The organism is Hyphomonas sp. (assembly GCF_013823385.1).
Classification (GTDB): Bacteria; Pseudomonadota; Alphaproteobacteria; order Caulobacterales; family Hyphomonadaceae; genus Hyphomonas.
Genome location: NZ_PNMA01000003.1, coordinates 111,831 through 168,297 on the forward strand (window position 1 = coordinate 111,831; position 56,467 = coordinate 168,297).

Here is a 56,467-nt window from a genome sequence, read left to right on the forward strand (position 1 = left end):
GGCGACCAACTCAGCCCGCGCCTCTATGGGGTCTATACGGTCTCTCCGAACCTGACGGTGAAGGGCGGTGTCAGCACCGGCTTCAAGACGCCGAAGACAACGCAGCTTTATGCCGGCGTAGTCGGCTTTGGCGCGCAGGGCACCTTGCCGATGTTCGGCAATCCGGACCTGAAGCCTGAAACCAGCACCAGCACCGAACTTGCCGTCTACTGGCAGCATTCGGCCGGGCACAATCTCAACGCGACCGTTTTCCGCAACGAGTTCGAGGACAAGATCGCCTCCCAGCCCTGCGGCGGCAGCCTGGCGCTCAGCTGTGCCAGCACGGGCGATTATGCCGACCTTGGCTATGCCAACAGCAGCAAGACGGTGAACATCGACAAGGTGGTGATCGAGGGCGCGGAGATCGCTGGCCGCTACATGATCCTCGACAGGCTGAGCCTTCGCGGCAACTACACCTATACCGACAGCGAGCAGAAGAGCGGCGCCAATGCCGGCCTGCCGCTGACCAATACGGCCAAGCATATGGCCAACGCCACGCTGGACTGGAGCGTCACCGACAAGTTCAGTACACAGCTTTCCTCGGAGCTGCGCTCCAAGCGGTATCGCGGTGTCAGCAGCGTCACCGGTGAGCAGCTCTATTACAAGGATTATGTCGTCTACAATCTGGGCGCGCAATATCGTCTGAACGATACCGTGACGGTGAGTGGCCGGGTCAACAATCTGCTGGACGAGGATTTCACCTCTTACCAGTACAGCTTTACCGACAATGGCGATGGCAGCTGGGCCCTGTCGACCGAGGACGATTACAACAACAAGGACAAGGGCCGCAGCTTCTGGGTCAGCGTCAACATGAGCTTCTGAGGGAAGCTGGAGCGCGCTTCTCCTTCGTCGAAAATACCCTTCCAGAATCCCCGGCAGGGGCCCGCATTGCGCGGGCGCCTGCTGTTTTTCTGGGGAATTCTGCCGATCAACTGCTATTGCAGGCGACGTTCTGCAGTCGTGTGGATGTCTGGAAAAATATTAATGATACCAAATCGCCATGATTTCAGACGCCGCCTTGATTCGAGAGCTGAAAGCGATTGCCGGCGCCGGGCATGTGCACACCGGCGCTCAGGGAATGCGGCGGTTCGTGAAGGGATACCGGCACGGAGAGGGACGGGCGGTTGCGGTGGTCCTGCCGGGATCGCTGGTCGAACTCTGGCGCACGGCGCGGGCCTGCGTGCGGGCGGGCCGGATCATCATCATGCAGGCTGCCAATACCGGGCTGACGGGCGGATCCACCCCTGACGGCACATATGATCGCGGCGTGGTGGTGATCAACACGATGCGCCTCAAGGGCATCCACATGCTGAATGCCGGGGCGCAGGTGGTGTGCCTTCCCGGTGCGACGCTGTTCGAGCTGGAGCGGGAATTGCGGCCGCTCAACCGGGAACCCCATTCGGAGATTGGATCCTCCTGTCTCGGTGCCTCGGTGCCCGGCGGGGTTTGCAACAGTTCGGGCGGCGCGCTGGTGCGGCGGGGGCCGGCCTATACCGAGGCAGCGATCTATGCGCGGGTCGACGAGACAGGTGACCTTCGGCTGGTGAACGAACTCGGCATCGAGCTGGGCCGGGAGCCTGAGAAGCAGCTGGAGAATCTGGAACGCGGCAACTTTGCACGTGTGCTGAATGACATGCATGAGCGCGCCTGTTCGGCGAAGGCGTATGTGGATCATGTGCGTGATGTGGATGCCGCCACGCCTGCGCGGTACAATGCCGATCCGCGTTTCCTCAAGGGCGTGAGCGGGAGTGCGGGCCGGGTGGTGGTGTTTGCCGTGCGGCTGGATACCTTCCCGAAGCCGGCGGGTTGCCAGGTGTTTCATGTGGCAACGGACGATGCGGCGGTGCTGAGCGACATTCGCCGGCGGATGCTGAAGGATGCGGCGCTTGTGCCGATTGCGGCCGAATACATGCATCGGGACATGTTCCGGTTGGCGGAGCGATATGGGAAGGATACCTTCCTGGCGGTGCGGATGCTGGGCGTTGACCGGCTGCCGGTTCTGGCCCGGTTGAAGGCCGCGGTTGACGGGCTGGCAGATAGGGTGGGGCTGGGCGGGCTGCATGTCAGCGACCGGACGCTGCAATGGCTGAGCCGCCTGGCGCCGCAGCACCTTCCGGAACGCTTCCGCCAGATGGGCGCGCGCTATGAGCACCATCTGCTGATCAAGGTGGATGGAGGGCAGGTGGAGGCCGTCCGTACGCTGCTCGCCGGGATGCTGCCGCCGGCGAAGGGCGAGGTGAATGCATGCTGCCCGCGCGAGGGGCGGAAGGTTTTCCTGCACCGGTTCGTGGCGGCGGGCGCGGCCATCCGCTACGCTCTGCTGCGCGGAAGCTCAGCAGGCGGACTTGTGGCGCTGGATGTGGCGCTGCGCCGGAACGACAAGGTGTGGTGGTATGTGGTGCCCGATCACCTTCGGCAGATGGTGGACCGCACCCTCGTTTACGGCCATTTTTTCTGTCATGTGTTCCATCAGGATTTCATCCTGAAGAAGGGCGTTGATCCGGAGGCCTTCAAGCGGGGGATGTTGCGTCACTATGATTCCCGGGGCGCTCAATGCCCGGCGGAGCATAATGTGGGGCATCTCTACGAGGCCAAGCCCGCCCTGGCCGAGTTTTACCGCGACCTTGATCCGACAAACTCGCTCAATCCCGGTATCGGCAAGACATCCCGGCTGAAGAACTGGCGCTGACTGCGTCAGCGATGCTCGTGCCAGAGGATGGGCCGGGCAATTTCGATGGGATATTCCGCACGCATCGTTGCCAGGTATGACCTTTCCAGCCGGCGCAGGGTTTTGGCGGCGAGCTCTTCGTCTCCGGCGGCGATGGCGTCCCGGATGCGGCAGAGGCCGCCCAGCGCAGCTTCCCGCTGGGCCGCGTTCGGGCGGATACCCGCAGTCCAGGTGATGCGGCGCAGGGCGGGCAACAGGAACAGGAAGAGCGGATTGCGGGCGGAAAGCGTCATCTGCTCCCAGAACTCCAGATAGAGTTCATAGTAGGCATCATAGTTGCCCAGATGGGCTCTGATCTCGTCCAGCAACGCGTTCATCTCTGCAATGTCCTGCGGGGTGGAGCGCTGGGCAGCGAGGGCGGCCATGCCGGGTTCGATGGCGATGCGGGCCTCGATCAGAGACTCGATGGTGGCATCGGAAAACTGCAGCAGCAGGGCGATCGTGGAGGCGAGGCTTTCCCAGTGGGGGAAGGCAACAAAGTGGCCGCCATTGGGGCCGGTGCGGATTTCCAGAACGCCCTGGATCTGAAGGTAGCGGAGGGCTTCGCGCAGCGTGCCGCGGGCGACGCGGTATTTATCCAGCGCCTCGGCCTCCGAGAGATATTTCTGGCCGGCGGCGATACGCTCTTCATGGATATGGCGGACGATTTCGCGGGCGACCTTCAGGGCGCCTTTTTCTCGCGGCTTGCGGATAACCTGTGGCTGAGTGGCCGGCGGCGTTTCCGCCAGGCCATTTGAGAGCTGTTTGCTTTTCATTCCCCATCCACACTTTCTAACCCGCGCTGCCCGGCTGCCGGGGTTCCGGCAGAGACAGCGCGCCCCTTGGTCATGAGGATGTCCTTTCGCTGTGATGGTTAATCCCGTCAACTATTCTGTAAGATTGCCGGAAGTTGGCGCAAGGGAAGGCGGGTCGGCGCAGCGGCCAGCAGCTTTGCCCGGAACACGCGGGGGGCGTGGCCGGTAAATGCGCCAGATTGCAGGCATGGCCGCAGGCGGCGGCCAGCGCGGGCCGCGTGTCAGGAGGTATCAGCGCGCAGGCCGGAAGAGGGCGCGGCAGGCGCCTGAGGGGCGGCGTGATTGAGGATCGCCCAGATCTCGCCATTCGGGACTACGGGTTTGAGGCGGCGCGCGCAGAAGCCGGCCGCCTTCAGAATGGCGGCCATGCGGGCGGCATGGGGATGAGGATCGGCCAGAACGGCCTTGAGCGCGGCAAGACGCGCTTCGAGCAGGCCGGCAGGATCGGCCGGGCATGAGAGGGGGACGGGGCGCGAAGCACTGGCGCGGGCTGCCGGCAGCGTGCGGGTCTGGCGGGCTTTCCAGGCCTCCAGCAGCGGATCGGTCTTGCCGGCCAGCTCAAAGCCTCTGGCGAGGCTCCAGAGGCTGAGGGAGAGCTGTCTGGACCTGCGGCGGGGCCGGGGCGCGCGATCGCCGGGGGCATGCGTGCGGGCCGGCACGAAGGGGGCGGGTTTGGGCGCCGCCGGGCGGGCGCGCAGAACGATCAGGAGGCAGCGGAAGATGTGTTCCAGCTCGCGGGTGCGCGCGGCGGCAAAGCGCAGCACGCCGGCGCGGGCTTTGCCCGGCGCCATCTGCCGCGCCCAGGCCGCCGTTGCCATCAGCATAAGGAGCAGCATCCGCGCAACCATCCACACGGCCGTGCCGGGTGGGCGCGGGCGCCGGGATGCAGAGGAAGGGCGGCGGGTGATCATGCCGCAAAGTTTGCCCGCTGCGGAATGCAGGCGGATAAGAGGGCCTGTTTTTCCGCCAGATCACCGATGGCAGCAGGAAAGAGACCCGTGGACAGGCAGGGCGCCTGTCCACGGAAATTTTCTGTCAGCGGTCGATTTCCAGATCGTTTTCGCCCGCTTCACTCATGGAGAATTCGTTCCAGAGCGCGTTGAGGATGCCGAAGGTCAGGGCAAAGCCGAGGCCGAGAATCCAGGTGAAGTACCACATTGTTCAATCTCCTCAGTATTTGCCTTCGCTTGTGGCTTCCTCGATGGAAAGCCGGCCCCAGAGCACCTTGAAAACCCAGGCCGTGTAAGCCAGCACGATGGGCAGGAAGATCGCAGTGGCGATCAGCATGATGAACAGCGTGATGTGGCTCGACGAGCTGTCCCAGACGGTGAGGCTGGCCGTGGGGTTGATGCTGCTGGGCAGGATGAAGGGGAACATCGACGCGCCAACCGACGAGATGATGCCGGTGGCGGCAAGGCCTGAGCCCACCATCGCCAGCGGCGATTTCCGCCCCAGTGCCCAGAAGGCAAGGAGGCTGCCGGCAAAACCTGCAAGCGGGGCGAGGATGAGCAGCGGGTATCTGCCGTAATTGCCCATCCAGGCACCTGCCTCGACGAGGACTTCCTTGCGCAGCGGGTTTGCCTGGCCCTGGGGATCGATGTCCGACACGATGCGGTAGCCCATGCCGCTCTGCCACAGCCAGATGCCGGCCAGGGCATAGAAGACGATGACGGCGAGCGCGGCGATGCGGCCATATTTCACGGCGCGGTCCATCACCGGGCCATGCTCCAGCTTCACCACCAGCCAGGACGCGCCGTGGACCACCAGCATGGCGACCGAGGCGAGACCTGCGAGCAGGGCGAAGGGGTTGAGGAGGCCGAAGAGGCCGCCATCATAGCTTGCCCGCATGGTGCGGTCGATGTCGAAGGGGACGCCCTGCAGGACGTTTCCGAGCGCCACACCGAAGATCAGTGCCGGGACGAAACCGCCCACAAAGAGGGCCCAGTCCCAGTTGCGCCGCCAGGCCTTGCCGACACGTTTGGAGCGGTATTTGAAGCCGACCGGACGCAGGATGAGCGCGGCGAGCACCACGAACATGGCGAGGTAAAAGCCCGAGAAGCTGACCGCATAGACATAGGGCCAGGCGGCAAAGAGGGCGCCGCCGCCGGTGATCAGCCAGACCTGGTGACCTTCCCACATCGGGCCGATGGAGTTGATCACGAGGCGGCGTTCCTCATCCGTCTTGCCGATGAAGGGCAGGAGCGTGGCGACGCCAAGGTCATACCCGTCGGTCAGGGCGTAGCCAATCAGGAGGATGCCGACGAGCGCCCACCAGATGACTTTCAGAGTGGCATAGTCGAGTGGGATATCCATTCTTGTTCTCCCTCAGACGTCGAACTGGACAGAGCGCCCGCCGGTCGGGCCTTCGCTGGTCACACCCTCGGGGAGGATGCGCCCGCCAGGCCCGGCCTTGATGGCGCGGAGCATGAGGCTGATCTCGATCACGGCGAGTGTGCCGTAGAGGAGGGTGAAGCCAACCATCGTCATGATGACCTGCGAGGCCGACAGGCTGGACACACCCAGGAAGGTGGGCAGCACGCCGTCAATCACCCAGGGCTGGCGGCCGACTTCGGCGAGGACCCAGCCGAGTTCTGCCGCGATCCAGGGCAGCGGGATCGCCAGGATCGCCACCCGCAGGAACCATTTGGGCACCTTGCGCTTCATGCTGATGAAGAAGAAGGCAAGGGCGAAAATGCCGATGAAGAGGAAGCCGAGGCCCGCCATGATGCGGAAGGAGAAGAAGGCCATCATCACATTCGGCACCGTGTCGAAGGAGGCCTTGGTGATGGTTTCCTTGTCGGCCATCAGCGGATCATCGACATAGCGCAGCAGGAGGAGGGCGTAGCCGAGATCCTGCTTGGTCTGCTCGAAGGTTTCGCGGGCGGCCACATCCTCCGGATTGTCGTTGAGACGCTGCACGGCTTCATAGGCGTGGAGACCGTTCTCGATGCGGCTTTCGGCGATGGCGACGAGCGGCAGGATGCCTTCGACCTCCCCGTCGAGCGAGCGGGTGGAGATCAGGCCGAGGATCCACGGGAACTTCACTTCGAAGTGGGTTTCGTGGGTTCTCTGGTCCGGAATGCCGATCAGCGTGAGGGGCGCGGGCGCTTCCTCCGTGTGCCACATGGCTTCCAGGGCGGCGAGCTTCATCTTCTGGTTATCGGTGAGGGCATAGCCGCTCTCGTCGCCCAGGACGACGACCGAGAAGGCAGAGAGAAGACCGAAGCTGGCGGCGACCGCCATGGAGCGCTTGGCGAGGCCAAGATGGCGGCCCTTCAGCACATACCAGGCCGAGATGCCGAGCACGAAGACCGAGGCGGTGACATAGCCGGCGCTGACGGTGTGGACGAACTTGGCCTGGGCGACGGGGTTGAAGATCACTTCCATGAAGTTGGTGATTTCCATCCGCATCGTCTCGGGATTGAACTCCGATCCGACGGGGTTCTGCATCCAGCCATTGGCGACGAGAATCCAGAGGGCCGAGAGGTTCGAGCCCAGCGCGACGAGGAAGGTGACGAGCCAGTGAACCGGGCGGGAGAGCTTGTCCCAGCCGAAGAACATCAGGCCGACCAGCGTGGCCTCCAGGAAGAAGGCCATCAGGCCTTCGATGGCGAGGGGGGCGCCGAAAATGTCGCCGACATAGTGGGAGTAGTAGGACCAGTTCATGCCGAACTGGAACTCCATCGTGATGCCGGTGGCGACGCCGAGCACGAAATTGATGCCGAACAGCGTTCCCCAGAATTTGGTGATGCGTTTCCAGACTTCCTTGCCGGTCATCACATACGCGCCTTCCATGATCACGAGGATCATCGAGAGGCCGAGCGTGAGCGGCACGAAGAGGAAGTGGTACATTGCGGTGAGGGCGAACTGCCAGCGAGACAGATCCGCTACGAGGAGATCGGGCATTCCCAGCTCCGTTATCAGGCAGCGTCATGCTGCGTATTTCACGAATCTCTAAAGTAATCCGTGGGTGAAGTCACGCCGCGATAAGTCGCATGCGTCACTTGGAGCGTCCACAGTAGAACTACGTACATGGCATCGTCAGAACTGCAGAAACGGGGGCGCCCCCAAAGCCCCCTGAAACGCTGGAGCGCGGCTGCGAAAGCCGCGTCAGCACAGGTGTTCCTGTTGCAGATGACCGGGCTTCTGGCCTGGGTGGGGATTGCGTTCGGCATCGGCTATGGGGTGGACAATTTGTCCGCCGGCGCGCCGGCCGGAGGACTGCTGGCCCTGGCAGCCGGCGCCGCGCTGGTGCGGGCGCTGGCGGGATGGTTGCATGACGGCGCGGCGGCACGCGCAGGGATTGCGATTGTGGCCGCAGCGCGCGGCGAGATCTTTCAGACGCTGAAGGCGCGCGGCGCCGGGATGCTGGAAGGCGCTGGCGCGGGCATGCGCACATCGCAGGTGATCGACCGCACCGCGAAGCTTTCGGGCTATGCCGCGCGCTGGGTGCCGGGGCAGCGGATGGCGCTGGCCGGGCCGGTGATCGTGCTGGCGGCGGTGGCGACGCAGAGCTGGCTGTCGGCGGCGCTGCTGCTGGTTTCGGTGCTGGTGTTGCCGGCGTTCATCTGGCTGACGCTGAGCGAAGTGACGGCGGTGGCGCGGGCGCAGCAGACATCGCTGGATCAGCTATCGGGCGCGTTCCAGACGCGGGCGGCGCAGGCGGGCATCATCCGGGCGTTCCGGGCGGTGACGCGGGAGACGGCAGCACTGGCGGAGGCGTCCTCAGACCTCCGTAGCCGGACGATGAAGGTGTTGCGGGTGGCGTTCCTTTCCACGGCGGTGCTGGAGTTCTTTGCCTCGGTCTCCGTGGCGATGGTGGCGGTGTATGTGGGGTTCAAGCTGCTGGGCGTGTTTCCGTTTGCGACCGGGGAGACGCTGACGCTGGCCGAAGGGATGACGATCCTGATCCTGGTGCCGGAATTCTTTGCGCCGATCCGCAAACTGTCGGCGCTGCACCACGACCGGGCCGACGGAACGGCGGCGGCGGGGTTTCTGGGCGACTGGCTGGACGAAGCGGAGGCGCGGCCCCTGCCTGCGCGGCTGCCGGGACGGGGGGCGGCGCCGGTGATCGTGTTTCAGGATGTGTCGGTGGCGTTCGGCAATGGCGCCGGGCTGGGCGGGGTGAGCTTTACGGCGCGGCCGGGAGAGATGGTGGCGCTGACCGGGCCATCGGGTGTGGGCAAGACGACGCTGCTGAAACTGCTGCTGGGGCAAGGCGTTACGGCGGGCGGCGAGGTGCGGGTAGATGGCGCGGCGCTGGCGCCGGGGGATAGCCTGGCGGAGCGCGCGACCTGGATCAGCCAGACGCCGTGGATGATCGAGGGGAGTGTCGCAGACAATCTGCGGCTGGCGGCGCCGGAGGCGGGGGAGGCGGAGCTGCGCGCGGCGCTGGTGGCGGTGGGGCTGGCGGAAGCCGGGGAGGCTGACGCGCTGCTGGGGCGGCAGCTGGGCCGGGGCGGCAGCGGGCTTTCGGGCGGGCAGCGGCAGCGGATCGGGCTGGCACGCGTGATCCTGCGGGGCTCGGGCCTCTTGCTTCTGGACGAGCCGACCGCGCACCTCGACGAGGGGGCAGAAGCGGACTTTATCCGGACACTTCGGGACATTTCCCGGACAAGGACGGTCATTCTGGGGACACATTCGGACAGTTTGCGCACAGCCTGTGACAGCGTGGTCGATCTGGCCGCCCATCGGCGGGAGGCGGCGCCATGCTGAAGCTCTGGTCAGCGCTTGGAGCGCCGGGGCGGCTTCAGTTCGGGCTGGCGATGGGGCTGGCCGCCATCGCCGCGATCGCGGGCGTGGTGCTGATGGGGCTGTCGGGCTGGTTCCTGGTGGCGGGCGCGCTGGCGGGGGCGGCGGGGGCCGGGCACAGCTTCAACCACCTGTTCCCGAGCGCGGGTGTGCGCGGGGCCGCGTTTACGCGCGTGCTGGGACGGTATGGCGAGCAGCTGGCCGGGCATGACGCGATCCTCAGCCTGTCGGCGCAGCTGCGCTCACGTATCTTCGAGGCCGGGGCGCGCAGCCGCAGGGGGCTCTCACCGATGGCGTCGGCAGACCTGACGGCACTGGTGGAGGACATGGACGCCGCCGAGGGCGCGTTCCTGAAAGTGGTGCTGCCGGGCATCGGGGTGATCTCCGGCTTTTTGATCGCGCTGGGCCTGGCGCTGGCGAGCGATGTGGTGCTGTTTGCCCTGGCGGTGCTGGCCGCCGCGCTGGCGGCCGGGGCGCTGCCTTTCCTGGCGGTACAGGCGGCGCAGCGGCGCGCCGCCGTGCTGAGCCTTCAGGCGGACGCCGCGCGCGCGGATGTTGCGCGCCTGATCGAGAACGCCACCGAGCTGGACGTGTATGGCGCGCTGAGCCGGTATGCGGGCGAGGCGGAAGCGACCCTGAGGCGCTGGCAGGTAGAGAGTGAAGCGCTGGAGCGGCCGTTCCGGGGGCTTTCGGCCCTTCTGAGCGCGGTGGGCGTGGGGATGGGCGTGCTGGCCTTGTGGCGGGCAGCGGTGACGCAGGGCGACCTGCCGCTGGCGGCAGGCGCGGCACTGGCGCTGATGGCGGCGTTCGAGGCAGCATCCGCCATGCTGAAGGTGATGGAGGCGGCGCCGAAGGCGAAGGCCGCGTCCGGCCGGCTGGCGGCGCGTCTCGACGGCGGGGCCGCCGCGTGGGACGCGGCGCCCGAGACGGCGCAGGCGATTGACAGCGTGTTCCCGCTGGAAGTGCGTGGACTGACGGTATCGGCGGCGCCCGGCGCGCCGCAGACGCCGGTGGTGAGCTTCCGGATCGAGGCAGGCAGCGTGACCCAGCTGACTGGAGCATCGGGCGTAGGCAAGTCCACGCTGGCCGAGGCGCTGATGCGCCTGCATCCGGTGGCGCCGGGCATGGTGCGCTATGGCGGGGCGGAGGCGAGCGGTACACGGATCGCATCGGTGCTGGAAAAGATTGCCATGAGCCCGCAGATGCCGGCCTTCCTGCCGGGCACGGTGGCTGACCAGTTGCGGCTGGCAAAACCGGAGGCGAGCGAAGAAGAGATGCGCGCGGCGCTCGCGGGGGCGCTGGCCGGCGAGTTTGTGTTTGCGCGGGCCGAGGGGCTCGAGAGCCTGATCGGCGAGGGCGGGGCAGGATTTTCGGGCGGCGAGTTGCGGCGGCTGGGGCTGGCGCGGGCGCTGCTGGCGGAGCCGGAACTTCTCATCCTGGACGAGCCCTTTGCGGGGCTGGACAAGGCGCTGGCAGACCGGCTGGCGGCGCGCCTGTCAGACTGGCTGGCAGGCGGGCAACGGGCGATCCTCATTCTGCAGCACAAGGCCGATGGCCGCAGCTGGCCTCAGAAGACGGCCTTTTCGGTGGTGCTGTAGATATTGACCATGGCTTCGGCGAGGGCTTCGGCTAGGCGGATATAGGCGGGGGGCACGTATCCGGGTTCCTTGCTCAGTGGCAGGACCGGCGAGCGGGCGATGCTGATGATGAAGGGCTTGCCGTCCATCTCGACGAAATCGATGCGGCCATAATCGAGGCCGAGACGGGCGCGCAGATCCAGGAATTCCTGAGGCGGGGTCCATTCTTCGAGGCTTTGCGGAACGGCGGTGCGGATGATGGCGGCGCCGGAAGTCTGCAGGCTGAGGAAATGCGTGTCGCCGAGGAAATGATACTGGCGCAGGACATAGCGGCCGGCATTTTCTTCCGGCAGGAATTTCTGGACGATATATCCGGGGGCGAACTTTTCGGCCGGGACATCATTGATGGACGGATAGATGCGGTAATTGTCGTTGGCGATGGCGGCCGCGCTGCGGCTCTCGGTGCGGGCAAGGCCGGTGAGGCGGCGCAGGAGGCTGGCGCGCGCGGGGGACGGCTGGCTGGCATAGCCATGGTCTGACTTGACGATGACGGCGCCCTTATAGGCGGCGCCTGCCTGCAACAGGCCGCTGGAATAACGATGCTTGCGCAGGTCGCCCGCGCCGGCATTGAAGGTAACCGGGTATTGGGCGGCAAAGCGATTGTATTCTTCCGGCACGACAGGCCGGCTGAGATTGAGGAAGAGGAGGTCTGCCTCCACGAAGCTGCGCGTGCCGGAAAGCTCGATCACTTCGATCCCGCTGGCGCGCCAGTGTTCGGCCAGGAGGTCCGTCAGGTGGGTGCAATTGCCGGGCACATGGCCGGAATTGTTGAGGATCGCGATCCGGTCGAGCGTATGGCGCAGCGGGCGGGGCGGGGCCGGGCGGAGGCGAGGGGCAGTCTGATGGCGCACGGCGTGTCCTTTCCAGCAGTCACAGATGCAGAGCCGGTGGGTTCACCGGCAGGGTTCAGGGCGGCGTGTTGCAAGTTCGGCGCCAGTGAGGGGAGCGCTAGCGAATATTTTCGTGCTGTTGGTGAATATTCCGGGGCCGGGGATTAACGCAAAGCGGGACGGTGGCGGGCGCCTCTGCGCGGCAATTGACACCGTTCGTGCCAATAGATACCGTTTCCCCGATAACAGCCGCCCTGGCCCTGTGCCGGTATGGGGCGGTGAACAGACGGGCACGTTGCCGGGGGAGGCTCAAATGTCATTGAAAACGCAGCTGGTCTCCCGTGTGGCGCAATATGTGACCGGGGAGGCGCGCGAGGCAAAGATGCGTGCGGCCGCCGAGCGCAAACGGCAAAGGGACGGGCGGATGCATCAGGCCGAGTATTTCCATGTGGCGGGCGACCCCTATTCGCATCTGATGCTCCAGGTGCTGCCGCTGCTGGCCGCGCGCTATGACATTGCCGTGAAGCCGAGGCTGGCGCCGCCGCCGCCCGATTGGGCCGCGCCGGAGCGGGCCAAACTGGAAGACTATTCGCGCCAGGATGCCGCGCGGCTGGCGGCGAAGGCGGGCCTGCGCTTTGCCGATCCGGGGGCGCAGCCTTCTGCTGAGAGATTGGCGCAGGCCGAAGCGGCTTTTGCGGGCATTCTGGACGCGCCGGAATTTGCCACGCGGGCGCTGGAGATCAGTGGGGCGCTCTGGTCTGGCGCGCCGCTGCCGGGCGGGGGCGCGGCGGCAGAGGCGGCGCTGGCCGAGGGCGGGGCACGGCGCGAGGCGCTGGGGCATTATCTGGGCGGGATGCTGCATTACGAAGGCGAATGGTATTGGGGCGTTGACCGGCTGCACTATCTGGAGCGGCGCCTGCGGGCGCTGGGCGCGCAGAAGGCCGGGGCGCCGGAGGCTTTCATCTTTGTGCAACCTGATTGTCCGCAGGCGGAGGCAAAGCCGGGCGGGGCGGCGAAGGAGGTTCACTTCTACCTCTCTTTCCGCAGTCCTTACACCTACATTGCGGCCGAGCGCATCCGGGCGCTGGCGGCGGCCCATGGGGCGGCGCTGAAGCTGCGCTTCGTGTTGCCGATGGTGATGCGGGGGCTGCCGGTGCCGCGGATGAAGGGGATGTATATCTCCCGCGACGTGGCCCGCGAGGCGCGCCGGATGGGCATTCCCTTCGGCAAGATTGCCGATCCGGTCGGCACGCCGGTTGAGCGCGGCTATGCCATCCTGCCGATGGCGATGGAACAGGGCGCGGGGTTTGAATACTGCCAGTCTTTCCTGAAGGGCGTGTGGGCCGAGGGCATTGATGCGGGCAGTGATGCCGGTCTGCGGCAGATCGTGGAGCGCGCGGGACTGGACTGGAGCAAGGCGCGGACGCTGATTGGCGGAGACCATTGGCGCGCGGAGGCAGAGGCCAACCGCGCGGAGATGATGGGGCTGGGCATCTGGGGCGTGCCGAGTTTCCGGGTGGGCGATGTGGCCACCTGGGGGCAGGACAGGATGTGGATCATCGAAGATGCGCTTTCGGAATAGGCGAATAAATCCGTACAGGGAGGAATGAATGCAGGTTGTCAATGAAGTGTTTCCCACAGATCCGGCGGTGGTGCAGGAGCTGATGAAGCCGGGGCCCGATGGGCCGATCTTCATGGTGAACCTCCTGAAGTTCAAGGAGAAGGCCGAGTATGAGGATGGCCGGGCCACCGATCTTTCCGGGCGCGACGCGTATATGATCTATGGCCGGGCGGTGACCGACATCCTGCCGAAGTTTGGCGGCAAGGCGATCTTTGCCGCAGACGTGACCTTCCTGTCGCTGGGCAAGGCCGAGGAGCTGTGGGATGAGGTGGCCATCGCGATGTATCCCAAACGTGCCGATATGGTACGCATGTCGATGTCGGCCGAATGGCAGGCGGCGGCGGTGCACCGCACGGCGGGCCTCAAAGGGCAATTGAACATTGAAACGGTGCTTCAGGAGAGCATGAAGGCGGCCCTGCTGTCACAAATGGGCATCAAGGCATAGGCAGGCACGGACTTAACCGCTATTAAAGCGCCAGAAAACTGGCCTAGCAAGGAAGCGGAATGGCAGACCTTCTCGAAAATGAGCCCGATCTCATCGACCCGGCAACCGAAAGCGAAGACGGCCGCAAACGCCGCTCCGAGCGCAGCCGGGAGCAGATCATCGAAGCGATGTTCGAGCTTGTGGCTCAGGGCGAGCTTGACCCCGGCGCCGCGCGGATCGCTGAGGTGGCAAATGTCAGCCTGCGCACGGTGTTCCGTCACTTCGAGGAGGTTGACGGGCTCTACCAGGAGATGAACCGCCGCGTGAAGGCGGAGGTGATGCCGATCGTCAAGGCGCCGTTCAACAGCACGAACTGGCGCGATACGGTGCTGGAACTTGTCGGGCGCCGGTCTGAAGTGTTCGAGCGGATCATGCCCTACCGCGTGTGCGGCAGCATCCGGCGTTTCCGCTCGGCCTATCTGATGCAGGGCCATCAGGATTTCGTGGCGATGGAGCGGTCGATCCTCGATTCGGTGCTGCCCGAAGAGATACGCTCCGATGTGGTGCTCGAAGCCGCGTTTGACAGCGTTCTGGGCTTTGATACCTGGCGGCGTCTGCGGCAGGATCGCGGGCTCTCGGTTGAGGATGCGCGCGCGGCGATGCGCAAGCTGGTCGAAGCGTTGCTCGCCTCTGTCTGACCTGGCTCCATGCGCGCGCGCCTTGCCCTTCTGACGCTGTGCGCGCTGGCCGCTTGCGGGGCTGCGCCTTCGGATGATCCGGCTGCGGGAAGCTGCGGGCTTGAAGCTGGCGCGGTGGGGCAGTTTGTGACCGTGCCCGGCGGCGTTCTGCAGAAGGGCCGCGATGCGATCTATCCCGAAGAGCGGCCCGAGATGGACCTGCATGTCGACGGGTTTCGCATTCAGGCGCATGAAGTGACGAATGATCAGTTTGCGGCCTTTGTGGCGGCGACAGGTTATGTGACCGATGCCGAGCGCGGCGTGGCCGAGAACCTGCCCGGCGCAGGCTCGGCCGTGTTCCGCAATGCGCGCTGGCATCTGGTTTCCGGCGCGAGCTGGAAAACGCCGGATGGTCCGGGGTCTGACATTGAAGGCAAGGGCAGCCTGCCGGTGGTTCATGTGTCACTGGCTGATGCGATGGCCTATGCGGCCTGGGCGGGCGGTCGCATTCCCAGCGAAGAGGAATGGGAGCATGCCGCGCGCCTCGGCCTGCCGGACCCGGAACGGGACACGTCCGGCGCGTTTACCGATGAGGGCAAGCCGAGGGCAAATACCTGGCAGGGCATCTTCCCGGTGGCGAATGCCGGGGATGACGGCTTTGCGGGCGCTGCGCCGGTGGGCTGTTTCCCGGCAGACCGGCTTGGGCTCTATGACATGATCGGCAATGTCTGGGAGTGGACGGATACGCCGTTTGCGCCGGGCAACAATACGATCAAGGGCGGCAGCTATCTCTGCGCCGACAATTTCTGCCGCCGGTATCGCCCGGCCGCGCGCCATCCGCAGGAGGTGGATTTCTCATCCAACCATATCGGCTTCCGGATCGTGAAGGATATGGAAGCCGACTAGGCGGCGCTCAGTTCGGCCAGTAGATGTATTCTTCGCCTTCGACATAGGGATCGGCCAGGGTGTGGTCGATCTTGATGGGACTTTCGATTGTGTACGGATAGAGCGGCTGGCGGGCGTCTTTCCAGTGAGCGTCGATCAGGGCCTGCAGTTCGGCGAGTTTTTCCGGCTCCGAGGCGGCAAGGTTAGTCTGCTCGGTGGGGTCGCTCTTCAGGTCAAACAGCCAGGATTTGTTCTGGCGGCCATTGACCTGGAGTTTCCAGCCGCCGGCGCGTACGACCCTGTAATAGCCGCTGGACCAGAAGATGGCATCGCCGGGGCGTGCGAACTCGCCATTGCCGGTGGCGAGCGGCAGGATGTTCTGCCCGTCGATCTCGACGCCGGCGGGGAGCGGCGCGCCCGCGACGGCAGCGAGGGTGGGCATCATGTCGACATGCGCGACGGGTTCATCGACGACCGTGCCGGGCTGGATGGCGGCGGGCCATTTCATGAAGAGGGGCACGCGGATGCCGCCTTCAAACAGGGTGATCTTCCAGCCGCGATAGGGCGCGTTGACCTCCGGAATGCCGATATAGCCGGCAGCGCCATTGTCGCTGGAAAAGACGATGATGGTGTTGTCCGCGAGGCCTTCTTCCTCCAACTTCTCCATGATGCGGCCGACGCTGCGATCCACGGCGCGGAGCATGGCGGCGTAGACGCGCAGGCGATGGGGCTCGATGTCGCCGACGGCTTCATAGTCTTCCTTCGTGGCCTGGAGCGGCGTGTGAACGCCCCAATGGGCAAGATAGAGGAAGAAGGGCCGGTTCCGGTTGGCTTCAATCACTTTCAGGGACTCGTCGGTCCAGTAATCGGTGAGATAGCCGCCCGGCTCGAACCAGTCGCTGCCATTATAGCTGGCAGCGAACTGCATCCGTGCCCAGAGGAATTTGTCGATGGGGTCAAAGTCTAGCCTTGCATCCACCCCGCGCGGATCGCCGGGGGGCAGGAACATGCCGCTGGCCATGTCCAGGCTTTCATCGAAGCCCTGATCGTTTGGCTTGAAGGGGGAGGCGTTGCCAAGGTGCCATTTGCCGATATGGACGGTGTGATAGCCGCGCGCCTTGAGGACTTCGGCGATGGTGACCTCTTCGCTGGGCAGACCCTGCTCGGCGAAGGGAGGCATGATCTTTTCGTTTTCCTTCACATGCTCCGTAGGCGGCAGGCCTGTGCGCATGTCGTTGGCGAACATCGGCACGATGCGGGACATGCCGGGCGGGGTGGGGGTATATTCAAAGCCTGTGCGGGTGGGATAGCGGCCCGTCATCAGCATGGCGCGGGACGGCGCGCAGGTGCCGGTGCCGGAATAGGCGGTGGAGAAGAGAGCGCCGTCGGCGGCCAGCCGGTCGATATTCGGGGTGGGGACACGCCCGCCTGCGACGCCGCCGCCAAAGGTGGAGATGTCGTTGATGCCGAGATCATCAGCGAGGATGAAGATGATGTTGGGCGGGCGCTCTGCGGGCGGCTGCGCGGCTGTTTCCGGACCTTTCATCCACAGGATGGGGCGGTTGGGCGCAATCTCCGGCCGCTCCGAGCGCGTGACGAGATAGAGGATGATTTCCTTGCGGTTGAAGAAGGCGAGCGCGCCGGCGCCAATGATCAGAACGGCGAGCCCGGTGAGGATCTTGCGCAGCATGGGATCAGGCTCCCTTTTTCCGTTTGCGGAGAAGTTTGAGGAGTAGCCAGATGAGGCAGCCGAGCAGCAGAAGGCCGATAATGCCGAAGGTAATGATCTTCGGCATATTCCGCTTGAGCACGGCGGCGGTCATGTTCTTTTCCACCTGGGTGACGGAATTGTAGCCGGCCGGCACTTCCAGCACGCCGACCCGGTCTGCATAGGCGGCGTAGTCTGCCTGAAGCTGCTCGAAGATTTCCGGATGGTCTGCGCTCAGATCCTGGGTCTCGCCGGGATCGGTTTCGAGGTTGAAGAGGCGCCAATTGCCATCGCCCCAGGGCTGGAGATTGCGGACGATCTTCCAGGGGCCTTTATAGAGCGCGGCGTTGCCGGAGACTTCGATGCCGACGGCGTCGTCTTCCGAGTAGACCGCCGCAGCGGCGCCGGAGAGGAGGGGCATGAGGCTGCGTCCGTCGATGGAAACGCTGCCTTCCGGGGCGGGGCCAGCGTCTGCCATTTCCAGCAGGGTGGGCGCCACATCGGTGACAATCGCGAAGGCATCCACGCGGCCGGGCGATATTCCGGGGCCGGACATGATGAGCGGTACGCGCAGGCCGCCTTCGGAAACGTAGAATTTGAAGAGATAGCTGGGCGAGGAGGCGGCGCTGGCAAATTCCGGCCCGATGAAGCCATAGCTGCCTTTCTCGCCGATACGGTCGATGCCGATATGATAGCCATTGGCGGCGAGCCAGGGGCCGAAGCGCGGGTCTTCTGCCGTGGAGGGCTCCGGGCCGTTGTCTGACGTGATGACGAAGATGGTGTTCTCGAACTCGCCAGTGGCTTTCAGATGCGCGATGAAACGGCCGACATGATGGTCCATCGCTTCCAGCATGCCGGCATTGACGGCCATACGGGCGGCAAAGAGGCGCTGCTGGTCTTGTGAGAGGTCGTCCCATTTGCGCAGGTTGGGGTGCAGGGCGGGCTGCGCCGCGCCGGCGGGGACGAGGCCGAGTTCCTGGGCGCGTTGCCAGCGCCGCGTCTGCAGCGCTTCCCAGCCATCGCGATAGGTCTCCAGATAATTGGCGGTGAACTCGGGCGGGGCCTGAACGGGGATATGGACCGCCTGGAAACTCAGATAGGCCAGAAAAGGCGCGGTGCTGTCACCTTCGCGCATATAGTCGATCATCTTGTCGACGATGAAGGTGGAAGAGTAGAAATCTTCCGGCAGGGAGGCGGGCTGGCCATCCTCATACCACGGCGCATCGGCGTAGAAGGGCATATAGGACTTGTCTTCCCAATTGTCCGCCCCCGACGCATCGAGCGCGAAAGAGCGGTCAAAGCCATGACTGTCCGGCAAGTCGCCATGGCCGCTACCGAGGTGCCACTTGCCGGTCATCAGGGTGCGGTATCCCAGCGGCTTCAGGCGCGCGGCCAGCGTGGTGACGCCGGGTTCCAGACGCATGGAGTAGCCGGGCTTGCCGACATGTTCGGGAGGCAAGACTTCCGGGATGGTGGAGATACCGGTCCGGTGATTGTCGACCCCGGTAAGCAGCATGGCGCGGGAGGGCGAGCAGAGGGGGGAGGAGCGATACTGCGTGAACATGGCGCCGGAGGTGGCGAGGGCGTCAATGTTCGGGGTAGCCGCTTCGCCGCCATAGATGCCGAGATCCATCAGGGCGGCGTCATCGATCACCATCACCACGAAGTTGGGCTTTTTCTCAGGTACCTGCGCCGAGACCGGCAGCGCGGTGGCCACAAGGATAGTCAAGGCAGCCAGTAGCCTGCGCCTCATGATGAAACCCTCCCTCATCTTATCGTTGCGTCCATCTGACATTATGGCACGCATCGCGTCAATTGATTCCTGTGACGGGCTTGCCAGCGGGATGGAAGAGGCCAGATTGAACCTTCACGCGCGGCGGCGCGTTTGACGGTGAGGATGAGATTGCCAATCGACTGGATAAAGCCCGGCGCGGGCGGGATTGAGGTGGCGGGCGGGGCCGCATTTGTGGACCCGTCGCTGCCGAGGCCATTGGCGATCGTGACGCATGGCCATGCGGATCATGCGCGCTCTGGCCATGGCCGCGTGATTGCCACGCCGGAGACGCTGGCGATCATGGAGGCGCGCTATGGGCCAACGCCGGGCTGGGCCGTGGCGTATGGCGAGACAGTGGAAATCGGAGATGTGCGGGCAACGCTCTATCCGGCGGGCCATGTGCTGGGCTCGGCGCAGGTGTTGCTGGAGCGGGGCGGCGAGCGCGTGATCGTGACCGGAGATTTCAAGCGGGCACGCGATCCGACCTGCCGGCCCTTCGTGCCAGTGGCGTGTGATGTGCTGATCACGGAGGCGACATTTGGCCTGCCGGTGTTCCGGCATCCGCCGGCGGCGGGCGAGGTTGCCAAGGTGATCGAGCGGCTGGCCGAGGCACCGGAGCGCAGCGTTCTGATAGGCGCGTATGCACTAGGCAAGGCGCAGCGGGTGATCTGCCATCTGCGCGAGGCGGGGTATGACCGGCCGGTTTATCTGCATGGGGCGATGGAGAAGCTCTGCGCGCTGTATGAGGCGCATGGGGTGGCGCTGGGCGAGCTGCGCCCGGCCACCGGGGCAGCGGCAAAGGAGATGGCGGGACATGTGGTGGTGGCGCCGCCGAGCGCGCTGCGCGATCGCTGGACGCGGCGGCTGCCCGATCCTGTGCTGGCGATGGCGTCAGGCTGGCTGCAGGTGCGCCAGCGGGTGCGGCAGAACAATATCGACCTGCCGCTGGTGATCTCCGACCATGCTGACTGGGCGGAGCTGACGCAGACGATCCGCGAAGTGGCACCTTCCGAAGTGTGGGTGACGCATGGCAGTGAGGCGGGCCTCTTGCGCTGGTGCGAGCTTAACCAGATCCGCGCGCGGGCGCTGCATATGGTCGGGCGGACGGATGAGGGCGAGGCATGATTGCCGATTTTGCCCGTCTGCTGGACCGGTTGATCATCACGCGCTCGCGCAATGAGAAGCTGAGCCTGATTGCGCGCTATCTGCGGGAGGCTGACCCGCAGGACCGGGGCTGGGCCCTGGCGGCGCTGGGCGGCTCGCTGGATCTGCCGCAACTGACCTCCAGTGTGGTGAGGAAAATGGCGGCAGAACGGGTGGACGAGGAGCTGCTGCGCCTCAGCCGGGAGTTTGTGGGCGATACTGCCGAAACGGTGGCGCTGATCTGGCCGGTGCAGGAAGGGCGGGCGGCAGCGCCGCTGACCTTGCGGGGTGTGGTGACGGCGCTGAAGGAGGCGCGGCGCGGCGATGCGCCTGCGCTGCTCGCGTGCTGGCTTGATCAGTGTACGGCGGAGGAGCGATTTGCGCTGTTGAAGCTGGCGCTGGGGAATTTCCGCATCGGCATATCCGAGCGGCTCGCGAAGACAGCCTTTGCCGAGGCGTTTGGTGTGTCGCTCGCGGATGTGGAGGAGTATTGGCATGCAAGCGCGCCGCCGCATGACGATCTCTTCGCCTGGGCCACGGGGGCCGGGCCTGCGCCGGATGTGAGCGCGGCGGTGCGGTTTCGCCCGTTCATGCTGTCTCTGCCTGTGGAGGGCGCGCCGCCGGATCTGCGGGACTTCGCCACCGAATGGAAATGGGACGGTATCCGGGTGCAGCTGGCGCGGGCGAAGGGCGAAGCACGCCTCTACAGCCGGGGCGGGGAGGACATTTCAGATGCCTTTCCGGAGTTTACCGGAGCGATCCCGCCCGGCACGGCATTGGACGGCGAACTGCTTGTGGCGGATGAGGACGCGCCCTATCGAACGGCGAGTTTCTCAGAGTTGCAGAAACGCCTCGGGCGCAAGGCGCCTCCGCGCAGCCTGCTGGAAGGCTCACCCGCTTTTATCCGAGTGTACGATCTCTTGGAGCATGAGGGCGGCGATTTGCGCCCGCATAGCTGGACGGAGCGGCGCAGCATTCTGGAGGCATTTGTGCAGCGCTTGCCGAGGGAACGGTTTGATCTATCGCCGCTGGTGCCGGCGACAGACGCTGTGATGCTGGAGGCTATGCGACGGCAGCCGCCAGCGCCAGCGATTGAAGGCGTCATGCTGAAGCGCCGGGACAGCCCCTACATGGCGGGGCGCATTTCCGGTCTGTGGTACAAATGGAAGCGTGATCCGTATACGGCAGACTGCGTGTTGATGTATGCGCAGCGGGGATCGGGCAAACGATCCTCCTTCTATTCTGACTACACCTTTGGATGCTGGACAGAGGCGGGCGAGCTGGTGCCGGTCGGGAAGGCTTATTCCGGCTTTACCGACGAGGAACTGGTGCGGCTCGACAAGTTCGTGCGCGGGAACATTACAGGGCGCTATGGGCCGGTGCTGGAGGTGCGCAAGGAACTGGTGCTGGAGGTGGCGTTTGATTCCATCGGGGCGAGCCCCCGGCACAAATCCGGGCTGGCGATGCGCTTTCCCCGGATAAGCCGCATCCGCTGGGACAAGCCCGCCGCGGAAGCCGATACCGTGGCGGCGCTCCACAGCCTGATCCTGCAGACACGGTGAATACCGGACTTGGCAACGCCGCTTTCGGGCGATAGCAGATGTTGCATAAGGCGTGTCAAGAGGCATCGCATACATTCCGGGGAGAGACACATGCGCCGTCATCTTGTTGCAGGCCTAGCGGCCTTGCTGGTTCCTGCGCTGGGCGCGGTGGCGGAGCCGGCGAAGGCCACCCAGGCCACGATCAATGCCAACAAGGCCTTCGCTGAGGGGCTTCCCTGGGAGGATAATTCCGAGGCCGAGCTTGCTGCGCGCGGCTTCGTGGCGACGCGGGAAGACCCGGTGATCCTCGGCGCGAATGGCGAGAAGGTGTTTGACCTCAGCGCTTATGATTTTACCGACGGCCCGGTTGCCGAGACGATGAACCCGAGCCTCTGGCGGCATCTGGGCCTGCTGAAGCAACATGGCCTTTATGAGGTGACGCCCGGCCTCTGGCAGGTGCGCGGTTTCGACATTTCGGTGATGAGCATCCTTCAGGGCGAGACGGGCTACATTATCGTTGATCCGCTGACGGTGACCGAATCGGCGGCGGCGGCTTTTGAGCTTGTGAAGCAGCATCTGGGCGACAAGCCGATCCATGCGGTGATCTATACTCACAGCCATGGCGACCATTTTGGCGGCGTGAAGGGGATTGCCTCGGTAGAGGATGTCGAGGCCGGTAAGGTTCAGATCATCGCGCCGGAAGGCTTTATGGAACATGCCGTCAGCGAAAACCTGATTGCTGGCCCGGCCATGAGCCGGCGGGCGAATTTCCAGTTCGGCTCGCGGCTGGAGCCTGGCCCAGCAGGACAAGGCGGCGCAGGCATCGGCACCGGCATTCCGCGCGGCACGATCAGCCTGATCGCGCCGACCCATTCGGTCACGCAGACCGGCGAGACGATGGTGATTGACGGCATTGCCATCGAATTCCAGCTGACACCCGGAACCGAAGCGCCCGCCGAGATGAACTTCTACATTCCGCATCTGCGCGCGCTTTGCCTGGCGGAGAATGCCAATGCGACGATGCACAATGTGCTTCCGCCGCGCGGCGCGCTGGTGCGCGACGCCAAGGCGTGGGCGGACTATCTGACCGAGTCCATCGCCCTCTATGCTGACAAGACCGATGTGATGTTCGTGTCTCATGGCTGGCCGCGCTGGGGGCAGGCGGAGATTACCGAGTACATGGCGCATCACCGGGACGCGTACAAATACCTGCATGACCAGACCATCCGCCTGATGAACAAGGGCTATGTGGCCAGCGAGATTGCCGAGGTCATTGCCCTGCCGGAGAGCCTGGCGCGCAAATGGTACAATCGCGGCTATTACGGCACGATGTCCCACAACTCCAAGGCGGTCTATCAGCGCTATCTTGGCTGGTATGATGGCAACCCGGCCAATCTCAATCCCTGGCCGCCGGAAGAGGCCGGCAAGCGCTATGTAGCGGCGATGGGCGGGGCGAAAAAGGCGCTGAAAGTGGCGCAGAAGGCCTATGATGGCGGCGACTATCGCTGGGCGGCTCAGGTGGCGAGCCATATCGTATTTGCGGACGATACCAATATGAAAGCGCGCGAATTGCTGGCAAAAGCCTTCGAGCAGATGGGATACCAGGCCGAAGGATCCCTGTGGCGGAACATGTATCTGACGGGCGCCGCCGAGGCGCGAGAAGCCCCGACCGATCGTCAGATCACGACCGTTTCCCCGGACATGATCGGGGCGATCAGCACGCCTCAGGTGTTCGACATGCTGGCAATCCGGGTTGATCCGGTGAAGGCAGAGGGCATTGCCACGTCTGTGGCATTTGTTTTCCCCGACCGGGGCGAGGCACGGCGTGTTTCCATCCGCAATTCCGTTCTGATCCATGAGGAAGGCGTTGCGGGCCCCGTGGAGGCAACGGTCATCATTCCGCGCCCGGCCTTCCTCGCCATGTTGTTTGCCGGGCAGACGGCAGCGGCCCTGATGGAAGCGGGGATCATGAAGGTGGAAGGCGATCCGGGCGCGACGGCCGCGCTGATGTCCGTCTTCGATCCGGCCGATACCGGCCCGCCTTTCGAGATCGTGACGCCCTAAACAGCAAGGCCGGGTGTTGAGCCCGGCCTTGTTCGCTCTGGCGGCAGCGCCGGAAATCTATTTCTTCGTGCAGCGGCTGTTGAAGGCGGCGACATCGTCATTGTACTGGCGAACGCTGGCCTGCAGCGCGAGTTCATGCCGGGCAAGGCGCTTTTTTGCCTCGTCATAGGCGGCCTTCGCGGTGTCGGCAGCGGCGGCATGGCCGGCGGAGGCGCGGCGGTGGATCTCGATATCCTCCCAGGCCTCGCCAGTGGTTTCCACGGTTTCGGCAGCCTCATCCCGCAAGGCGGTCAGCTCTGCGATTTCGGCCTGCTTGGGAGTGAGCGTCGCAGCCATCGCCTTGCAGGCCTGCATGTCGGACGCGCCATTGGCTTGAGCAGCCGCCACGGGGCCGGCAACCATCAGCGCGGCCAGAAGCGCGGGGCGGAAAAAGGGCATCGGGAACTCCTTGCAATCGGGCTGATTATCCGGGGCGGCGATGAAGCGAGCCTGAACGGGTCTGCCACTTCACCGCCGCATTTCAGGCGTGGTTCTGATCCACCCGGATACGGCCGGCCGTGATTTCATCAATAATGTTGAAGACGGCGTTGAAGTCTTCCAGAAGTTCGCGCACGCGGTCTGCGCTGTCGAGCGGCTTGAACATGCTGCCGGGCTCGAACAGGTTCCCGCCCTGCACGGTGATCAGCACTTCGCCGCCGTCAAAACAGGCTTTCAGCTTGCCACCCTTGAACACATGTTCGAGATCCACGAGTTTCTGCATCACATCCGGAGTGAGCAGGTAGCGGCTTTCAACCTGGTCTGTGGTGTAGACTTCGAATATCTTTTCAAAGGTCGGATCTTCCAGGCCCGCGCGCTGCATGCCTTTGCCGCCGCCGAAGCGGTTGAAGAAACCGGCATCCCGCGTCACCAGCGTTCGTCCGTAGAAGGTCTTGTGGAAGTCGAGGCGCAGGCACTGGCCCTTGAACACCGTGACCCAGGTTGTCCGTGTGCGGCCTTTGGAGTCTGTCGTGGTGCGCTTTTCTTCAAGATGGGCTTCGAACAGTTCGAAATTCACCTCGCGGCGCACGCCGGTGATATAGTCCTCATACTTTGAGCGGTCCCAGCCGGGGACGACGCCGACTTCCTTGTGGCGGTAGATCGACTGGACAGCGCCGGGCGCGGCTGTGAAGCTCAAGCCAAACTGTTCGGCAATCGGCACCACGATCAGGTCTTTTGCTTCCCTGGCAAGCTGGGTGACGCCATGCTCGCCGGCGGCAAAGACGATGATGCCGATGAACCCGGCGACAATGGCGATCCAGAGCATCTGCGTCAGGAAAGCTACCGCCAGACCCGCAGCGATCACACCTCCGGCGATCCAGCGTAGCTGGATGGCGCGCCTGGTGACTTTTATCCGCTCTTCTTCGCGCGCCAGCAGCGCGGGGCGGATGCGTTCCTCGAAGATCTGATCGAAGCCCTGAAACTCCCTGGGCAGACCTGCAAGCGCCTGCCGGATGGCCTGGTTGCCTGCGGAGGGTTCCGGGGAGAGTGAGGTATCCGTCATGCCAGTTGTCCCGAACTGTCGATTGCGCGGTCAAGTCTAGGGCGAGTTGGCCGGGGCTGAAAGGCCCCGATTCCAGGGTCAGAGCGCCAGCCTCAGCAGGAATTCGAGATCTTCGTGGCGCCCGACCGGGAAGATGAACTCTCCCACCTTTTCCCAGCCATAGCGGGCATAGAGGCGCTGGGCCCCTACATTTTCCGAATAGACGCTGAGATAGATTTCCGGCGCGCCCTGGGCGCGGGCCCAGGCGAGGGCCTCGCTCACAAAGCGCGAACCGAGGCCGCGCCCTTGCAGGGGCGTGTCGACATAGAGGCGCTTCAGCTCCACCGCGCCCGGCCGGGCATTTTCAGCAGGCAGAGACAGCGGGCTGCAGAGCAGATAGGCCGCCAGCGCGCCTGTTTCAGTCCCCGCCACGCGGATCAGATTGCGCGGATCGGCGAGATAAGCCGCATAGGTCGCGGGCCCGTGGAACTCTTCGAGAAAGGTCGCGAGGTCTTCGGGGCGGTAGAGGTGCCCGAACTTGTCCGTGAAGGTCTTCCGCGACAGCGCGGCCAGCGCGGACAGATCGCCAGGCACCGCATCCCGAACCGTGAGGGCAGGGGCGGGTGCGTCAGTCGTCATCGCTCTGGCCGTAGATCGCGGTGCCCGAACCTGAGGCATCGATCCAGCCGCGATACATGCCCGCAGAGTTGAAGACGAAGCCATAGTCGCCATCGCCGCCGATCACGATGACGCCGCCATCACCGCCGAGCGCGGCAACTTCATCCAGCGCGGCGCCGGCGGCAGCTTTCACGTCTTCTCCTGTCAGCTTCACGCGGTCACAGATCGTCTTGGCGACGGCGACGCGAATGAAATACTCACCATGGCCGGTGGCGGAGACGGCGCAGACGCCGTTTTCGGCATAGGTGGCCGCGCCGATCAGCGGGGTATCGCCCACACGGCCGACGGCTTTCGCGGTCATGCCGCCGGTGGTGGTGGCTGCGGCGAGGTCGCCCTTCGCGTCGATGGCGACGGCGCCGACCGTGCCGTGACGGTCAGCGGCGGTACGGGCGCGTTCCTGCAGGACGCGCTCCAGCGCCTCGCGGCGTCGGTCAGTGTCGAAATAGCTGTTGTCCACCATTTCCAGGCCCTGATCCTGCGCAAACGCATCTGCGCCGGTGGCCGCGAACATGACGTGTTCGGACTTTTCCATCACGGCGCGGGCGGCTTTGATGGGGTTCTTCACGCGCGTCACGCCCGCTACGGCGCCAGCATTGCGGTCGCGCCCGTCCATGATGGCGGCGTCGAGTTCATGGGTGCCTGCGGCGGTGAACACCGCGCCATGGCCGGCATTGAAGAGGGCGTCGTCCTCCATCGTCAGCACGGCGGCTTCGACCGCGTCGAGCGCGCTGCCGCCTTCGCGCAGCACCTTTGCGCCTGCCTCAAGCGAGACATTCAGGGCGGCGATGTAAGCGGCTTCCAGTTCGGGCGTCATGCTGCCCGGAAGGATGACGCCCGCCCCGCCATGGATCACGAGACGCCATTCAGGTGCCGCTTGCGGGGCAGGGGCAGGCTCGGCGGAGACACTGGCGCAGGCGGTCACGATCAATCCTTCGAGGGCGAATGCGAGCTGCGTCAGTGTCTTCATTTTCAGATCCCTTCAAGGCTCTTGCGGGCGGCTCTCAGCTTCTCCCGGCGCGCGGTCCAGTCGCGGATACGCTCGCGGTTTTCTTCGACAATCTCTTCGGGCGCCTTGGCCACAAAGTCTGCATTGCCGAGTTTCTTTTCGGTGCTGGTGATGTCCTTGTCCAGCGTGGCGATTTCCTTGTCGAGACGCTTGCGCGCTTCGGACACGTCGATCAGATCCGCGATGCTGAGGGCGGCAACGGTTGATCCGACCACGGCCGAAACGGCGCCGGACGGCATTTCGTTCGGCAATGTCAGATCATCCACGCGGGCCATCCGGCGGAGGATTTCCTCATGCGCGCCAACGCGCATCAGATCTGCCGTCGACGCGTTCACGATGGCGAGCGGCACCTTGGCGCCGGCCGGCACGCCGAGATCGTTCCGCAGGGAGCGGATTTCGGTGATCAGGTCGATCAGCCAGGTGATCTCCTCAGCGGCAGCATTGTCGCGCCAGCCGGTGGCCTTCGGCCAGGTCTGCAGCATCAGGAAGCCCTGATCGCTTGCCCGGCCAGGCGCGCGGCGTTCCCAGAGTTCTTCGGTGATGAAGGGCATGAAAGGATGGAGCAGTTTCAGCGCCTCGTCGATCACATAACCGCAGACCATGCGCGTCTCGCGCTTGGCGCCGTCATCCATGCCTGCGAGGAGCGGCTTGATCAGCTCCAGATACCAGTCGCAGAGCGTATTCCAGATGAACCGGTAAAGCGCGCCGGCGGCTTCATTGAAGCGGTATTCCTCAAGGCCGCGCGTCACGTCTTCCACGCAGGCGGAAAGCTCGCTGAGAATCCAGCGGTTGACGGGGCGTTCGATGGTGGACGGATCAATTTCGCCCGGCGCGCCGCACTCGTTCATCTCGGCAAAGCGCACGGCGTTCCAGAGCTTGGTCGAGAAGTTGCGGTTGCCTTCCACCACCTGTTTGGACAGGCGGATATTGCGGCCCTGGCCTGCCAGGCGGCTCATCGCAAAGCGCAGGGCGTCGGCGCCATATTCGTTGATGAGGTCCAGCGGGTCCATGACGTTGCCCTTGGACTTTGACATCTTCTGGCCCTTCTCGTCGAGGACGAGGGCGTGGATGTAAACGTCCTTGAACGGAACCTGACCGGTGAACTCGATGCCCATCATCATCATCCGGGCCACCCAGAAGAAGATGATGTCAAAAGCGGTGACCAGCGTGGCGGTTGGGTAATAGGCTTTCAGCGCATCCGTTTCTTCCGGCCAGCCCTGCGTTGAGAAGGGCCAGAGGGCGGAGGAGAACCAGGTATCCAGGACGTCTTCGTCCTGAACCAGCTTCTTGCCTGGTCCAGCTGCCAGCTGCGCCTCTTCTTCAGAGTTGGCAACAAAGCAATTGCCGTCTTCATCATACCACGCCGGAATCCGGTGCCCCCACCAGAGCTGGCGGCTCACGCACCAGGGCTGGATGTTGTCCATCCAGTTGTAATAGGTCTTCGTCCAGTTCTCGGGCACGAAACGGGTGAGGCCATCTTCAACGGCCTTGCGGGCAGGCTTGGCCAGCGTGCCGGCATCGACATACCACTGATCTGTGAGCCAAGGCTCGATAACCACACCCGAGCGGTCGCCGAAAGGCTGCTCGATCTTCAGCTTTTCGATCCGTTCCAGGAGTTCCAGCGCCTCGAACGCCTCGACGACCTTGTCGCGTGCCTTGAAACGGTCGAGCCCGCGGAAATCTTCCGGAATGCCGGCTGCATCGGCTTCGGCGCCGCTGACAATCGCGGCAACGGCGTTGAGAATATTCAGCGGCGTGTGGCCCGCGCGCTTGCCGACTTCAAAGTCGTTGAAGTCGTGCGCCGGGGTGATCTTCACGGCGCCGGAACCTTTTTCCGGGTTGGCGTATTCATCCGCCACGATCGGCACGCGGCGGCCAACGATGGGCAGTTCAACGAACCTGCCGACGAGGCTCTTGTAGCGCTCATCGTCCGGGTGAACGGCCACGCCAGTGTCGCCCAGCATGGTTTCGGGCCGCGAGGTGGCCACGACGATATAGTTGCGTGTCTCGGTGCCGGCCGGATTGCCGTCTTCATCCTTGACCGGATGTTCATAGGTGACGCCATCAGCCAGCGGATAGCGCAGGTGCCAGTAATGGCCGTCGACTTCCTTCTGCTCGACTTCCAGATCGGAGATCGCCGTCTGGAAATGCGGGTCCCAGTTCACGAGGCGCTTGTCGCGGTAGAGCAGGCCCTTGCGGTAAAGCTCGACGAACACCTTGGTGACGGCCTTGGAGAGGCCCTCATCCATGGTGAAGCGCTCGCGGCTCCAGTCGCAGGAGGCGCCGAGGCGTTTGAGCTGGCCGGTGATGGCGCCGCCCGACTGCTCTTTCCATTTCCAGACGCGCTCAAGGAAGGCCTCGCGGCCCATTGTGCGGCGGTCCTGATTGCCTTCCTGGGCCAGCTGGCGCTCAACCACCATCTGCGTGGCGATGCCGGCATGGTCCGTGCCCGGCTGCCAGAGCACATTCTTGCCGCGCATCCGCTCAAACCGGATCAGCACATCCTGAAGCGTGTTGTTGAGCGCATGGCCCATGTGCAGCACGCCGGTAACGTTCGGCGGCGGAATGACGATGGAATAGGCCTGGGCGCTGGTATCGCCCGATGGATGGAAGCAACCCGCTTCCTCCCAGGCTTTATAGAGCCTCGGTTCGGCTTCGGCGGGGTCAAATCTCTGATCAAGCATCGTTTTCGTGTGGGCTTTGCGGGCAGGGCATAAAAGAAAAGCGCGCCGGTAAAGGCGCGCCGTTCCCTATAGCAAGTTTGAGGGATGAGGCTAGCGCGCCATGCGGGCAATCCGCTGTACTTCAGCTTCTACCTTCTCTTCGACGATGCGGGCGAGGTTGGCGTCGAGCCATTCCTTGACCATCGGCTTCAGCAGCTCGCGCACCAGGCCTTCCAGCGTGTTGTCGCTGCCAAGGTCCATCTTGGAGATCAGCTTGCCGAGCGCGCCAGCGGCGGATTCGGCGGTGTTGGGGTCAGTCAGAGGCTCATTTGCATAGCGCGGTGCGGCAGGCATTTTGGGCTCCGGTTGAGGGGCGGGTTGAGCGGCGCGGGGGGCAGGTCTCGGGGCCGGGCGGAAGGGCGCCTCGATTTCAGGCTCCGGTTCCGGCAGCGGGGCGGGGGCTGGCGCGGCGGCTTCCCGCGCGGTCGAAGCACCGAGAATCGCCTCGAAGGAGAATTCGGGGCCTTTGATCTCGGTGGTGAATTCTTCAGCGACTTCACCGGCAATCTCGTCGGCGAGATCTGCGTCGTCTCCCTCGAACATGCCAAGATCATCGGCATCGTTATCGTAGGAGAAATGCGGGCGGCTGGCCGGCTCGGCCGTCACCTCACGCATAACCGGCCGCCCGGCAGGGGGCGCAGGGCCATCATCTGCGATGATCTTGCGGATCGATGCGAGGATTTCCTCCATCGTCGGCTCTTTATGTGCTTCGTTGGCCATCTCAGCCCCTCGCTGGCGGAATCACAATGTCTGATACCACCGTTAGGCCGCCGGGGTTAACAAGCGTTTGACATTATTAACGCCTGAGAGGCGAGTGGATCAGCCAATAGTGCCCAGTGCGCCAGTTGCGCGCAGCAGGTTGTGGGCCGCAACATACGCGTCTCTTTCTGCGGCGACCAGTGCCAGGCGCGCTTCGAACAGCTGCTGCTCCTGATCGAGGGCGTCCAGCGTCGAGCGCACGCCCACGGCGAGTTCTTCCTGGGCCCCTTCGTAGGCGATTTCTGCTGCTTCGACCTGACGGCGCGAGGCTTCGATCGAGCGCAGGGCGGCGTCATAGCTGAACCAGGCCTGGGTGACCTGCGCGCGCACCTGCGTTTCCAGATTGTCCACAAACCGCCGCGCCTGTTCCCGGCGCAGCTTGGCGCTCTCGGTCTGGGCCTTCACGACACCGCCAGTGAGCAGCGGAATGCGAGCCTGCGCCAGAGCGGACACGCTGGTATCGCGCTGGTCGTTATTGCCGAAAGTTTCCTGCACGCCGGCTGTTCCGACGAGGCTGACCTGCGCGCGCCCATCGGCCCTGGCCGAATCAACGGCGGCTTCGGCCGCGCGGAGATCTTCGCGGGCAGAGGCAATGGTCGGGTTGTCCTTGATTGCTGTCACCAGCGCGGTCTCGAGGGTTGCCGGCAGCGGCGGCACCGGCGGGGGCGGGGCCAGATCGCCAGGGCGAAGCCCGGTCAGATACTGATAGTTGGCTTCGCTGGCTTGAAGGGTTGCCTCAGCGCCAGCAAGTGCCGCGCGGGCGCCTTCCAGCCGCGCCTGCGCCTGCGCCACGTCCGTGCGGGTGACAACGCCGACATCGAAGCGGTCCTGCGCGGCGCGCACCTGCTCTGCAGTGACCTCGACATTGTTCCGGCGGATGGCGACGGCTTCCCGGTCGCGCACCACATCCATGTAGGCGGTGACAACCTGCAGCGTCAGATCCTGACGGGCAGCGGCAAAGCCGAGATCGGCCGAGCTGATGCCGGCTTCGGCCTGGCGAATGCCAGCGGAGACCTTGCCGCCGGTATAGATCGGCTGGACAGCCTGCAGCTGCGCCGTCGCAATCGGCCGGTCGCCAAGATTGAAGGCAAACGGGCTGGTCGTGTCGGTATATTCATAGCCGCCGCTGGCGGTGAAGTTCACCGTCGGCCTGCCTGCGCCGCGCGCGGCCACCAGGTTCTGCCGGGCGATATCCGTGCGGTAGCGCTCGATTTCCAGCTGCGGATTGGTTGCAAACGCCGAGGCAATCGCTTCCGGCAAGGTTTCGGCGAGCGCCGGCGCCGCCATGAAGAAGGAAAGAAGGCTGGTGCCGATCAGCAGCCGGGGCGTGAGCTTACGCATGATGAATACCCTGTTGGTCCTGTCAGCAGGGTATATAAGCTTTTCTTTTAATAAGGTGAACGCTGTTCACCAAAACATATGGACGCAGGGTGTCTTCAGAAGGTGAAGGCCGGTTTGCGGTCAAATTCCACAAGGCGCGGCGGGCAGGCATCGAAGCCGTCGCGTGAGGAGAGGGTGTCTCCCGCCTTTGTGAAAACCTTGCCGCGGCCCAGGCGCCCGTCATCGCCGACAACGGCCACGAGGCGGCCCCCATCGGAAAGCTGCGCGCCCCATGCTTCCGGCAGGGTTTCCACCATGCCGCAGACATAGATGACATCAAATGGCGCCTGTTCGGCCAGGCCCTCGGCCATCTTGCCTTCCACCGGCGCAATGCGATCAAGGCCGAGTTCGGCAAAGCGCGTGCTCATCGCGTCCACGAGGCCCGCCTTGTCTTCCAGCGCGATCACCGTGTCAGCCAGGTGGCTGATAAGCGCCGCTTCATAACCAGAGCCTGCCGCAATCACGAGCACGACATCTGTCGGCTTGATCTGAGCCATCTTGATCAGCTTGGCCGTATCGCGCGGCGTCCAAAGGGACCGGCCGGGTGCGGTTTCGATTTCCATCTCCGAATAGGCAACGGAGCGGCGCGAGCTGGGGACGAATTCCTCGCGCGGGGTGCGCAGGAAGGCGGCCACAATCGCCGGATCGGTCACATCATTCGGGCGGATCTGGCTGTCCACCATGATTTCGCGCGCAAGGTCGAAGTCCATCTTGAAAACGCCGTTTCTGAATCGCTGGATCGGTATGCCCCCTGTATCACGGCGGCTGCGCCGCGCAATGCGCAGGATCGCCGCGACATGCTTCTTCTGTGAAAGGTGATGAAAGGCCGATTGTCTCCGCGCCCAAGCGCTGCTAGAGGGCCTTTCTCCTGAGGCCCTATGGCGGAGTGGTGACGCAGCGGATTGCAAATCCGTGCACCCCGGTTCGATTCCGGGTGGGGCCTCCACAATCAATCATTTTTCGTTACCTTTCAGGTTGTTGGTGTGAGAATTGGCTAACCTGCCCTCTTGGTTCGCCAAATTTTGTTCCCGTTCCATATCAGGGCTGAGCTTGTGCATTGCTTGCCGGGCGAGTTTCAGCCTGTCTGCAGCACGTGAATAACGCGCCACTTCGCTGAGGCTTCTGTGACCAGTGATGGCAGCGATTTCATGTGGACTGCAGCCGGCCTCAGCGAGGCGTCGTGCACATGCTTTGCGGAGGCCATGAGGGGAAAGGCCATCTGGTAGGCCGCAGGCTTTGGTGCGGGCTACAAACCACTGTGAGAGGGATTTGACACCATAAGGCGCCCCTCGATCTGTCAGGATGAACATTGCCTGACCGAGATCTATTCGATCTATTTCTGCCTGCAGCTCAGGCAGAACGGGGACCGCGACCGGCTGGCCGGTTTTTTGCTGAGTAATTGATATGGCGCCGCCTTTCAGGTGCTGGCGGCCCATTCGGGTAACGTCGCTCACCCTCTGTCCGGTGCAAAGGAATAGCTCCAGCGCTAGGCGTTCTCGGGTTCCGGAAGGGTACGATTTCCGGAAGTGTTCGATTTCGTCGTCGGTCCAGGTGCGATGACCTTCCGATTGATCTTTGACCTTCCGGATGCCTTGGGTCGGATCGATCGATACAAGGCCGTGACGCTGGCCGTGGCTGTAAATGACACGCAGGACCTTCAGCAGTTCGTTTGCAGCCGCGGGGGTGCCGGATCGCTTGCTGATCAATTTTGTGACGTGTTGGCGCTCTAGGCGGGCTGCAGGCAGGCTACCGAACTCATCAACAAACTTGTCGATGATGCGGCGCCGAGGTGTTCTTGTCGCCTCAGCGAGGGCCTGAAATTCCTGGCTCTGCAGATAGTGGACAGAAAGAGCCCGGATGGTTCCCGCCGGGATGCGAGCAAGTGAATTGCGGTTGCCGCCTGTTTCAGAAGCCCTGAGGGCGGCGGCGTAGGCATCAGCGAACTCGCGAGATTGCGGGTCCGGCATAGGGCATTGATAGCCTCTCTGGCGAAAGCGCCAGCGGCGGCGGCCATGTCTGTCGACATAGCTCGAAAGGCCTTTAATCCGTACCTTGCTCAAGCGCGATATCCCACGGGTTAGGGGCGTCAGCCAGCACCGGTTCGGCTTGCTGATCGCTAATTTGAACTGTGATGCGACCATCAGGGTGAAGATCCACGCCAATTGGGCGAAAGCCGCAACGCTGGATACCTGCGAGGCTTTGCGCAATTTTTGCTTGAGAGGGGTATCTAGCTTTGGCGGTCATGGTCACATCGTGCAGTGAAGGGGTAGGCCGTGCGTCCTTGAAGGCAGGGGAAACGGTTGCGGGCGCCCAGGACGCTTTTCGTTGTTCGGCGGGCCTCAGCGCCGTCATCCTGAGCCCGCTAGTTCAATACGGCCGTCAGGCGAACGCGGAGAGAAGATGCGGCTGAGCCGGCGGCCTCAACACATACTCCAATGAGAAAATTGGCTTCGCTTGTTGTTGTGCATTCGCGCTCAGCCGCGTCCCAATACACGCGACTTCCGAGCGTGAAGACCTGCGAAGTGGCCTTCGGGAGCTCATAGACGCCTTCACAGTGAAGCACCAAATCGTGCCCAGTGGCCGCGTCAGCGCCCGCGACGCCGAACAAACGATCGATCAACACGCCTTCGCCAGAAATGATGTTCCTGGGCGAGGGGACTGTGATTGCGTTGCCGGGCTGAATGAAATTTCTCATGTTACCAACCTTTCTTCATGCGGACGGTCAACGATTTCCGCGATTGACCGCCTTGTGCTGTTCTGAGTTCTTCGGTGAGGTCCTGAATGGCGCGGCGGAGCTCAGCGTCCGATCGATATTCGACACTGTTGCCGTCATATTCGACCTTCCGAACCCCAGAAGCGCGCGCCGCTTTCAGGGTTTCAAGCCGTGCTTCTAACTCCGCCACGCTTGCCATCAGGGCACCGCCGCGTGATCGAGCCGTGTCCAGCCCCGCCATTCAACGAACGCGTGGCCAAGATCATGCCGGATCTTGAATTGCAGGGCATCGACTTCGAAGCCCCAGCGGCTTTCCGTCATGGGACCAGGCTGCCCCTCAAGGGTTGCCTTCACGAGGCCGTCCATCTGCGATGGATTAGCGCTGAGCCAGCTCTTGTCTGTTGCGGACAACCGGGGCTCCACAACGACCTGAAGCTTCCCGGCAAGCGGGTTCACATCAGCAATGGCTGATGCTTGGACGGTGGCCACTGCTTTCAGCGCCGTTTCCTCGAATTCAGGCGCTACGATCCAGTAGGCAGGGAACACGCCAACAATAACATTGCCGCGACCCTTGCGCTTTGACATGGCTGCGCGCGCGGTCATGAGGCTGGTAACAATGGTCGCAAGGCTGGTGGTATTCAGCGTGGCGATGTTGCTGCGGTCGCCGTGGAACACCGGCGTTCCGTCTCGCATCGTGGGCCCCGCATGGCTGGCCTGTTCGATGAATGCGACCGCACGATCAGCTTCATCTGCGGCGAGACGCCGTCCCTGCGATCCAGAGAGATTGGCGAGGGCGCCAGCTCCATTTATGTAGAGTTGCCGGCTGATGGAGGTGATGCCGCCAAGAGTGTAGAGCAAGACAGGCTCACCGTCATCGGTGACGGCAGAGGTCTTGAACTCACCGGTTTCCGCAACGCGGTCGACCTTGAGCGTGGTCCAGTCGACAATCACATCGTTCTGCGGGCGGAAGTCCTGAAGGCTGCGCGAGCCAAACAGGGCGGTGATAGGGCTCGCTGCAGCTTCATACTCGCGGCGCACATTCATGTTTACCGCCTCGCCGGCAATCTGCGGCATGTCACTGGTCGCCAGCAGGCGGGTGAAAAGATCAACACGGCTGAGGCCGGTGGTCTGAATGCCCATCGACCGGGCGTAGGAGCGGTGCATTTCGTCCCACTCCAGGCCTGCGAGCTGACGGGCCGCGCCTTGCGGTTCCTCGCCGGTCATCCTGGCAACAATGGCGCCGGTCATAGCACGCCGTACCGCAGACGGATTGTCGAGCGTTTCGGCATTGTGGCGGGTCGCCGTCCGGCGCGCAGGGGCTGTCCGCTGGCGAAGGGCAGCAACGGCGGCAGCCCTTTCGTTGTCCGTTCCGGGATCTTCTTCGCTGTCCATGCTGCGGCTCAAAACATCAGCACCCAGATTGAGGGCTTCTGCTGTCCGGCGGATGATGGCGACATCTTCGGAGGTGGCCGTTTCGGTCGCGGCTTCCGTGGCAGTGTCTTCGGTCTCGATTACTTCGTCTTCCATGACTTTTCCTTTGCTTCTTATGCGCGCCGCCGGGTCCGCCGGATCGACAACCAGAGATGCTTCAACAAGTGTCCACGACATGGCGGTTCGAAGCGGCTTGCTGCCTCGCTCGCCATTTCGGTTCTGCCAGCGGGCAACGCGGTAGCCGACGCTGAGAGAGGTAATGGTGCCGTCTTCGATGCGGCTTGCCAACCAGTCGAGATCGGAACCCTGCGAGAGCCGGGCGCGGCCGACAAGCTGTCCATTCTCGATACGAATGTTCTCGACACGGCCGATTGTATTTTCGACTGATAGAACATGGTCGAGCTGCAGCGGCAGGCTTTCTGGCCAACTCGCTCCGGCAACATCAAGCACCTCGAAAAAGTTGCCGCGATCAACCGGCGCGTCCGTTGCCAAAATGACTTCAAAGGTGCGGAGCTGGGGATTGTAGGTATTGGCAACTGGCCGCATGCGGTTGACGACACGCGAAGGCTGGGCTCGTCTCTGGGCAGATGATCGCTTAAGCATGAGCTTGCTCCGTCTGGGGTAGCGCTGGCGACATTGAAGGAGGGTCGTTGTCGATTTCGCTGCGCACTTCCTCAGGATCGCGCCCGCGAGCGGCTATCACTTCTGATCGGCTTTTCAGGCGAGCGCCGATAGCTGCAATGTCTGCCTCGACTTCGTCCTTCGGATTGATCGGATCCCAGCCGGGCCACATGAAAACAGGCTCGGGTAGTTTGTCCGGATCGGCCTCAAGGCGGCCCGCGAGGATTTCCTGCAGGGCCCAGCGACGGAAGATCGGGCGAAGGGCCTGATGCTCTAGCAGGCTCTTCTGAAGTGCCTTCATCCGCCGACGAAACTCCATCAGTCCGAGGCGGGCGGACGAATAGTTGACCTGGCTGAGGTCGCCCGAAACAAGCTCATAGGGGACGCCAGCGCCAGCCGCGAGGGTACGCATCATATAGCGCGCAAGCTCTGGCTGCGCGCTGGCATCTCCATGGGGGGTGAAGGTAACTTCGGAGTCCGCAGGAATGACGCGGATAACGCCCGGCTCAAGCGAGAGGCTTTCTTCCGAACCACGAGAGAACCCGGCATCGCCGGACGGATCGCGAACGAAACCGGCGAAAAGCGCGGTCACTCGCGCCTTTGTCAGGATTGCGTCTTCGAGCTGGTCGAGCTCGACCGCCCTGGTCGCGATCGATGTGAGCGGCGAGACGCCGCGCATCTGACCGGGGTGGCGCGGATCGTAGATGTGAACGACATCAACCGCCGGAATGCGGACTGAAGGCCCGGCCATCGGGAAGGGGCCATCCGGCGGGGTGGGCAGGACCCAATACGCGACCCGGCGGCCGAACGCGTCGATTTCGATGCCCTGAACGATCATTCCGCCGTCGCCAAGATCTTCGTTCCGGTCCCGGTCGATCTGTTCGGGGCTGACCAGGCGCAACGCGAGCGCGCCAACGTCCGTGGTGTCCAGAATGAAGAAAGCCTCACCAGTGCGGACCCAGCTTTGCACCGCGCGGCGCAGCAAGCCCGCGAGATCAGACACGCCTTCTGCATCCGCTAGGTGCCAGAAGCGGTTCCAGCCGGCGACAATTGCCGTGTCCGGATGATGCAGGGAGGGGCCATCACCGGCGAGATTGGAAGTGTAGGCGTTCTCTACTGCACGCAGCGCCGGAGAATTCTCGACCAGGTAGCCGATGCGGGCGCTCACTAAGCGTGCTGCAGCATGTGCCTGGCTGGCTGGCGCCCTAAGGTGCGCAGACATAGGCCAGCGGCCGCTACCGCCAGCAGCGTCGTAGGAGCGGCGGCCCGTAAGAATTCTGGAGAAACTATTCCGAATGCGGACTACAAGGGACGCCATATTCATTCTTCCGCCATGCTAACCATCCAACGCCGGACCAGCCGGAGAATGGTAGGTGTGTAGTAGAAGGGAATTCCGTTTTGCGATGCCAAGTGAGGCTTGGCGACATGACGGGCTAGCGCCTCTTTTGAGGTAAACAGCCGCACTTGAGGACCAGAGAAAGGCGCTTGTTCTTCCCAAGCCTTTCGGCGTTCAGACAACGAGGGCTCGTCTAGACCCACAGGTTGATAGAGGCCCACCAGGCAGAAATCGTCGGCAACTGCGTCCGTGATGCGCGTCTTCGTGTAATCAGAAAGAAAGTCGGAGAGTTCATCTATCGCAATATTTGCGAACTCCGAAAACTCTCTCGCTAAATCATGGGAGTAACCAATGTGCTGTGCATCGCGAATAACAGCAAAACTTGCTAAGTCGCGCCCCGAATACCGCGCCCAACCCTTATCTCGCTTCTGAGGCTGAGAGGCCCGCGTTCGGCGCCAGTGCCCCAAAGTTTCGTGCGGCACACCAAGCAATTTGGCGGCATCACCTGCTTTGAAAATCTGAACCCGGAACGCGCTCAGAAGCTCTGAATAAGATGCAAGATCATTATCTGGCTGGTTCATGCGGTAAGTCCTGAGGCGTTGCCAGTTTTTCGGGTGATTCGCCCGATCTTTCAAGACACGCAACGCCTCAGGAGTTTAGTTAGGCCGCTTTGCTCTCTTTGGTGGCCTGCTCTACGCTGAGCTTGCCGTGGTTTTTTAGCGTCTCCACGGCGTCTTCGATCTCATGAACTATATCGTCCATCATCAAGCTTAAGGCGCTGATGCCATGCTTCGGCGCGCTGCCTTGCCGATCCCAACCATCGATCGCCATGGTCGCAAGTGCGATTTTGTTTCGGCACTCCAACAACTGATCCATGAGTTCTACGGTGTTCAATCCTTGGCGAGTCATAGTATTTCCTCTCTCTCTGGAAGATTTGAAGAGTGTGCAAATGCACATGTTTGGTTATGCGGAATGAATGACTCCCTGACAAGCATGCATATTCGGGCAGGGCGCGCGGCCGTGGGCTGGTCCATCCAAGACCTCGCCGAAAAAATCGATGCGCACCGGAACACTGTCAGCAACTTTGAGAACGGGCGCACGGAAGATCCTGACATTCTGTCGCGAATGAAAGCGGCCTTAGAGGCGGCCGGTGTCGAATTCCTCTATGGTCCCAAGCCCGGTGTTCGGCTTGTCAATGTCCGCTCATCCAGCGGGAAGTAATGACGCTTCGCTTCTGTTGAGCCGTTGGTGATTCACTGGTGATTGGATCGCTCGGGCCGCGTAGCGGTGCGTCCAGCAATAGCCTTGCCTCGTCGTTGAGCCTCAGCCCCAGCGATTTGAGCCCCTCCAGAGCGGCCATCGCATACACGCGGCAATCGAGCGCTTCGTTCCTGTCCTGGGCGCGTTTACGCCATTCACGGATTTGGCGGCCTTTATGCCAACGGGCGTGCAAGCGTTCAGCGGTGAGCTGTGAAAGCCATTCGCCCTCACGACCTGTGGGGAAGTGAACATAGCCCTCACCCGCTGTATCGATCGCCAGACGGGAATAGAAAACATCTTTGATGCCATCAACGCCGATCACAAAAAGCGGCTGGCCGCCCTTTTTGGCTCTTGATGGCCTGCGGGGCCATGCCGGGCGTCCGGCGCCGGAAGCGCCTTTGATGGCCCAAACACGGCGCGCTGATCTTGCTGCGCAGAATTCCAGCACGGTTGGGGTGTAGTGCCCCCCGCTATCGATACAGCATGCCCTTACTGAAAGAGCGGGCGCATTGCGAGGCGGTGTGTAGCGGCGACCTAGAATGCCATCGAGGGTTTCCCAAGTCGCGGCATCAGCAGGCGAACCAGGTATCACGATATAGTCAAGGCTCCAGCTTTCTTCGCCAGCGCCCCACCCAACCAGCTCCACTTCAAGCCTGTCATCCTGAACGTCGACCCCAGCGGTGATTACAGCAATGCCGTCAGGGAGCGCGTCTCCCCAATTTTCAGCACGCGCAGCGAGGCTTTCAGGTTCAAGCCGCGTCTGCCCATCATCCCAAGTCTCAGCGAGCGCGGTATTCGTCCAGGTCTTTAGGCGGGAAACGTCGCGCCGGGACGCTAGGAACTCAACGGCAATCTCGCCCCATGTTTCAAAGGGGGAGTAGAGCGAGGATAGCAGGAAACCGGCGGTGCGGCCGTCGCCCTGGCCGGTGGCGATCCATTCTCCGGCGCGCAGCATGGCGGCTTTGTGGTGTTCCCCGATCGGGTCGCCGCAATGGGCACATTCAAGATAGGCTTTCAGGGGCTCACCGCTTGGCCATTTGATGCGTGCCCACTCAATTGTCTGCATGGCGCCGCAATGCGGGCAGGGGACCTGATAGCGGCGCTGGTCGCTTTCCAGATAGGCAGCCTCGATGCGGGAAAAGTCGCGGATGGTCGGGGTCGAGACCATGAAGATCTTGCGTTTACCGGCGAATGTGGCCGTGCGTTTAACGGCCAGCGAAACAGGGTCTCCTTCGCCTTCAACGTCGCTGGGGTATCCATCGACCTCGTCCAGGAAGAGGTAGCGGGCGGGCGTCGAGCGCAGGGCAGATGCAGCGTTTGCGCCCGTCATGACCAACTCGCCGCCAATGAAGCGTTTCGAAGTGGCGGTATTGCCGGGGTCGCGCGAGCGAGGGGCCACGACCCTTTCAGCCAGCACAGGCGAAGATTGAATGAGCGGGTCGATACGGGTCCGGGTGTTGCGCCGCACGACATCGATCGATGGCATGACCAGGAGCGCCACGCCCGGCGCCTGGTGAATGATGTAGCCGATCCAGTTTAAGCCGGCTTCGGTGCCGCCGAGCTGGGCGCCCTTCTGGAAAACGACCCGTTCGAAGGGCGAGCCGGTCGAGAGGCAATCCATGATCTCGCGCATGTAGGGCACGCGGTCAGTGCTCCACGGTCCCGGCTCTGCGCTGGCCGAGGGAAGGAAGCGGTGCGCGTCCGCCCATGATGATACACTCATCTGCAGCTCTGGCCTGAGGCCTGAGCGCCATGCAACATCAAAGGTGTCCCAGCCGTCAGCCATCTTCGATTTCCTCATCAAGAAGGTCGACCAATGGCGTGTCGGCAAGCCTGTTGAGGTGCTCTCGCATCTCTCGATCGAGCGCAGCAAACAGCGCCCTGGTATCCACGCCGAGCTCAGCGGCAATGCGAGGGGCCACGCGGGCGGCAAAGCCGATATGGGCGTCACGCTCAGCTCTGGCGCGTTCGAATGCCGCGCGCTCCACTGTCGCCCTATCGACAAGGCGACCGGCTTGTTTGGCTGCTTTTTGCTGCAGCAGCTCGCTGTGTGCGCGCTCGCGGGCAAGGCGGGCCTCGGCCAGCTGTGACATTTGGGCCGCTGGAGCGGGGTCAGGATCGCTGGCGCGGCGGTTCACGTTTGCTTCGAACCATTCGCGACCGTCATCAACGTCAATCCGGCCATCTAGCCGAACAGGCAGGCCCTGCTCAATCAACTGCGATACCCGCCCAGGTGAAATGCCCAACATCCGGGCGAAGTAGCCTTTCGAAACTGCGCTTGGCGTTTGCTCGGGTGCGTCGAGATTGGGGAACATGGCTTGGCTCAGTGCATTGTTTAGTTTAGATTATTTAGCTCCGCTGTGAGATGAAGCCCCGCACTCTTCGACAACCCGTAAAGTGCCGGCCCCGGAAGGACCCATGAGGGCCTAATGTGGCCGCCTCCACGGTGCCGGAATTGGCCACTCGGAGCATCATCTGCCCTCGACCGCTGCCTTAACCATTCGGACACCTGCAGCGTGGGTGATCACGTCCTGCAGGAAGTCACCTAGCGAGGGCGCGAACTGCCCGCGTCGGCAAATTGTGCGCTCGTAGCAAGCCCAGATGGATGCAGAGGGTTGATCGCGGAGCATTCGGACCCAATCGTGTGCCACGCTATCCGGCTTGTCTGCGTTGTAGCCGGGATAGTGGGCGAGCAACCGCTTCACGATGGTCAAGACCTCACTCGGCGTCCCTGGGGACAACAGAGAATTCAACATCGACAATGCGGCTGTCCGCTGATCCTCCGGCAGGATCTGGCTCAATAGGCGACCTTTCGGTGTCGCCCGCCATTTGGCGCTCAAGTCGTTCAAACGGGTTAGAGCGAGCTCCATGGCCTCGGGTGTGGGCGCTGGGGCTGTAAGCTGGCGAGGCGCGAAGGTGTGTTGAATGACTGCGGTCATCATAGTTTCCTTCCATGACTTTGGTGAGATTGGCGGGCTTCAGCAGCCAGTCGATGGCCAAACAAAACGGCTTACCAGTTCGGCCGGTGAGGAACGAACTTTGCTCAGCTCGCTCGATTGCGGTTTGCCAACCCTCAAGGCCGATCTTGCGAATGCGAGCTTTCAGGGCCGCTTTGCGACTGTCGCTGAAGGCGGTGGGTGTTGCCCAGTTTGGCTGGCGTTGGGATGCGACAACGAACATCCGAAAGCCCTCTTCGGCACGGCGAAGCTCACGGGCCCGGTCAGGGGTAGCGGGCGCCGGTTCAACATGCGCGTCGACAACATCAGAAGCGTCAGCTTCTGATGTAAGGTTGTTCTTATGGGTCGTTCTAGGGTGTGATCGCGTAGGATCACGGGGGGTGTGATCGTTAGCGGTCACAGGGGGTGTGACGGGACGGTCACACGGGTCTAAGATAACGCGGTAGAGGTTTTCTCTCTGGCCGCCGTCGGCTCGATATTGATGTTCTACTGCGACATAGCCCAATTCGACCAGGCGGGCGCAGGCGCGGTTCACAGTTTCGCGAGCAATGCCGAGCAGGTCGGCAATCGTTTTTTGCTTGGGAAAGCATTCTTGGTCTTTCGATGTGAAAGAGCCGATTGCGAGCAGCACACGGAGCTGGATTGGCGTAAGCCTATCGTCAGCAATCGCGGCCGAAGGAATGAGAGTGTATCGTGATTGGCTCACGGCTACACCGGAAGTGAAAGGTTCGCCAAATTCGCCGCAATGCACCCGCAAATAGCGCTGAAATGCGGCGGGTTAGACAGGCTAAGTGTCTGACTATGCGGGAAACGCGCAAACCGGGTGGGGCCTCCACCGACTTTCCCGCAACAATCTGATCCCCCGGCAGGCAACGCGTTATGCTGAACGCGTTTTTGCGCATTTATTGCAAATCGTTTACTCCGGATTAACCATTTCGGGCGAATTTGGGCATGTCTTCTCTTGGAGACACCCACCATCACCCAACGCCTTCGGCGGGAGCTTGTCTCCCGCCTCTTTTCTTTCCGGGGTGAGGTTTGCCGGCAGAGCGCAGCTATCCACAATTCTGCAGCCTCTCGCAGGTGATTTTCTGCAGAAGGCGCTATTTGCCTCTTGAACCGGAAAGCCGGTCTGGCTATTCCCCCGTCTCCAGCTGTTCCGCGATAGCTCAGTTGGTAGAGCAGGCGACTGTTAATCGCCCGGTCGCAGGTTCGAGTCCTGCTCGCGGAGCCACTTCTTCCCCCTTTTTTGCCTTTGAAGCCTGCGCCGCGTAAGAACGGCGGTCTGCGTTCATTCGTGATTGCCCTTGATGTCGCTCCGGCTGCCCTGGATCAGAATGGAAAGATCCAGGGCGTCATGACAACCGAAACCACCAGCGTGACGAGGGCGAAGGGCGATCCCACCCTGACGAAGTCCATGAAGGTGTATTTGCCGGGGCCCACGACCAGTGTGTTTACCGGTGAAGAGACCGGCGTCATGAACGCCGCCGATGCCGCGAGCGCTACTGTCATCGCGAAGGGATAGGGCGACACGCCGAGGGCGTCGGCAACCGTCAGCGCGACAGGCGCCATCAGCACGGCCGTAGCGGTGTTGGAAATGAACAGGCTGAGCACAGCAGTGGTGATGAAGATGGCTGCCAGCGCCATCCGCGGGCTGGCGTCGCCCGTGGCAGCGAGAAGGCCCTGGGCGGCGAGGTCTACCCCGCCGGTCTGCTGCAATGCGATGGAGAAGGGCAGCATGCCCACGATCAGAATCAGGCTCTGCCAGTGGATAGACCGGTAGGCGGCGTTCAGGTTGACGCACGCGAACAGACCCATCAGCAGGCAGGCGATCAGCGCGGCCTGGACATTCGGGATCACGCCCCAGACCATAAGGACGATCATCACTCCGAGGCTTAGCAGCGCATAAGGGGCACGGGATGCTGCGGGCGGCGCCTCTTCGAACTCTGCAGGCAGGTTGAGGACGATCATTTCCCGCGCATCATCGAGCGCCCGGATGGCCCGCCACGGGCCGATGACAAGCAATGTATCGCCCAGCGCCAGCTCTGTGTTCAGGATATCGCCTTCGGCCGCTTCTCGCCCGCGCTTCAGGCCGATGACGGTGACATCGTGCCGGGAGCGGAACCGCGTACCGATCACCGTTCGCCCGATGAGGGGCGACGGATCAGGTACCATCACCTCTGCCATGCCGATGTCCTGGGCATGGTCTGAAAAATAGGCGCCAGCCAGAACCTGCCGCTCCAACCCGTAATCCCGTGCGATCGCATCGATCTCCGGTGCGCCCTCGGAGAGGTCGAGCAGAAGGATGTCCCCTGCGCTCAGTTCGCTGGAGGCACGCGGCTGGATCAGGCGCCGGGAGAATCGCCAGCCGCGCTCGATTGCCAGAATGTTTGCGCCAGCGCCGCCGCGCAGGTTCATTTCCCCGATCGTCCGGCCCACGAGCGGGGAGCCGGGCTTTACCCGGAGGCGGTGCTCGCGGCCTGCCAGACGGTATTCCTCGACCCAGTCGGACAGGCGGGGGCGTGCCGGGGGCGCGGCCGGCGGCGCCTCCCCAGATTTCGGCGCCCGCACAAGCCAGCGCCGGGCGAACAACATGTATCCCACCGCCAGGATGAGGATCGGAATTCCGAAAGGGGTGAAACTGAAGAAATGAAATCCTTCATGCCCGCGCCTCACCAACTCGGCGTGAACAACCAGATTGGGCGCAGTGGCCACCAGGGTCATCATTCCGCTGATCAGCGCAGCCATCGACAGCGGCATCATCAGGCGCCCCGGCGCGATGCCGGAATTGGCCGCAATGCGCAGCACCACCGGGATGAAGATGGCGACCACGCCGGTCGAACTCATGATCGAACCGACGAGAGCCACGATAATCATCAGCAGCGTGATCAGCCGCGCTTCGCTCCGCCCCGCCTTGGCCACCAGCCAGTCTCCCAGCCGCTGCGCGACACCTGTGCGGACCAACCCTTCGCCGATCACGAACAGGGCGGCGATCAGGATGATGTTGGGGTCGGCAAATCCTGCCAGCGCCTCATTCATGGTGATCACGCCCGTCAGGGGCAGCGCCGTGATCATGATCAGGGCGACCGCATCCATGCGGGGCTTGTTCATGGCGAACATGAGGATGGCTGCGGCCAGAAAGCCGAGCACAAGAGCCAGATCAAGTGTCATGCAAGCAGGTTAGGCGGCGCGGCCCGGACGCGGAACCCCTAAACGGACCCTGGTGCCCGCAAGAACGAGCAAGCAGGCGCCTTCACTCCCTGGGCAGGGACCATTCGCCTTCGCCGAGATGACGTTGCATCATCACGGTGTCTTCCCACTGGCCGAATTTCAGGCCGACAGCTTTCAGTGTGCCGACATTGCTGAATCCCAGGCTGCGGTGAAGCGCCATGCAGGCTTCGTTGCGGCTGGTGCCCATCACCGCCAGCATCTGCCGCCAGGGCCCGGCTTCACACCGCGTGATGAGCTGAGAAAGCAACGCGCTGCCAACGCCGCGCCCCCCAAAGAGATCACTGACATAGATGGAATCCTCGACCGTGTATTTGTAGGCAGACCGGCTGCGATAGGGCGAGGCGTAGGCGAAGCCGATGACCTGGCCATCAGCTTCCGCCACCAGGAAGGGCAGATCAGCGGCAAGCACATTTGCCCGCCGCAGCTTCATTTCCGGTAGGGAGGGGGGCACTTCCTCGAAGGTGGCCGAGCTTGTCAGCACATAATGCGCATAGATGGCCCGGATAGCCTCCATATCGGCATCATCGGCGTCGCGGATTCGGAAGGCGGCATCGGGCCAGCCTGTCGGGGTTTCGGATTTCAGCGCGTATCCCATGGGCACTCCAGTTGGGGTGTTCAGTTTCCCCAAGGAGACACTCGACTGTGGCTCTGAAACAACACCCGAATGCGCCGGGAGGGAGAAGACTGCGCGCTATCCTGCTTTTTGAGCAGAGATTTGCGCAAGAATGCGAATTCCGGGCACGGATGCGGAAATCCGAAAAATTTCATGTGTAAGTAATTTAAACAACGCTCCGGCATCCGGCGCGCCGGCGAGCAGCTGCCCGCGCGCCGGATGTCTGAGCGCTCAGATCGTGGGGATGGTGCCGCCATCGATCACATACTCTGCGCCGTGGATGGCTGAAGCGCGATCAGAAGCGAGGAAAACCATCAGGTCGGCCACCTCTTCCGGAAGGGCGGGACGGCCAATCGGAATACCGCCCAGCGCGTCAAGAATGGATTGCCGCGCGGCCTCCTCGCTGCTGCCACTGCTCTGCGCAATGCGCTTCACCATTGCTTCGGCGGCACTGGTATAGATCCAGCCGGGCGAGACCACATTTACCCTTACGCCCTTGGGGCCAACCTCTTTCGACAGGGCCTTGCTGTAGGCCACCAGCGCGGCCTTCGCGGCGGCATAGGCTGTGGTGGACTCATACAGCGGCAGGCGCGACTGGATCGAAGCGGTATGAATGATCGCGCCTTTTCCGCGAGCGATCATCTGCGGAACGAGTAGCCGGTCCAGCCGCACGGCGGACATTAGATTGAGATCAAGCTCTGCCTGCCAGACATCGTCTCCGCTCGCTGCGAAACCGCCGCCAGGCGCGCTGGATCCTCCCAGCACATGAACCAGAATATCGACCCCGCCCATGCGTTCCAATGCGGCATTGGCCAGCGTTTCGGCGCCCGCCGCCGTGCTGAGGTCTGCGCGAACGAAGGCCGCTTCCGGCATTGTTTCCGGCGGCGTGGACCGGGCCGCTGTCAGAAGCTCGGCGCCGGCGGCGGCCAGCTTCTGGAACACGGCATGGCCTGCGCCCTGTGTGCCACCGGTAATCACCACGCGCTTGCCCGAAAATTCAGGTTCGGAAGGCGCCGTCATCACACGATCTCCAGATGGGAGATTTCTTCGCCGGCAAGCTGGAAGCGGAAAGTGAGGGGCACGGGGCTGCCCGGAAAGTCGCCCGCGACATTGGCCACCACGATATGGCGGTCATCTTCCTGCGTTGCGGAAACGGGTGTGGAGATGGCTTTGACACCGACCGTTGCTTCCGTGATCCAGGCACGCAGCTCGTCCGTGCCCGTGCGGGTCTGGCGTTCGTCCACGACGACGGCATCGGCGGCAAACGGGGCGAGCATGCCTTCCACATCGAAGCTGGGATTGGCGGCGAAGTAACGTGCAATCGGGGCGGGCAGGGGCGGGCTGAATGACATGGAATGCTTCCTTTCGGGCGCGCGGCGTTATTGCCTTTCCACGTCAGATGCGCCTAGGCTGTCAAAACGACAAGAACCAACTAAAAAGTAAGGTACTCACTTATGGGTAAGCGACCTGAGTATACGGCTCCTCTGGCAGCCGAAGGCGTGCAGAATGCGCTGCGGATCCTTGAAGGGCGCTGGAAGCTCATCATTCTGTTCCAGCTTTTCGGCGGCAAGGTGATGCGCTTTTCGGACCTTGAGCGCGCCATCCCCGGCATCTCGCAGAAAATGCTGATCCAGCAGCTGCGCCAGATGGAGAAGGATGGCGTGGTCGCGCGTATCGTGCACCATGAAGTTCCTCCGCGTGTCGAATACCATCTTACAGATTGGGGCCAGTCTCTTTGCCCCGCTCTGGATGCGCTGCTTCTTTGGGCAGAGAGTGCGCCGGCTGAAATCCGGCAGGTGCTGCTCGGCGCGACCGGCTAGCCGGCCCCGGCGGCATTGATTGACACGCCTGACGGCTGACCCCTCTTGTGGGGCCGGCAGAGTATTGTATCGGAGCGAATATGGCAGACAGGATGAACCCACACTGGGTGCTTGCGCGGATGCCGCCGGAAGGCTGGCCAGTGGATGCCGATTTCGCCTGGCGAGAAGCGCCTGCTCCCTCGCCAGGGCCGGGCCAGATGCTCACGCGCACGATTTATCTCTCGCTCGATCCCTATCAGTGGGGCCGCCGCCGACGGGGCGTCGAAGCCCCGGGCGAAGTTTGCCATGGGCGCACGGTGTCTCAGGTCGTGGAAAGCCGACTTCAGGGTTTTGTGCCCGGGGACTTCCTCTTCAACACAAATGGCTGGCAGACCTACGGCCTCACCGGTGAGGGCATCTCAACCTTCGGCTATATGTTCCCCCGCAAACTTGATCCTTCCCTGGCGCCGATTTCATCCGCTGTCGGAGTTATGGGCATGCTCGGGCTCACCGCCTATGCCGGGCTCTATGTGCAGTGCGCGCCCAGGGCGGGGGAAACCGTGGTCATCTCTGCTGCGTCCGGTGGCGTGGGGCAGGTCGCCGGACAACTCGCAAAGCTGCGCGGCTGCAGGGTGGTGGGGATCGCAGGCCGCGCCGAAAAATGCGCCTATGTAAAGGAGGCGCTCGGCTTTGATGAATGCGTCTCTCATCTTGATCCGGGTTTTGCAGATCGCCTGCGGACCGCCTGTCCGGAGGGTGTGGACGTTTACTTCGAAAATGTCGGCGGGCGCGTGTTTGAAACTGTGCTCGGGCTTTTCAACAGCGGCGCGCGCATTACGCTTTGCGGCCTTGCTTCCCAATATGGCGCCATGGGGGAAGACATCGTCCAGTCATGGAAGGCGGCCGGTGATAAAACATTCAGTGAGCGGAATATGAAAGTGTATCCGCTGTTCGTGGGGGACTATGTTGCCAGCCACCAGGACCAGTTTCTGGCGGAAATGGCCGGTTGGTTGCAGGATGGTCGCATCCGTTACCGCGAAGATATCCACGAGGGCCTCGAAACTGCCCCGCGCGCTTTCCAATCCATGCTGTCGGGCGGAACCTTCGGCAAAACCCTGGTGCAGGTATCACCGGACCCCACGCGGCAGGCGTGATCCTGATTGGCAGAAAAGAAAACGGGCCGTGCAAGGCACGGCCCGCGAAGTATAAGCGCCGGGAGACTTAGAAGCGCAGGCCCGCCTCCAGAGCGATGGTCCGCGGCGGTTCGACGTAGAAAATGGCGCGGGGCACGCTGGTGATCGGTGCGGGCAGGTTAAAGGCGCTGCCAGTGGTGATCTCGTCCGTCAGGTTTTTGCCGACGAGGGCCACATGCCAGCGATCGTCCTGGGGCGCGACCTGAAGGCGAAGGTCCACCTTCGCAAAGCCTTTCTGGAGGCCAAAGGTGGGGCTCTGATTATCGGAGTCGAAATATTCGGAGCGGCCGGTAACCGCCAGAATGCTGTCGAACACCAGATCGTTCCAGAGGTTCTGAGTATAGTTCAGCTGCACATTCCCGCTGAAATCGGAAATGTAGGGCAGGGGCCTGCCGCCAATATTGTTCTGCGCAACGCTTGTGGGATCGGCGGGGTTACACTCCGTCAAGGGCTGGCTGGCAAGGCAGGCGGCGCCGGGATAATCCTCGTATTTCGCGTCTTGATAGGCTGCCGAAGCATTGATGCTGAACTGGTCGGAAATGATCCAGGCAAGCGAGGCCTCTACACCGGTGGATTTCGCGCTGGCGGCGTTTCCTGTGATGTAGGTGGAAAGGTTTGGATCGTACACAGATGTCTGGAGATCCTTGAAGCTTGTCTCATAGACCGCGCCGTTCAGCACAAGCGCCCCATTCAGAAGCGTTGATTTGACGCCTGCCTCGAAGCTCTCGGACTTCTCCGGATCGTAGGTGAACGTCGCGTCGACCGTGCCATAGGTGTTGCCCACGAAACCGCCGGATTTCGAGCCCCGGCCATAGGTGACGTATGCCATCGCGTTGGGATGAACATCCCATTGCAGGGTGATCGAGGGGTCCACGCCGTCTTCGCTGATGCTGCCATCGGCCTTGGTCAGCGGGCGCAGCGGATAGGGGCCGTAGACGAGTTCACCATCAAAACCCGCACGCTTGTCCGTATTGGTGTAGCGCAGGCTTCCGATGGCGCGAAGTGTGTCTGACAAGTGGTACGTGCCCTGACCAAACAGGGAGTAGGATTTGCTGAACTGCGAGAAGTCAGTCCGGCCGAGGCCTTCATAGTTGAACGCCGCGATATTGAAGCCTCCGAGCTGTGTCAGCAGATAGCGGGAAGAGTCGTAGTAGCCGCCAACGATATATTCGAACTTGCGGCCTGTGGGCGAGAGCAGGCGCAACTCCTGCGACACCTGGCGGAAATGCTCAGGATAGCTGTTGTAGACGCTGTTTGGAACGATCGTGCCGTTCGGGGCCTGCTGATCGAAATAGTTGTTGATGTCGGCGCGGAACCAGGAATAGCCGGTCACAGACGTAAGCGTGTATTCGCCAAGGTTCCAGTTGCCGGTGCCGGACACGAGCCAGGATGTGGCCTCGGTGCCCTCTTCGCCGACAACGCTGTCGACGCTGTAGCGTGTGAGGTCGGGATTCTGGGGGATATCCAGGCGGCCGGCGACGTTCATGCCACCGATCCGGCGGTTGTCGCCGAACTCCGCTTTGACAGTGTAATCGAAATCACCTTCGCCTTCATAGCGCAGTGTGGCGCGCGCCAGAAACTGTTCTACCTGTGGCTCCTTCTGGCCGCCTTTTCCGAGATTGCTGATCCAGCCATCCTGATCGAGATGCTTGACAGCCAGCCTGCCGGAAATCCGATCCGTGATCGGACCAGAGACATGCCCGGAGAGTTCGTATCCCTCAAGGTCGAAATTATAGACAGCTTTGACAGCGCCCTCGAACGTATCGGTGGGGCCGGCGGAAACGATGCTGACAGCGCCTGCAGCAGTGTTCTTGCCGAACAGCGCGCCCTGCGGGCCGCGGAGAACCTCGACGCGTTCCAGATCGAAGAACGGACCTTGGGTCTGCCTTGATTTCCCGGCATAAACGCCATCGATATAGAGGCTGACTGCCTGATCAAACGAGAAGTTCGCGGCCGGAGAACCGAAGCCGCGGATATACACCACATTGTTGCCGGCCGTGAGCTGGACCGCGACGTTCGGCACGTATCGGGTCATGTCCTGAAAGTCGTTGACCTGAAGCGCCGCAAGCGCTTCGCCCGACATGACCTCCATCGAAATTGGGACATCCTGCAGGCTTTCTTCGCGCTTCTGCGCCGTCACGGTAACGGTGGCGAGCTTGCGTGTTTCCTCTCCGCTGTCAGCTGCTTCCTGCGCAGTGGAAACGCCCGATAGTGCCGATAAGGCAACCGCCATGGCGAGTGTAGATATACCCGATTTCATTTGTTCCTCCCTGTGAGCCGGTATCGATCCGTCCGGCTTTATAATAGTTAGTTAGCTAATGGATATTCGTCAGCTCGGCAAGGACAGACTTGTGTGACGTATCCGGATGAATTGCGGTTCAGTCTGGTATTTGGATAGGGCGGCTGAGTGGACGGGGATTAAGCTAACTCTGTTCTCTACTTTCCGGCGTCCGGACGAATGTCACGCCGCCGAATTTGTCTCTCAGCTTCTTCTTGTCGATCTTTCCGGTAGGGCCGGTGGGCATCTCTTCGATGAACTCCACCCGGTCCGGCAACCACCAGGTGGCAATTCTTCCCTCCAGAAATGCGAGCATCTCGGCGGCGGTAGCTGTGGCGCCCTTTCGAAGCTTCACCAAAAGCAGGGGACGCTCATCCCATTTGGGATGGGGAATGCCGATCACCGCGCAGAGTTCTGCCGCCGGATGGCTCGTTGCGATGTTCTCGACATCGACCGAACTGATCCATTCGCCCCCGGATTTGATGACATCCTTGGCGCGGTCGGTGATCTGCATATAGCCATCGCCATCCAGCCTGGCGATGTCGCCTGTATCGAAATACCCTTCAGAATCCAGAGCATTAGTTGGCTCTCCAAAGTATTGGGAGGCAATCGTTGGGCCGCGGATCAGCAGGCGGCCGGGGGTGTGCCCGTCATGCGGGAGGGCCCCGCCGCCATCATCCACGAGCTTCAGGTCGATCCCCGCCAATGGACGGCCCTGTTTCAGTTTCCAGCCAATTTTCTCTCCGTCCGTGAGCGTATTGATACGGCGGTTCGGTATGGACACTGTGGCCAGTGGCGAGGTCTCTGTCATGCCCCAGCCCTGGATCACGTCGACGCCGTGCCGGTCGCGGAACTCGCGAATGATGGTTTCAGGGCAAGCCGAACCGCCCACGGTAACCCGTTGAAGAGTGGAGAAGGAAGCGCCGGTCTCACGCATATATGTCAGCAGCATCTGCCAGATTGTCGGCACTCCCGCCGAATAGGTGACGCCTTCTGCTTCCATAAGTTCGTGGAGGGAGGCGCCGTCGAGCCGCTGTCCGGGCAAAACAAGACCCGCGCCAACCATCGGGGCAGCATAGACCACGCCCCAGGCATTGGCATGATACATCGGTACGGCCAGAAGCACCGTGTCGCGCGCCGAAAGGTTCAGGGCGTCAGGCCCCAGGACCATCAGCGCATGAAGGTAGTTGGAACGATGCGAATAAAGGACACCCTTCGGGTTTCCGGTGGTGCCCGACGTATAGCAAAGGCCCGCAGCCTGACGCTCCTCGAAGCGCCCCCATTCTGCCGTCTCCGCATGCGGAGCAATCCATGCCTCGTATCCCGTCACCTGAACCGTCCGGCTGGAGAAGGGTGCGGGCGTCTCCTCATCCAGCATGATGACGGCTTCGATGCTGGGGCAGGAAGGGAGGATTTCCTCCAGAATGGGTCGGCAGGCGCTGTCGGCGAGAATGATCCGGTCCTGCGCATGATTGACGAGATAGGCGATCTGCTCGTTGAGAAGGCGCGGGTTCAGCGTATGGCAAATGGCCCCTATGCCAATGATGCCATACCAGGCTTCGAAATGCTGATAGCCATTCCAGCCAAGCGTGCCGACTCGGTCATCCTTGGTGATACCGGCTGCGCGCAGCGCGTTAGAGACGCGGCTGGCCCGACGCACAATCCCCGCGTAGTCGGTGCGGGTGATCTCGCCGCGTGCTGAACGGGATGTGATCGGTGTCTGGCCATGCCAGCGGGCGGCATGGGTGAGCAGCCGGTCCAGCGTAAGTTCTGCTTCCTGCATCAGGCCATGCATGATTTTCCTCCTCCCGCGCTTGGCTCAGATGATGCCGCGTTGTTGCAGGGATGCCAGTTCACCCGCACTCAGCCCGAGATCTGCTCCGTAAACGGCCAAATTGTCCTGGCCCGGTAGCGCCGGCGCGGGGCGGCGCACGCTGCCGGGTGTGGCGGAGAGCTTCGGGAAGGCGTTCTGCATCGGCAGCTTTCCCCATCGGGGATGATCAATCTCGATCAGGGATTGGCGTGCCTTGAATTGAGGGTCTGCCAGCATATCGGCAGGGGTATACATTTTTCCCGCTGGAACGCCCGCTTCCGCCATCAGATGTTCCAGGGCGTCGGTCGTGAGTGTGCTGGTCCAGGCCGCCACAATCTCGTCGAGTTCCTTCTGGTGATTGCCGCGGGCGATGTGGGTGGCGTAGCGCGGGTCGTCTGCCAGATCGGACCGGCCCATCGCGCTGCAGAGGCGCCTGAAAACGGAATCCTGATTGGCGGCGATAAGATAAAACCCGTCCGCCGTGGGATATACATTGGAGGGCGCCACGCCAGGCAGGATGGAGCCGGAGCGTTCCCGCGTGAAATTGCCGATGGCGTAGTCAGGCACCAGGCTTTCCATTACGTGCAGAACCGCCTCATAGAGAGAGGAGTCCACAAGCTGCCCCTTGCCGGTGCGGTGACGCGCTTCCAGCGCGGCGAGGGCGCCGAGGCAGGCAAAGGTCGCGGCGAGACTGTCGCCGATGGACACCCCCATCCGGGCAGGCGGACGATCAGGATCGCCGACAATCCGCCGCCAGCCCCCCATGGCTTCTCCGATGCCGCCAAAACCGGCTCTGCCGGCATAGGGGCCTGTTTGTCCGTAGCCGGATACACGCACGACGATGAGGCGAGGGTTCTCTGCCATCAGGTCTGCAGGGGAGAGCCCCCATTGCTCCAGCGTGCCTGGCCGGAAGTTCTCGATCAGGATGTCGGCGCCCGCGATGAGCTGGCGGGCGAGCCCCTGGCCTTCGTCGGTACGCAGATTGGCAGTGACAGAGCGCTTGTTGCGGCCAAGCACTTCCCAGAACAGGGGATAGCCGGGCTGTCCCCACTGGCGGAGTGCGTCGCCGGTCCCCGGAGGCTCAATCTTGATGACGTCGGCGCCGAAGTCGCCCAGAAGCTGGCCGCAGAAAGGGCCGGCGATCAGCTGGCCCATTTCAACAACGCGGACACCGTGCAGGGAACCGGGTTGCGGCGATCCGCTGGTGGCGTTCATTCGTCCCTCCCATGGGCATTTTGTATTCAATTGCATCCATAATGACAAATTAATTGACGTTTTCAAGCCATAAACAAATTTATTGTATACAAAGTGGGGGGGGCGGCTGGCTTGTGGCCTGTTCAGGAAGGGAAATTCCCGGCAGGATACAGGCAGGTCCAGCGGTGGCGGCGGTGAGGAGCAGGCGATGGCGAGTGCCAGTGTTCAGGCGTATGAAATAATCCGGCAAGAGATCATCTCTGGCCGTTTCCCGCCGGGGCACCGTCTGATCGAGTCCGACCTGACCGCGCTCTGCAAGGTATCGCGCACGCCGGTTCGCGAGGCATTGCGCCGTCTCGTGAATGAAGGGCTGGCCGAGTTCAGCCCCAACCACGGCGCGCAGGTGGCCGATCCGGGAGATGAGGATCTGGAAGCGCTCTACGAATTGCGGACCCTCATTGAGGGTTATGGCGCTGCGCGCGCGGCCACACGGATATCGGAGGCTGAGATCGCTGAACTGGAGGCGCTGGCCAGTCAGATGGAAGCGCTCGTCAAGAAAGGCGCAGATCACACCCCCGAGGCCGCCGGCGCGAACAGCCGGTTTCACCGGATCATCCTGGAAGCCGCCCGCAGCGCGCGGCTTTTGAGTGTGGCCGGTCTGGTGGTCGAAACGCCGTTGGTTCTGCGCACGCTGGCGCGGTATTCAGCCGACGAGCGCGACCGCTCCATGCGGCATCACCGTGAACTCATCGCCGCTTTCCGGGCGCGGGACGCCCGCTGGGCAGAGGCTGTAATGACCGGCCATATCAAGGCAGCCTTTGCCGCCATTCGCCGGGACCTCGCTCAGCGCAGTCCCGGCTGAGGGCTAAGATCAGCGCTGATCTGACGGGCGTGAGGACAGGAAGTCTGCGCTGCTGAAACCTTCTGGCGCATCGACCTCAACAATCGCTTCGGGCCGGTCGTCGAATTCTGTTTTCAGCGCGCGGGACATGATGGCGTGCATCACATACATGGACACGATGTAGGTGAATTCCAGGATTACCTCGTCACTGAGGAAAGTTTTGAGCTTGGTCATCACTTCAACTGGTGTCCGGCCACGGCCCGTTGAGAGACAATCCGCATACGCCAGGACAGCGCGCTCCTGATCGTTGAAGAGATCGGACACCTGCCAGGCCGGAACCGCCTTGATCTTGTCATCTGAAACGCCGAGGGCGCGAAGAAGCTTGCAGTGCTGAGAGAAGACAAACTGGCTGCCAATGGTCCAACCAACCCGCGTCTGGCCAAGTTCGCGCAATACAGGGTCAAGATGGATGTTCGGGCTTCGGTAAAGCTTGAAGCCATTGACGGCGTGTTCAAACACTTCTTCGGAGTTGGCGAAAACGCTCCACCAGTTACCCGGCGACCCTGTGGCCGTTCCCGGATCGGTGATCGGGTCGCGATCGGGGCCGAAGAGGCGTTCGAAATAGGCCAGCATCGTGGCGTTGGTGAGTTCGGCGCGGGGAACTTGTCTGATAGCGGGCATGAGGTGTTCCTTGTCAGGCGTTTGCAAATTTCCGGAATTCGGCAACATGGGCGGAATCGAAATACTCATCCAGCCGGGTGATCCGGCCCTCTTTCACCAAGCACACAACACAGGCAGGAAGCTGGAGGCGCACGCCATCATGGATGCGGGTGCCGCGCAGGATATGCTGCTGCACAAATCCGCCTGCGAACACGTCCACCCGGCGGTTGTCATATATGCGGTCGCTGATGCGGGTGACCATTCCGGCAAGGGTCTTGCGATTGTCTTCAGGGGTCTGTTCGGCCTGGTCCGTGTTATGCCAGATCTTCGCGTCTGGGGCGTAACAGGCGACCAGCGTGTCAATGTCACCCGCCTCTACGGCATCAAAGAAGCGCTTCGCCAGCGCACGGATGTCTGTCTCGGACATGGGGCCTCCCATTTGCGTGTGCTTATCCTTTGAGCTCAGAAACCAGTTTGTATGCGGCGTGTTTCATGATCGGAGGTGATTGTGCGCGCCATCATGATGTAGAGGCCCATGGCGATCAGGGAAACCGGGATCGTCGAGGCAAGCGCCCAGCGCAGGCTGTTCTGTGATCCCAGCGATGTAAAGAGGTCCGACAGCATGCCGATCATCAGCGGGCCGCCGCCGATGCCAACCAGATTGAACGACAGCAGCAGTAGCGCTGTTGCTGTGGCGCGGGCACGCAGAGGCGCGAGATTCTGTGTCAAGGCGAGGGCGGGGGCAACGTACATCACCACGGTCACCATTGGGATGAGCATCAGGATAAGCGTCAGTTCCCAGCCCGGCATGAACAGCGCCAGGAGAAGAAACGGGCATCCGATCATGAC

52 protein-coding genes and 2 tRNA genes (2 of these 54 only partly in view) are annotated in these 56,467 nt (G+C 62.7%); 17 read left to right on the top strand and 37 right to left on the bottom strand.

The features are described from left to right. Positions 1–861: the 3' end of a TonB-dependent receptor gene (locus C0456_RS03425; protein ID WP_291048305.1), read on the top strand. The gene continues 1,608 nt to the left of window position 1, outside the view; 861 of the gene's 2,469 nt are visible here — the last part of the coding sequence; its start codon lies off the left edge, out of view; its stop codon occupies positions 859–861. A gap of 178 nt (positions 862–1,039) precedes the next feature. Then, a complete protein-coding gene (dld, locus tag C0456_RS03430; protein WP_291048308.1) occupies positions 1,040–2,728 on the top strand; it encodes a D-lactate dehydrogenase in 1,689 nt (562 codons plus the stop codon). Positions 2,729–2,733: 5 nt separating this feature from the next. On the opposite strand, the gene C0456_RS03435 is transcribed toward dld, so the two are convergent. The 5 genes from C0456_RS03435 to C0456_RS03455 all read right to left on the bottom strand — a co-directional run bounded on the left by C0456_RS03435 (position 2,734) and on the right by C0456_RS03455 (position 7,467). After that, positions 2,734–3,522 (bottom strand): FadR/GntR family transcriptional regulator, encoded by a 789-nt coding sequence (locus tag C0456_RS03435; RefSeq protein ID WP_291048310.1) that lies wholly within the window; start codon positions 3,520–3,522, stop codon positions 2,734–2,736. Between the two features lie 260 nt (positions 3,523–3,782). After that, a complete protein-coding gene (locus C0456_RS03440; RefSeq protein WP_291048313.1) occupies positions 3,783–4,472 on the bottom strand; it encodes a hypothetical protein in 690 nt (229 codons plus the stop codon). A gap of 124 nt (positions 4,473–4,596) precedes the next feature. Beyond that, positions 4,597–4,719: a cytochrome bd-I oxidase subunit CydX gene (gene cydX / locus C0456_RS03445; protein WP_035595576.1), complete on the bottom strand. Its 123-nt coding sequence runs from the start codon at positions 4,717–4,719 to the stop codon at positions 4,597–4,599. Between the two features lie 12 nt (positions 4,720–4,731). Further along, a complete protein-coding gene (gene cydB, locus C0456_RS03450; protein ID WP_291048316.1) occupies positions 4,732–5,874 on the bottom strand; it encodes a cytochrome d ubiquinol oxidase subunit II in 1,143 nt (380 codons plus the stop codon). A gap of 12 nt (positions 5,875–5,886) precedes the next feature. Beyond that, positions 5,887–7,467: a cytochrome ubiquinol oxidase subunit I gene (locus tag C0456_RS03455; protein WP_291048317.1), complete on the bottom strand. Its 1,581-nt coding sequence runs from the start codon at positions 7,465–7,467 to the stop codon at positions 5,887–5,889. Positions 7,468–7,593: 126 nt separating this feature from the next. Here C0456_RS03455 and cydD point away from each other — a divergent pair, with 126 nt between their 5' ends. Beyond that, positions 7,594–9,276, top strand: a complete 1,683-nt coding sequence (cydD, locus tag C0456_RS03460; RefSeq protein WP_291048318.1) for a thiol reductant ABC exporter subunit CydD — start codon at positions 7,594–7,596, stop codon at positions 9,274–9,276. After that, entirely contained in the window at positions 9,270–10,910 is a 1,641-nt protein-coding gene (locus C0456_RS03465; protein ID WP_291048319.1) for an ATP-binding cassette domain-containing protein, read from the top strand. The genes cydD and C0456_RS03465 overlap by 7 nt, the downstream gene beginning before the upstream one ends. Here C0456_RS03465 and C0456_RS03470 read toward each other — a convergent pair. After that, positions 10,880–11,800 (bottom strand): hypothetical protein, encoded by a 921-nt coding sequence (locus tag C0456_RS03470; protein ID WP_291048321.1) that lies wholly within the window; start codon positions 11,798–11,800, stop codon positions 10,880–10,882. The two genes, C0456_RS03465 and C0456_RS03470, sit on opposite strands and share 31 nt — an antisense overlap. 292 nt (positions 11,801–12,092) lie before the next feature. Here C0456_RS03470 and C0456_RS03475 point away from each other — a divergent pair, with 292 nt between their 5' ends. The 4 genes from C0456_RS03475 to C0456_RS03490 are packed head-to-tail and all read left to right on the top strand — an operon-like array spanning position 12,093 to position 15,407. Continuing rightward, positions 12,093–13,361, top strand: coding sequence for a DsbA family protein (locus C0456_RS03475; RefSeq protein WP_291048324.1), 1,269 nt, complete (start codon positions 12,093–12,095; stop codon positions 13,359–13,361). Between the two features lie 28 nt (positions 13,362–13,389). Further along, positions 13,390–13,845: a DUF1330 domain-containing protein gene (locus C0456_RS03480; RefSeq protein ID WP_291048326.1), complete on the top strand. Its 456-nt coding sequence runs from the start codon at positions 13,390–13,392 to the stop codon at positions 13,843–13,845. A gap of 59 nt (positions 13,846–13,904) precedes the next feature. Further along, positions 13,905–14,522: a TetR/AcrR family transcriptional regulator gene (locus tag C0456_RS03485; protein ID WP_291048329.1), complete on the top strand. Its 618-nt coding sequence runs from the start codon at positions 13,905–13,907 to the stop codon at positions 14,520–14,522. A 9-nt stretch (positions 14,523–14,531) separates the two neighbouring features. Continuing rightward, positions 14,532–15,407 carry an SUMF1/EgtB/PvdO family nonheme iron enzyme gene (locus C0456_RS03490; RefSeq protein WP_291048332.1) on the top strand — a complete coding sequence of 292 codons (876 nt, stop codon included), beginning with the start codon at positions 14,532–14,534 and terminating at the stop codon, positions 15,405–15,407. Positions 15,408–15,414: 7 nt separating this feature from the next. Here C0456_RS03490 and C0456_RS03495 read toward each other — a convergent pair whose 3' ends face one another. Next, the gene (locus C0456_RS03495) at positions 15,415–17,076 is read right to left on the bottom strand and encodes a sulfatase (protein ID WP_291048335.1); all 1,662 of its coding nucleotides are present in this window, start codon (positions 17,074–17,076) and stop codon (positions 15,415–15,417) included. Between the two features lie 4 nt (positions 17,077–17,080). Further along, complete coding sequence (locus tag C0456_RS03500) at positions 17,081–18,847, bottom strand: arylsulfatase (RefSeq protein ID WP_291048337.1); 1,767 nt, start codon at positions 18,845–18,847, stop codon at positions 17,081–17,083. A gap of 144 nt (positions 18,848–18,991) precedes the next feature. Between C0456_RS03500 and C0456_RS03505 the strand changes: the two genes are divergently transcribed. From C0456_RS03505 to C0456_RS03515, 3 genes are all read left to right on the top strand, one after another. Continuing rightward, complete coding sequence (locus tag C0456_RS03505; protein ID WP_291048340.1) at positions 18,992–19,993, top strand: ligase-associated DNA damage response exonuclease; 1,002 nt, start codon at positions 18,992–18,994, stop codon at positions 19,991–19,993. Further along, positions 19,993–21,573 (top strand): cisplatin damage response ATP-dependent DNA ligase, encoded by a 1,581-nt coding sequence (locus C0456_RS03510; RefSeq protein WP_367179203.1) that lies wholly within the window; start codon positions 19,993–19,995, stop codon positions 21,571–21,573. The genes C0456_RS03505 and C0456_RS03510 overlap by 1 nt, the downstream gene beginning before the upstream one ends. A gap of 90 nt (positions 21,574–21,663) precedes the next feature. Next, positions 21,664–23,616: an alkyl sulfatase dimerization domain-containing protein gene (locus tag C0456_RS03515; RefSeq protein WP_291048345.1), complete on the top strand. Its 1,953-nt coding sequence runs from the start codon at positions 21,664–21,666 to the stop codon at positions 23,614–23,616. A gap of 57 nt (positions 23,617–23,673) precedes the next feature. On the opposite strand, the gene C0456_RS03520 is transcribed toward C0456_RS03515, so the two are convergent. From C0456_RS03520 to C0456_RS03555, 8 genes are all read right to left on the bottom strand, one after another. Continuing rightward, entirely contained in the window at positions 23,674–24,054 is a 381-nt protein-coding gene (locus tag C0456_RS03520; RefSeq protein ID WP_291048347.1) for a hypothetical protein, read from the bottom strand. Between the two features lie 82 nt (positions 24,055–24,136). Beyond that, positions 24,137–25,156 (bottom strand): DUF3137 domain-containing protein, encoded by a 1,020-nt coding sequence (locus tag C0456_RS03525; RefSeq protein WP_291048348.1) that lies wholly within the window; start codon positions 25,154–25,156, stop codon positions 24,137–24,139. A gap of 78 nt (positions 25,157–25,234) precedes the next feature. Then, positions 25,235–25,774 carry a GNAT family N-acetyltransferase gene (locus C0456_RS03530; RefSeq protein ID WP_291048350.1) on the bottom strand — a complete coding sequence of 180 codons (540 nt, stop codon included), beginning with the start codon at positions 25,772–25,774 and terminating at the stop codon, positions 25,235–25,237. Beyond that, positions 25,764–26,780 carry an isoaspartyl peptidase/L-asparaginase family protein gene (locus C0456_RS03535; RefSeq protein ID WP_291048352.1) on the bottom strand — a complete coding sequence of 339 codons (1,017 nt, stop codon included), beginning with the start codon at positions 26,778–26,780 and terminating at the stop codon, positions 25,764–25,766. The genes C0456_RS03530 and C0456_RS03535 overlap by 11 nt, the downstream gene beginning before the upstream one ends. A gap of 2 nt (positions 26,781–26,782) precedes the next feature. Beyond that, positions 26,783–29,503 carry a valine--tRNA ligase gene (locus C0456_RS03540; RefSeq protein WP_291048354.1) on the bottom strand — a complete coding sequence of 907 codons (2,721 nt, stop codon included), beginning with the start codon at positions 29,501–29,503 and terminating at the stop codon, positions 26,783–26,785. A 90-nt stretch (positions 29,504–29,593) separates the two neighbouring features. Beyond that, on the bottom strand, positions 29,594–30,262 hold the full coding sequence (locus C0456_RS03545; RefSeq protein WP_291048356.1) for a PopZ family protein: 669 nt from the start codon (positions 30,260–30,262) through the stop codon (positions 29,594–29,596). 99 nt (positions 30,263–30,361) lie between these two features. Beyond that, positions 30,362–31,642 carry a TolC family outer membrane protein gene (locus tag C0456_RS03550; protein WP_291048358.1) on the bottom strand — a complete coding sequence of 427 codons (1,281 nt, stop codon included), beginning with the start codon at positions 31,640–31,642 and terminating at the stop codon, positions 30,362–30,364. Between the two features lie 95 nt (positions 31,643–31,737). Beyond that, the gene (locus C0456_RS03555; RefSeq protein WP_291048361.1) at positions 31,738–32,391 is read right to left on the bottom strand and encodes a protein-L-isoaspartate O-methyltransferase; all 654 of its coding nucleotides are present in this window, start codon (positions 32,389–32,391) and stop codon (positions 31,738–31,740) included. A 162-nt stretch (positions 32,392–32,553) separates the two neighbouring features. On the opposite strand from C0456_RS03555, the gene C0456_RS03560 reads away from it, so the two are divergent. Beyond that, positions 32,554–32,627, top strand: a tRNA-Cys gene (locus C0456_RS03560). 7 nt (positions 32,628–32,634) lie between these two features. Here C0456_RS03560 and C0456_RS03565 read toward each other — a convergent pair. The 8 genes from C0456_RS03565 to C0456_RS03600 form a co-directional block, all read right to left on the bottom strand. After that, positions 32,635–33,741, bottom strand: a complete 1,107-nt coding sequence (locus C0456_RS03565) for a tyrosine-type recombinase/integrase (RefSeq protein WP_291048363.1) — start codon at positions 33,739–33,741, stop codon at positions 32,635–32,637. After that, positions 33,722–33,925, bottom strand: coding sequence for a hypothetical protein (locus C0456_RS03570; protein ID WP_291048366.1), 204 nt, complete (start codon positions 33,923–33,925; stop codon positions 33,722–33,724). The genes C0456_RS03565 and C0456_RS03570 overlap by 20 nt, the downstream gene beginning before the upstream one ends. Before the next feature lie 118 nt (positions 33,926–34,043). After that, positions 34,044–34,376, bottom strand: a complete 333-nt coding sequence (locus C0456_RS03575; RefSeq protein ID WP_291048369.1) for a DUF2190 family protein — start codon at positions 34,374–34,376, stop codon at positions 34,044–34,046. Between the two features lies 1 nt (position 34,377). After that, entirely contained in the window at positions 34,378–34,635 is a 258-nt protein-coding gene (locus tag C0456_RS03580) for a hypothetical protein (RefSeq protein ID WP_291048372.1), read from the bottom strand. Next, positions 34,593–36,428, bottom strand: coding sequence for an HK97 family phage prohead protease (locus tag C0456_RS03585; protein WP_291048375.1), 1,836 nt, complete (start codon positions 36,426–36,428; stop codon positions 34,593–34,595). The genes C0456_RS03580 and C0456_RS03585 overlap by 43 nt, the downstream gene beginning before the upstream one ends. Then, the gene (locus C0456_RS03590; RefSeq protein ID WP_367179199.1) at positions 36,421–37,770 is read right to left on the bottom strand and encodes a phage portal protein; all 1,350 of its coding nucleotides are present in this window, start codon (positions 37,768–37,770) and stop codon (positions 36,421–36,423) included. The genes C0456_RS03585 and C0456_RS03590 overlap by 8 nt, the downstream gene beginning before the upstream one ends. Further along, entirely contained in the window at positions 37,767–38,363 is a 597-nt protein-coding gene (locus tag C0456_RS03595) for a MerR family transcriptional regulator (RefSeq protein WP_291048381.1), read from the bottom strand. Before C0456_RS03595 ends, C0456_RS03590 begins: the two co-directional genes overlap by 4 nt. A 79-nt stretch (positions 38,364–38,442) precedes the next feature. Then, positions 38,443–38,676 (bottom strand): hypothetical protein, encoded by a 234-nt coding sequence (locus C0456_RS03600; protein ID WP_291048384.1) that lies wholly within the window; start codon positions 38,674–38,676, stop codon positions 38,443–38,445. Between the two features lie 99 nt (positions 38,677–38,775). Between C0456_RS03600 and C0456_RS20875 the strand changes: the two genes are divergently transcribed. Further along, a complete protein-coding gene (locus C0456_RS20875) occupies positions 38,776–39,003 on the top strand; it encodes a multiprotein-bridging factor 1 family protein (protein ID WP_367179204.1) in 228 nt (75 codons plus the stop codon). Here the strand turns inward: C0456_RS20875 and C0456_RS03605 are convergent. The 3 genes from C0456_RS03605 to C0456_RS03615 form a co-directional block, all read right to left on the bottom strand. After that, positions 38,975–40,828, bottom strand: coding sequence for a phage terminase large subunit family protein (locus C0456_RS03605; protein ID WP_291048387.1), 1,854 nt, complete (start codon positions 40,826–40,828; stop codon positions 38,975–38,977). The genes C0456_RS20875 and C0456_RS03605 overlap by 29 nt on opposite strands. Beyond that, complete coding sequence (locus C0456_RS03610; protein ID WP_291048390.1) at positions 40,821–41,357, bottom strand: hypothetical protein; 537 nt, start codon at positions 41,355–41,357, stop codon at positions 40,821–40,823. The genes C0456_RS03605 and C0456_RS03610 overlap by 8 nt, the downstream gene beginning before the upstream one ends. A gap of 403 nt (positions 41,358–41,760) precedes the next feature. Beyond that, complete coding sequence (locus C0456_RS03615) at positions 41,761–42,750, bottom strand: helix-turn-helix domain-containing protein (RefSeq protein ID WP_367179205.1); 990 nt, start codon at positions 42,748–42,750, stop codon at positions 41,761–41,763. A 404-nt stretch (positions 42,751–43,154) separates the two neighbouring features. On the opposite strand from C0456_RS03615, the gene C0456_RS03620 reads away from it, so the two are divergent. After that, positions 43,155–43,230: transfer RNA gene (locus C0456_RS03620), tRNA-Asn, on the top strand. Between the two features lie 98 nt (positions 43,231–43,328). Here C0456_RS03620 and C0456_RS03625 read toward each other — a convergent pair. The 4 genes from C0456_RS03625 to C0456_RS03640 form a co-directional block, all read right to left on the bottom strand. Then, positions 43,329–45,167, bottom strand: a complete 1,839-nt coding sequence (locus C0456_RS03625) for an SLC13 family permease (RefSeq protein WP_291048395.1) — start codon at positions 45,165–45,167, stop codon at positions 43,329–43,331. An 82-nt stretch (positions 45,168–45,249) separates the two neighbouring features. After that, entirely contained in the window at positions 45,250–45,822 is a 573-nt protein-coding gene (locus C0456_RS03630) for a GNAT family N-acetyltransferase (protein WP_291048397.1), read from the bottom strand. Positions 45,823–46,071: 249 nt separating this feature from the next. Beyond that, positions 46,072–46,860: an SDR family oxidoreductase gene (locus tag C0456_RS03635; RefSeq protein ID WP_291048400.1), complete on the bottom strand. Its 789-nt coding sequence runs from the start codon at positions 46,858–46,860 to the stop codon at positions 46,072–46,074. Continuing rightward, the gene (locus tag C0456_RS03640; RefSeq protein WP_291048402.1) at positions 46,860–47,192 is read right to left on the bottom strand and encodes a nuclear transport factor 2 family protein; all 333 of its coding nucleotides are present in this window, start codon (positions 47,190–47,192) and stop codon (positions 46,860–46,862) included. Before C0456_RS03640 ends, C0456_RS03635 begins: the two co-directional genes overlap by 1 nt. Before the next feature lie 102 nt (positions 47,193–47,294). Here C0456_RS03640 and C0456_RS03645 point away from each other — a divergent pair, with 102 nt between their 5' ends. Continuing rightward, positions 47,295–47,660: a helix-turn-helix domain-containing protein gene (locus C0456_RS03645; RefSeq protein ID WP_291048405.1), complete on the top strand. Its 366-nt coding sequence runs from the start codon at positions 47,295–47,297 to the stop codon at positions 47,658–47,660. Positions 47,661–47,740: 80 nt separating this feature from the next. Further along, positions 47,741–48,793 (top strand): NADP-dependent oxidoreductase, encoded by a 1,053-nt coding sequence (locus C0456_RS03650; protein WP_291048407.1) that lies wholly within the window; start codon positions 47,741–47,743, stop codon positions 48,791–48,793. Positions 48,794–48,860: 67 nt separating this feature from the next. Here C0456_RS03650 and C0456_RS03655 read toward each other — a convergent pair whose 3' ends face one another. The 3 genes from C0456_RS03655 to C0456_RS03665 form a co-directional block, all read right to left on the bottom strand. Next, on the bottom strand, positions 48,861–51,092 hold the full coding sequence (locus C0456_RS03655) for a TonB-dependent receptor (protein ID WP_291048410.1): 2,232 nt from the start codon (positions 51,090–51,092) through the stop codon (positions 48,861–48,863). Positions 51,093–51,255: 163 nt separating this feature from the next. Continuing rightward, complete coding sequence (locus C0456_RS03660; RefSeq protein ID WP_291048412.1) at positions 51,256–52,905, bottom strand: long-chain fatty acid--CoA ligase; 1,650 nt, start codon at positions 52,903–52,905, stop codon at positions 51,256–51,258. 24 nt (positions 52,906–52,929) lie between these two features. Beyond that, the gene (locus C0456_RS03665; protein WP_291048414.1) at positions 52,930–54,138 is read right to left on the bottom strand and encodes a CoA transferase; all 1,209 of its coding nucleotides are present in this window, start codon (positions 54,136–54,138) and stop codon (positions 52,930–52,932) included. 187 nt (positions 54,139–54,325) lie between these two features. On the opposite strand from C0456_RS03665, the gene C0456_RS03670 reads away from it, so the two are divergent. Next, positions 54,326–54,979, top strand: coding sequence for a GntR family transcriptional regulator (locus C0456_RS03670; RefSeq protein ID WP_291048416.1), 654 nt, complete (start codon positions 54,326–54,328; stop codon positions 54,977–54,979). Positions 54,980–54,988: 9 nt separating this feature from the next. Here C0456_RS03670 and C0456_RS03675 read toward each other — a convergent pair whose 3' ends face one another. The 3 genes in view from C0456_RS03675 to C0456_RS03685 are tightly spaced (at most 35 nt apart) and all read right to left on the bottom strand, a layout consistent with a single transcriptional unit that may run on beyond the window. Next, a complete protein-coding gene (locus C0456_RS03675; protein ID WP_291048419.1) occupies positions 54,989–55,639 on the bottom strand; it encodes a carboxymuconolactone decarboxylase family protein in 651 nt (216 codons plus the stop codon). 13 nt (positions 55,640–55,652) lie between these two features. Next, a complete protein-coding gene (locus tag C0456_RS03680) occupies positions 55,653–56,045 on the bottom strand; it encodes a nuclear transport factor 2 family protein (RefSeq protein WP_291048422.1) in 393 nt (130 codons plus the stop codon). Positions 56,046–56,080: 35 nt separating this feature from the next. Continuing rightward, positions 56,081–56,467, bottom strand: partial view of an MFS transporter gene (locus tag C0456_RS03685; RefSeq protein ID WP_291048424.1) — the 3' portion only. 942 nt of this gene lie beyond the right edge of the window; 387 of the gene's 1,329 nt are visible here — the last part of the coding sequence; its start codon lies off the right edge, out of view; its stop codon occupies positions 56,081–56,083.

Coding starts and splice junctions, on each gene's coding strand:
- C0456_RS03475 (WP_291048324.1), top strand. CDS start 12,093: ATGTCATTGAAAACGCAGCTGGTCTCCCGTGTGGCGCAATATGTGACC.
- C0456_RS03650 (WP_291048407.1), top strand. CDS start 47,741: ATGGCAGACAGGATGAACCCACACTGGGTGCTTGCGCGGATGCCGCCG.
- C0456_RS03465 (WP_291048319.1), top strand. CDS start 9,270: ATGCTGAAGCTCTGGTCAGCGCTTGGAGCGCCGGGGCGGCTTCAGTTC.
- C0456_RS20875 (WP_367179204.1), top strand. CDS start 38,776: ATGCATATTCGGGCAGGGCGCGCGGCCGTGGGCTGGTCCATCCAAGAC.
- C0456_RS03635 (WP_291048400.1), bottom strand. CDS start 46,860: ATGACGGCGCCTTCCGAACCTGAATTTTCGGGCAAGCGCGTGGTGATT.
- C0456_RS03515 (WP_291048345.1), top strand. CDS start 21,664: ATGCGCCGTCATCTTGTTGCAGGCCTAGCGGCCTTGCTGGTTCCTGCG.
- dld (WP_291048308.1), top strand. CDS start 1,040: ATGATTTCAGACGCCGCCTTGATTCGAGAGCTGAAAGCGATTGCCGGC.
- C0456_RS03605 (WP_291048387.1), bottom strand. CDS start 40,828: ATGGCTGACGGCTGGGACACCTTTGATGTTGCATGGCGCTCAGGCCTC.
- C0456_RS03595 (WP_291048381.1), bottom strand. CDS start 38,363: ATGAACCAGCCAGATAATGATCTTGCATCTTATTCAGAGCTTCTGAGC.
- C0456_RS03625 (WP_291048395.1), bottom strand. CDS start 45,167: ATGACACTTGATCTGGCTCTTGTGCTCGGCTTTCTGGCCGCAGCCATC.
- C0456_RS03455 (WP_291048317.1), bottom strand. CDS start 7,467: ATGCCCGATCTCCTCGTAGCGGATCTGTCTCGCTGGCAGTTCGCCCTC.
- C0456_RS03550 (WP_291048358.1), bottom strand. CDS start 31,642: ATGCGTAAGCTCACGCCCCGGCTGCTGATCGGCACCAGCCTTCTTTCC.
- C0456_RS03520 (WP_291048347.1), bottom strand. CDS start 24,054: ATGCCCTTTTTCCGCCCCGCGCTTCTGGCCGCGCTGATGGTTGCCGGC.
- C0456_RS03655 (WP_291048410.1), bottom strand. CDS start 51,092: ATGAAATCGGGTATATCTACACTCGCCATGGCGGTTGCCTTATCGGCA.
- C0456_RS03490 (WP_291048332.1), top strand. CDS start 14,532: ATGCGCGCGCGCCTTGCCCTTCTGACGCTGTGCGCGCTGGCCGCTTGC.
- C0456_RS03530 (WP_291048350.1), bottom strand. CDS start 25,774: ATGACGACTGACGCACCCGCCCCTGCCCTCACGGTTCGGGATGCGGTG.
- C0456_RS03580 (WP_291048372.1), bottom strand. CDS start 34,635: ATGGCGGGGCTGGACACGGCTCGATCACGCGGCGGTGCCCTGATGGCA.
- cydD (WP_291048318.1), top strand. CDS start 7,594: ATGGCATCGTCAGAACTGCAGAAACGGGGGCGCCCCCAAAGCCCCCTG.
- C0456_RS03525 (WP_291048348.1), bottom strand. CDS start 25,156: ATGACGGATACCTCACTCTCCCCGGAACCCTCCGCAGGCAACCAGGCC.
- C0456_RS03500 (WP_291048337.1), bottom strand. CDS start 18,847: ATGAGGCGCAGGCTACTGGCTGCCTTGACTATCCTTGTGGCCACCGCG.
- C0456_RS03575 (WP_291048369.1), bottom strand. CDS start 34,376: ATGAGAAATTTCATTCAGCCCGGCAACGCAATCACAGTCCCCTCGCCC.
- C0456_RS03485 (WP_291048329.1), top strand. CDS start 13,905: ATGGCAGACCTTCTCGAAAATGAGCCCGATCTCATCGACCCGGCAACC.
- cydB (WP_291048316.1), bottom strand. CDS start 5,874: ATGGATATCCCACTCGACTATGCCACTCTGAAAGTCATCTGGTGGGCG.
- C0456_RS03540 (WP_291048354.1), bottom strand. CDS start 29,503: ATGCTTGATCAGAGATTTGACCCCGCCGAAGCCGAACCGAGGCTCTAT.
- C0456_RS03645 (WP_291048405.1), top strand. CDS start 47,295: ATGGGTAAGCGACCTGAGTATACGGCTCCTCTGGCAGCCGAAGGCGTG.
- C0456_RS03480 (WP_291048326.1), top strand. CDS start 13,390: ATGCAGGTTGTCAATGAAGTGTTTCCCACAGATCCGGCGGTGGTGCAG.
- C0456_RS03675 (WP_291048419.1), bottom strand. CDS start 55,639: ATGCCCGCTATCAGACAAGTTCCCCGCGCCGAACTCACCAACGCCACG.
- C0456_RS03570 (WP_291048366.1), bottom strand. CDS start 33,925: ATGACCGCCAAAGCTAGATACCCCTCTCAAGCAAAAATTGCGCAAAGC.
- cydX (WP_035595576.1), bottom strand. CDS start 4,719: ATGTGGTACTTCACCTGGATTCTCGGCCTCGGCTTTGCCCTGACCTTC.
- C0456_RS03505 (WP_291048340.1), top strand. CDS start 18,992: ATGAGATTGCCAATCGACTGGATAAAGCCCGGCGCGGGCGGGATTGAG.
- C0456_RS03680 (WP_291048422.1), bottom strand. CDS start 56,045: ATGTCCGAGACAGACATCCGTGCGCTGGCGAAGCGCTTCTTTGATGCC.
- C0456_RS03670 (WP_291048416.1), top strand. CDS start 54,326: ATGGCGAGTGCCAGTGTTCAGGCGTATGAAATAATCCGGCAAGAGATC.
- C0456_RS03545 (WP_291048356.1), bottom strand. CDS start 30,262: ATGGCCAACGAAGCACATAAAGAGCCGACGATGGAGGAAATCCTCGCA.
- C0456_RS03535 (WP_291048352.1), bottom strand. CDS start 26,780: ATGAAGACACTGACGCAGCTCGCATTCGCCCTCGAAGGATTGATCGTG.
- C0456_RS03440 (WP_291048313.1), bottom strand. CDS start 4,472: ATGATCACCCGCCGCCCTTCCTCTGCATCCCGGCGCCCGCGCCCACCC.
- C0456_RS03590 (WP_367179199.1), bottom strand. CDS start 37,770: ATGAATATGGCGTCCCTTGTAGTCCGCATTCGGAATAGTTTCTCCAGA.
- C0456_RS03585 (WP_291048375.1), bottom strand. CDS start 36,428: ATGCTTAAGCGATCATCTGCCCAGAGACGAGCCCAGCCTTCGCGTGTC.
- C0456_RS03640 (WP_291048402.1), bottom strand. CDS start 47,192: ATGTCATTCAGCCCGCCCCTGCCCGCCCCGATTGCACGTTACTTCGCC.
- C0456_RS03555 (WP_291048361.1), bottom strand. CDS start 32,391: ATGGACTTCGACCTTGCGCGCGAAATCATGGTGGACAGCCAGATCCGC.
- C0456_RS03660 (WP_291048412.1), bottom strand. CDS start 52,905: ATGCATGGCCTGATGCAGGAAGCAGAACTTACGCTGGACCGGCTGCTC.
- C0456_RS03630 (WP_291048397.1), bottom strand. CDS start 45,822: ATGGGATACGCGCTGAAATCCGAAACCCCGACAGGCTGGCCCGATGCC.
- C0456_RS03495 (WP_291048335.1), bottom strand. CDS start 17,076: ATGCTGCGCAAGATCCTCACCGGGCTCGCCGTTCTGATCATTGGCGCC.
- C0456_RS03610 (WP_291048390.1), bottom strand. CDS start 41,357: ATGTTCCCCAATCTCGACGCACCCGAGCAAACGCCAAGCGCAGTTTCG.
- C0456_RS03435 (WP_291048310.1), bottom strand. CDS start 3,522: ATGAAAAGCAAACAGCTCTCAAATGGCCTGGCGGAAACGCCGCCGGCC.
- C0456_RS03665 (WP_291048414.1), bottom strand. CDS start 54,138: ATGAACGCCACCAGCGGATCGCCGCAACCCGGTTCCCTGCACGGTGTC.